48 protein-coding genes and 1 tRNA gene (1 of these 49 cut by a window edge) are annotated in these 56024 nt (G+C 73.3%); 31 read left to right on the top strand and 18 right to left on the bottom strand.

Annotated elements, in window-relative coordinates; all coding sequences use genetic code 11:
- Positions 1–507 carry the 3' portion of a hypothetical protein gene (locus ACZ4UB_RS07405; RefSeq protein ID WP_468068854.1) on the top strand. Its footprint begins 117 nt before the window's first position, so the window shows 507 of its 624 coding nt (coding positions 118–624); the start codon falls outside the window, past its left edge; it ends in the stop codon at positions 505–507.
- Here ACZ4UB_RS07405 and ACZ4UB_RS07400 read toward each other — a convergent pair.
- The gene (locus ACZ4UB_RS07400; protein WP_468068852.1) at positions 492–1619 is read right to left on the bottom strand and encodes an ADP-ribosylglycohydrolase family protein; all 1128 of its coding nucleotides are present in this window, start codon (positions 1617–1619) and stop codon (positions 492–494) included. The two genes, ACZ4UB_RS07405 and ACZ4UB_RS07400, sit on opposite strands and share 16 nt — an antisense overlap.
- Before the next feature lie 273 nt (positions 1620–1892).
- Between ACZ4UB_RS07400 and ACZ4UB_RS07395 the strand changes: the two genes are divergently transcribed.
- Entirely contained in the window at positions 1893–2993 is a 1101-nt protein-coding gene (locus tag ACZ4UB_RS07395) for a tyrosine-protein phosphatase (RefSeq protein ID WP_468068850.1), read from the top strand.
- Positions 2994–3026: 33 nt separating this feature from the next.
- Here the strand turns inward: ACZ4UB_RS07395 and ACZ4UB_RS07390 are convergent, their stop codons facing one another.
- From ACZ4UB_RS07390 to ACZ4UB_RS07380, 3 genes are all read right to left on the bottom strand, one after another.
- Entirely contained in the window at positions 3027–5624 is a 2598-nt protein-coding gene (locus ACZ4UB_RS07390) for a bifunctional FO biosynthesis protein CofGH (RefSeq protein WP_468068849.1), read from the bottom strand.
- A 52-nt stretch (positions 5625–5676) separates the two neighbouring features.
- Positions 5677–6459, bottom strand: a complete 783-nt coding sequence (locus tag ACZ4UB_RS07385; protein ID WP_468068847.1) for an SDR family oxidoreductase — start codon at positions 6457–6459, stop codon at positions 5677–5679.
- 157 nt (positions 6460–6616) lie between these two features.
- Positions 6617–7849: an aminotransferase-like domain-containing protein gene (locus ACZ4UB_RS07380; protein WP_468068846.1), complete on the bottom strand. Its 1233-nt coding sequence runs from the start codon at positions 7847–7849 to the stop codon at positions 6617–6619.
- A 76-nt stretch (positions 7850–7925) separates the two neighbouring features.
- Between ACZ4UB_RS07380 and ACZ4UB_RS07375 the strand changes: the two genes are divergently transcribed.
- The gene (locus ACZ4UB_RS07375; RefSeq protein ID WP_468068844.1) at positions 7926–8768 is read left to right on the top strand and encodes a hypothetical protein; all 843 of its coding nucleotides are present in this window, start codon (positions 7926–7928) and stop codon (positions 8766–8768) included.
- Between the two features lie 186 nt (positions 8769–8954).
- Here ACZ4UB_RS07375 and ACZ4UB_RS07370 read toward each other — a convergent pair whose 3' ends face one another.
- The 3 genes from ACZ4UB_RS07370 to ACZ4UB_RS07360 all read right to left on the bottom strand — a co-directional run bounded on the left by ACZ4UB_RS07370 (position 8955) and on the right by ACZ4UB_RS07360 (position 11435).
- On the bottom strand, positions 8955–9167 hold the full coding sequence (locus ACZ4UB_RS07370; protein WP_354380417.1) for a DUF397 domain-containing protein: 213 nt from the start codon (positions 9165–9167) through the stop codon (positions 8955–8957).
- A gap of 209 nt (positions 9168–9376) precedes the next feature.
- Complete coding sequence (locus tag ACZ4UB_RS07365) at positions 9377–10261, bottom strand: helix-turn-helix domain-containing protein (protein ID WP_354380418.1); 885 nt, start codon at positions 10259–10261, stop codon at positions 9377–9379.
- Between the two features lie 427 nt (positions 10262–10688).
- On the bottom strand, positions 10689–11435 hold the full coding sequence (locus ACZ4UB_RS07360) for a GOLPH3/VPS74 family protein (RefSeq protein WP_354380419.1): 747 nt from the start codon (positions 11433–11435) through the stop codon (positions 10689–10691).
- 345 nt (positions 11436–11780) lie between these two features.
- On the opposite strand from ACZ4UB_RS07360, the gene ACZ4UB_RS07355 reads away from it, so the two are divergent.
- The 7 genes from ACZ4UB_RS07355 to ACZ4UB_RS07325 all read left to right on the top strand — a co-directional run bounded on the left by ACZ4UB_RS07355 (position 11781) and on the right by ACZ4UB_RS07325 (position 20034).
- Positions 11781–14351, top strand: coding sequence for a D-alanyl-D-alanine carboxypeptidase family protein (locus ACZ4UB_RS07355; RefSeq protein WP_468068842.1), 2571 nt, complete (start codon positions 11781–11783; stop codon positions 14349–14351).
- A 92-nt stretch (positions 14352–14443) separates the two neighbouring features.
- A complete protein-coding gene (locus tag ACZ4UB_RS07350; RefSeq protein WP_468068841.1) occupies positions 14444–16402 on the top strand; it encodes an MFS transporter in 1959 nt (652 codons plus the stop codon).
- 129 nt (positions 16403–16531) lie between these two features.
- The gene (locus ACZ4UB_RS07345) at positions 16532–16735 is read left to right on the top strand and encodes a hypothetical protein (protein WP_468068840.1); all 204 of its coding nucleotides are present in this window, start codon (positions 16532–16534) and stop codon (positions 16733–16735) included.
- A 322-nt stretch (positions 16736–17057) separates the two neighbouring features.
- Complete coding sequence (locus ACZ4UB_RS07340; RefSeq protein ID WP_468068839.1) at positions 17058–17342, top strand: hypothetical protein; 285 nt, start codon at positions 17058–17060, stop codon at positions 17340–17342.
- A gap of 60 nt (positions 17343–17402) precedes the next feature.
- Positions 17403–18044 (top strand): sortase domain-containing protein, encoded by a 642-nt coding sequence (locus ACZ4UB_RS07335; protein WP_468068838.1) that lies wholly within the window; start codon positions 17403–17405, stop codon positions 18042–18044.
- The gene (locus tag ACZ4UB_RS07330) at positions 18041–18787 is read left to right on the top strand and encodes a hypothetical protein (RefSeq protein WP_468068837.1); all 747 of its coding nucleotides are present in this window, start codon (positions 18041–18043) and stop codon (positions 18785–18787) included. The genes ACZ4UB_RS07335 and ACZ4UB_RS07330 overlap by 4 nt, the downstream gene beginning before the upstream one ends.
- The gene (locus ACZ4UB_RS07325) at positions 18784–20034 is read left to right on the top strand and encodes an ATP-binding protein (protein ID WP_468068836.1); all 1251 of its coding nucleotides are present in this window, start codon (positions 18784–18786) and stop codon (positions 20032–20034) included. Before ACZ4UB_RS07330 ends, ACZ4UB_RS07325 begins: the two co-directional genes overlap by 4 nt.
- A gap of 73 nt (positions 20035–20107) precedes the next feature.
- Here the strand turns inward: ACZ4UB_RS07325 and ACZ4UB_RS07320 are convergent.
- A tRNA-Arg gene (locus ACZ4UB_RS07320) sits at positions 20108–20180 on the bottom strand.
- Between the two features lie 255 nt (positions 20181–20435).
- Here ACZ4UB_RS07320 and ACZ4UB_RS07315 point away from each other — a divergent pair.
- The gene (locus ACZ4UB_RS07315; protein ID WP_468068834.1) at positions 20436–21581 is read left to right on the top strand and encodes an XdhC family protein; all 1146 of its coding nucleotides are present in this window, start codon (positions 20436–20438) and stop codon (positions 21579–21581) included.
- 88 nt (positions 21582–21669) lie between these two features.
- On the opposite strand, the gene ACZ4UB_RS07310 is transcribed toward ACZ4UB_RS07315, so the two are convergent.
- Positions 21670–22947 carry a M6 family metalloprotease domain-containing protein gene (locus tag ACZ4UB_RS07310; protein WP_354380437.1) on the bottom strand — a complete coding sequence of 426 codons (1278 nt, stop codon included), beginning with the start codon at positions 22945–22947 and terminating at the stop codon, positions 21670–21672.
- Positions 22948–23339: 392 nt separating this feature from the next.
- On the opposite strand from ACZ4UB_RS07310, the gene ACZ4UB_RS07305 reads away from it, so the two are divergent.
- From ACZ4UB_RS07305 to ACZ4UB_RS07295, 3 genes are all read left to right on the top strand, one after another.
- Positions 23340–24074, top strand: coding sequence for a TetR/AcrR family transcriptional regulator (locus ACZ4UB_RS07305; protein ID WP_468068938.1), 735 nt, complete (start codon positions 23340–23342; stop codon positions 24072–24074).
- Positions 24075–24178: 104 nt separating this feature from the next.
- Entirely contained in the window at positions 24179–25711 is a 1533-nt protein-coding gene (locus ACZ4UB_RS07300; RefSeq protein WP_468068833.1) for an MFS transporter, read from the top strand.
- A 486-nt stretch (positions 25712–26197) separates the two neighbouring features.
- Positions 26198–27184 (top strand): sigma-70 family RNA polymerase sigma factor, encoded by a 987-nt coding sequence (locus ACZ4UB_RS07295; protein WP_354380439.1) that lies wholly within the window; start codon positions 26198–26200, stop codon positions 27182–27184.
- Positions 27185–27849: 665 nt separating this feature from the next.
- Here ACZ4UB_RS07295 and ACZ4UB_RS07290 read toward each other — a convergent pair.
- Positions 27850–28797: a helix-turn-helix transcriptional regulator gene (locus ACZ4UB_RS07290; protein ID WP_468068831.1), complete on the bottom strand. Its 948-nt coding sequence runs from the start codon at positions 28795–28797 to the stop codon at positions 27850–27852.
- A 63-nt stretch (positions 28798–28860) separates the two neighbouring features.
- Between ACZ4UB_RS07290 and ACZ4UB_RS07285 the strand changes: the two genes are divergently transcribed.
- The 4 genes from ACZ4UB_RS07285 to ACZ4UB_RS07270 all read left to right on the top strand — a co-directional run bounded on the left by ACZ4UB_RS07285 (position 28861) and on the right by ACZ4UB_RS07270 (position 34536).
- Positions 28861–30447, top strand: a complete 1587-nt coding sequence (locus tag ACZ4UB_RS07285; protein WP_468068830.1) for an MFS transporter — start codon at positions 28861–28863, stop codon at positions 30445–30447.
- 134 nt (positions 30448–30581) lie between these two features.
- Entirely contained in the window at positions 30582–31343 is a 762-nt protein-coding gene (locus ACZ4UB_RS07280; protein ID WP_468068829.1) for a DeoR/GlpR family DNA-binding transcription regulator, read from the top strand.
- Positions 31340–32293: a 1-phosphofructokinase gene (pfkB, locus tag ACZ4UB_RS07275; protein ID WP_468068828.1), complete on the top strand. Its 954-nt coding sequence runs from the start codon at positions 31340–31342 to the stop codon at positions 32291–32293. The genes ACZ4UB_RS07280 and pfkB overlap by 4 nt, the downstream gene beginning before the upstream one ends.
- Complete coding sequence (locus ACZ4UB_RS07270; RefSeq protein WP_468068825.1) at positions 32290–34536, top strand: PTS fructose transporter subunit IIABC; 2247 nt, start codon at positions 32290–32292, stop codon at positions 34534–34536. Before pfkB ends, ACZ4UB_RS07270 begins: the two co-directional genes overlap by 4 nt.
- A gap of 24 nt (positions 34537–34560) precedes the next feature.
- Here the strand turns inward: ACZ4UB_RS07270 and ACZ4UB_RS07265 are convergent, their stop codons facing one another.
- Entirely contained in the window at positions 34561–35328 is a 768-nt protein-coding gene (locus tag ACZ4UB_RS07265; RefSeq protein ID WP_468068824.1) for a DUF6227 family protein, read from the bottom strand.
- Positions 35329–35520: 192 nt separating this feature from the next.
- Between ACZ4UB_RS07265 and ACZ4UB_RS07260 the strand changes: the two genes are divergently transcribed.
- A complete protein-coding gene (locus ACZ4UB_RS07260; protein WP_468068823.1) occupies positions 35521–36171 on the top strand; it encodes a vitamin K epoxide reductase family protein in 651 nt (216 codons plus the stop codon).
- A gap of 105 nt (positions 36172–36276) precedes the next feature.
- On the opposite strand, the gene ACZ4UB_RS07255 is transcribed toward ACZ4UB_RS07260, so the two are convergent.
- Entirely contained in the window at positions 36277–36684 is a 408-nt protein-coding gene (locus tag ACZ4UB_RS07255; RefSeq protein WP_399264408.1) for a rodlin, read from the bottom strand.
- Between the two features lie 271 nt (positions 36685–36955).
- On the opposite strand from ACZ4UB_RS07255, the gene ACZ4UB_RS07250 reads away from it, so the two are divergent.
- Together ACZ4UB_RS07250 and ACZ4UB_RS07245 are read left to right on the top strand one after the other, a co-directional pair.
- Complete coding sequence (locus ACZ4UB_RS07250; protein ID WP_468068821.1) at positions 36956–37456, top strand: hypothetical protein; 501 nt, start codon at positions 36956–36958, stop codon at positions 37454–37456.
- Positions 37457–37609: 153 nt separating this feature from the next.
- Entirely contained in the window at positions 37610–37849 is a 240-nt protein-coding gene (locus ACZ4UB_RS07245; protein WP_468068820.1) for a chaplin, read from the top strand.
- An 84-nt stretch (positions 37850–37933) separates the two neighbouring features.
- On the opposite strand, the gene ACZ4UB_RS07240 is transcribed toward ACZ4UB_RS07245, so the two are convergent.
- The 5 genes from ACZ4UB_RS07240 to ACZ4UB_RS07220 form a co-directional block, all read right to left on the bottom strand.
- Positions 37934–38278, bottom strand: a complete 345-nt coding sequence (locus tag ACZ4UB_RS07240; RefSeq protein WP_354380450.1) for a hypothetical protein — start codon at positions 38276–38278, stop codon at positions 37934–37936.
- A gap of 209 nt (positions 38279–38487) precedes the next feature.
- Positions 38488–39675 carry a chaplin gene (locus ACZ4UB_RS07235; protein WP_468068819.1) on the bottom strand — a complete coding sequence of 396 codons (1188 nt, stop codon included), beginning with the start codon at positions 39673–39675 and terminating at the stop codon, positions 38488–38490.
- 121 nt (positions 39676–39796) lie between these two features.
- A complete protein-coding gene (locus ACZ4UB_RS07230) occupies positions 39797–40030 on the bottom strand; it encodes a chaplin (protein ID WP_468068818.1) in 234 nt (77 codons plus the stop codon).
- A gap of 250 nt (positions 40031–40280) precedes the next feature.
- On the bottom strand, positions 40281–40691 hold the full coding sequence (locus ACZ4UB_RS07225) for a rodlin (protein WP_354380453.1): 411 nt from the start codon (positions 40689–40691) through the stop codon (positions 40281–40283).
- 118 nt (positions 40692–40809) lie between these two features.
- Positions 40810–41064: a chaplin gene (locus ACZ4UB_RS07220; RefSeq protein WP_468068817.1), complete on the bottom strand. Its 255-nt coding sequence runs from the start codon at positions 41062–41064 to the stop codon at positions 40810–40812.
- Positions 41065–41239: 175 nt separating this feature from the next.
- Between ACZ4UB_RS07220 and ACZ4UB_RS07215 the strand changes: the two genes are divergently transcribed.
- From ACZ4UB_RS07215 to ACZ4UB_RS07175, 9 genes are read left to right on the top strand one after another with little or no spacing between them, the layout of a single operon-like run.
- Positions 41240–42355 (top strand): DUF3344 domain-containing protein, encoded by a 1116-nt coding sequence (locus tag ACZ4UB_RS07215; RefSeq protein WP_468068816.1) that lies wholly within the window; start codon positions 41240–41242, stop codon positions 42353–42355.
- Positions 42356–42401: 46 nt separating this feature from the next.
- Positions 42402–43589 carry a glycosyltransferase family 4 protein gene (locus tag ACZ4UB_RS07210; protein ID WP_468068815.1) on the top strand — a complete coding sequence of 396 codons (1188 nt, stop codon included), beginning with the start codon at positions 42402–42404 and terminating at the stop codon, positions 43587–43589.
- Positions 43586–45094 carry an exopolysaccharide biosynthesis polyprenyl glycosylphosphotransferase gene (locus ACZ4UB_RS07205; RefSeq protein WP_468068813.1) on the top strand — a complete coding sequence of 503 codons (1509 nt, stop codon included), beginning with the start codon at positions 43586–43588 and terminating at the stop codon, positions 45092–45094. The genes ACZ4UB_RS07210 and ACZ4UB_RS07205 overlap by 4 nt, the downstream gene beginning before the upstream one ends.
- Positions 45095–45096: 2 nt before the next feature.
- Complete coding sequence (locus ACZ4UB_RS07200) at positions 45097–46455, top strand: O-antigen ligase family protein (RefSeq protein ID WP_468068811.1); 1359 nt, start codon at positions 45097–45099, stop codon at positions 46453–46455.
- Positions 46452–48485, top strand: coding sequence for a murein biosynthesis integral membrane protein MurJ (gene murJ / locus ACZ4UB_RS07195; RefSeq protein ID WP_468068810.1), 2034 nt, complete (start codon positions 46452–46454; stop codon positions 48483–48485). Before ACZ4UB_RS07200 ends, murJ begins: the two co-directional genes overlap by 4 nt.
- Complete coding sequence (locus tag ACZ4UB_RS07190; protein ID WP_468068809.1) at positions 48475–49257, top strand: polysaccharide deacetylase family protein; 783 nt, start codon at positions 48475–48477, stop codon at positions 49255–49257. The genes murJ and ACZ4UB_RS07190 overlap by 11 nt, the downstream gene beginning before the upstream one ends.
- Positions 49254–50495: a glycosyltransferase gene (locus ACZ4UB_RS07185; protein ID WP_468068808.1), complete on the top strand. Its 1242-nt coding sequence runs from the start codon at positions 49254–49256 to the stop codon at positions 50493–50495. Before ACZ4UB_RS07190 ends, ACZ4UB_RS07185 begins: the two co-directional genes overlap by 4 nt.
- 8 nt (positions 50496–50503) lie before the next feature.
- Positions 50504–51256: a YveK family protein gene (locus ACZ4UB_RS07180; RefSeq protein ID WP_468068806.1), complete on the top strand. Its 753-nt coding sequence runs from the start codon at positions 50504–50506 to the stop codon at positions 51254–51256.
- Positions 51253–52395 carry a GNAT family N-acetyltransferase gene (locus ACZ4UB_RS07175; RefSeq protein WP_468068804.1) on the top strand — a complete coding sequence of 381 codons (1143 nt, stop codon included), beginning with the start codon at positions 51253–51255 and terminating at the stop codon, positions 52393–52395. The genes ACZ4UB_RS07180 and ACZ4UB_RS07175 overlap by 4 nt, the downstream gene beginning before the upstream one ends.
- Before the next feature lie 32 nt (positions 52396–52427).
- On the opposite strand, the gene ACZ4UB_RS07170 is transcribed toward ACZ4UB_RS07175, so the two are convergent.
- Positions 52428–54107: a glycoside hydrolase family 26 protein gene (locus ACZ4UB_RS07170; protein ID WP_468068802.1), complete on the bottom strand. Its 1680-nt coding sequence runs from the start codon at positions 54105–54107 to the stop codon at positions 52428–52430.
- Between the two features lie 294 nt (positions 54108–54401).
- On the opposite strand from ACZ4UB_RS07170, the gene ACZ4UB_RS07165 reads away from it, so the two are divergent.
- Positions 54402–55856, top strand: a complete 1455-nt coding sequence (locus ACZ4UB_RS07165) for a carboxylate--amine ligase (RefSeq protein WP_468068801.1) — start codon at positions 54402–54404, stop codon at positions 55854–55856.
- Positions 55857–56024: the final 168 nt, after the last annotated feature.

Genomic DNA, 56024 nt, shown 5'->3' with positions numbered 1-56024 from the left:
TGGGAGCCGGTGGCGGTCGAGCGGGAGGCGGCCTGGGAGCTGTACGTCGAGCTCGCCACCCGGATCTCGGTCGTCGAACTCGGCGAGGACGAAGGCCTGTTGCGCGAGGCGCTGTCGTCCCTCTACACGGTCTTCGGGACCACCCGGGAGATCCTGCGCCGTTACGGTCCCGCGGTGGCCCCGCGCGTGGCGCCCGGGCACGTCACCTTCGGCACGCTCGCGGTCAACGTGCTGAACCTGTCGATCCGGCCCCTGCTGAGCCGCTGGCACCCGCTGCTCGCGGCGCACGAGGGCCAGCGCGGCTCCGGAACCGACCCGGTGGCCCACGAGCGGGCCTGGGAGCGGGCGGCGGAGTTGCGGCGGGAGATGGAGGACGTGCGGCAGGTGCTCCTCGCGCTCGCCCGGTCCCTGAACGAGGTCGCCGAGGTCGGGGACCTGATCACCGTACGGCTCCCGAGCCAGGCGGATGACGGGGTCGTCGACCGGAGCGGTCAGGCGCGGGGGTAGCGGGTCAGCCAGGACGGGGAGGAGGTGGTCGGGCCGTGGAGGGCGGGGCCCTGGGTCATCTCCAGGGCGAAGTCGTCGGCGAGTTCGAGGATCGTGGGGCGGCCCTCCAGGTCGGCCAGCCAGGGGGCCGGGAGGGCGGTCTCGCCGTGCAGGGCGCCCAGCAGGGCTCCGCACAGGGCGCCGGTCGCGGTGGAGTCGCCGCCGTGGTTGACCGCGAGGCGCAGGCCGTGGCGGACGTCCTCGGCGACGAGGGCGCAGTACACGGCCACGGCGAGGGCGTCCTCGGCGCCGCGGCCGTCGCCGGGCGAGAGCGACGCGATGATCTCGGGCGACGGAACGCCTCGGGTCACGGCGGCCGTGGCCCGCTGGAGGGCGTCGGTCACGGGCTGCTGCCCGGCCCGGGAGCCGAGCAGGCCCAGGGCGCGCTGGACGGCCGCGTCGAGGCTCGCGCCGCGGGTCAGGCCGTGGACGATCACCGCGAGCGCGCCCGCCGACAGGTAGGCGGTGGGGTGGCCGTGGCTCTGCGTGGCGCACTCGACGGCCAGTTGGAGGACCAGGGCCGGCTCCCAGCCGACGAGCAGCCCGAAGGGGGCGGAGCGGGCCAGCGCGCCGGCGTCCCGGGCGGTGGGGTTCTTGGGCTGCTCCAGGGTGCCGAGGATCTCGTCGCCGAAGCCGGTCATGCAGGCGCGGTCGGGGCCGCGGCGGGCGTAGAGCCACTCCTCGTGGGCGAGCCAGCCGTTCTCCTTGCGCCGCTCGTCCGGGCCCCAGTCGTGCTGGGTGGCGGCCCACCGCAGGTAGGCGCGGTGGACGTCGGTGGGCGGGTGCCAGGCGCCGGTGTCCCGGCGCACGTGGGCCCGTATCAGGCCGTCGACGGTGAAGAGGGTGAGCTGGGTGGAGGCGGTGACGGCGCCGCGCCGGCCGTGGGCGGGGGCCGGTTCGGTCAGGCCCTGCGGGCCGTGGGCCTCGCGGATCCCGTCGAGGCAGAGCCCGGCGATCGGCGCGCCGAGGGCGTCGCCGATGGCGGAGCCGAGCAGGGCGCCGCGCACCCGGCTGCGGAAGTCCTGCTGTTCGACCCGGCCCCACAGGGCCGTGGTCACGCTCCCGGTGGTCACGCTTCCCGTCGTCACGTCTGCCGCCGCCAAGTCCATCGACACATCCCCCCGCTGGCTCTGGCGGGCACTGTAGTGGACCGGCCCGTTCGATTTCGGAGAGATGCTTTTAAGCGGCCCGTAAGTGTGCGGAGAAAGGCCGGAATAGCGGTACTTCCGGCTCCGCATGCCGTGTGATCGGCCAAGTGGCACGTTTTGTCACTCGCCTTCGGGGTGGCTGTTTCCGGCCATGCTTCGTTCACACGACGTTCGCGCCGGGCCCACAGATTCGACGGCATGAAGAAGGCACTCCTCGCCGCGACCGCCGTCGCCGCCGCGCTCACCCTCACCGCCCTCGCCCCGGTCGCCAGCGCCCACGGGAGCCAGGGGGACGACGACCGGCGGGGCCGCTCGGCCGTTCCGTTCACCGCCGCCACCGTCACGGCCGGCGCCGACGGCTCGTTCACCGTGAAGTGGGACGCCGCCAAGGCCAACGGCTCCGGCAACGCCAAGGGCGTCAAGCGGGTCGAGATCAGGGCCAACGGCAAGGTCGTCGCCAAGGGCGGCGCCGCCGGTCAGGCCGTGGTCAAGGGCCTGCCCGCCGCCGACCGCCAGTGGTTCGACCTCGTACCGGACCGCGGCCAGGGCCTGCGCCTCGCCGACCGCCTGATCACGCTGGAGGGCACGGCCAACTTCCGTGACGCGGGCGGCTACCGCACCACCACCGGCCAGTGGGTCAAGATGGGCGAGATCTACCGCTCGGACGCCCTCGACAAGCTCACCGAGGGGGACCGGGCCAAGCTCGGGCGGCTGCACGTCAAGACCGTCTTCGACCTGCGCATGGAGGACGAGCGCGCCAAGGGACCCGACAAGGTCCCGGCGGGCGCCACCTACGTCGTCGCCGACGTCTTCGCGGGCTCCGGCTCCTTCCAGACCCTGCCCAAGACCCCCGACGAGGCCGTCAAGGCCATGACCGAGGCCGAGAAGGCCATGGTCAGCGGCGCGGGCGGCAAGAAGGCGTACGCGCGGGTCTTCGAGGGCATCGGCAACGACCGCTCCCGCGCCGTCCTCTTCCACTGCACCGCGGGCAAGGACCGCACGGGCTGGGCGAACGCCTCCCTGCTGACCGCGCTCGGCGTGCCGGCCGACACCGTCATGGCCGACTACCTCGCCAGCAACGACTACCGCAAGGCCGCCAACGACGCGGTCCTCGCGCACCTGCCGGCCCAGCAGGCCGCCGTCTACAAGCCGATGCTCGACGTCCGCCCCGCATACCTGAACGCCGGCTACGCCGAGGTCGAGGCGACGTACGGGTCCTTCGACCGCTACCTCGACCAGGGGCTCGGCATCGACGCGCGCGAACTGAAGCGGCTCAAGCGGGACCTCCTCGTCGGCTGACCCGCCCGGCGTGCCCCGCCCGGCGTTCCCCGCCTACTCCAGGACCGGCAGCAGCTCGGGCAGGTGCCCGTCCGAGGCGTGCGCCGCGCGCAGCCGCTCCTCGGGCACCTCGCCGTACAGCGTCGTACGGGCCCGGGCCGGCCGCCCGGCGGCCTCCGCGATCGCGACCAGGTCCCGGACCGACTTGTACGAGCCGTAACCCGAGCCCGCCATCCGGGAGATGGTCTCCTCCATCAGCGTCCCGCCCAGGTCGTTCGCCCCCGAGCGCAGCATCTCGGCGGCGCCCGCCGCGCCGAGCTTGACCCAGCTGGTCTGGATGTTGGTGATGTGCGGGTGGAGCAGCAGCCGGGACATCGCGATCACCGCCCGGTTGTCGCGGTCCGTCGGGCCGGGCCGCGCGATGCCCGCCAGGTAGACGGGCGCGTTGGTGTGGATGAAGGGCAGCGTCACGAACTCCGTGAAGCCGCCCGTCCGCTGCTGGATCCGGGCCAGGGTGCGCAGGTGGCCCAGCCAGTGCCGCGGCTGGTCCACGTGCCCGTACATCATCGTCGACGAGGAGCGGATGCCCAGCTCGTGCGCGGTGGTGATGACGTCGATCCAGTCGGCGGTGGGCAGCTTCCCCTTGGTGAGCACCCAGCGGACCTCGTCGTCCAGGATCTCCGCCGCCGTCCCCGGGATCGAGTCCAGCCCGGCCTCCTTGGCCGCCGTCAGCCAGTCGCGGACCGACATCCCGGTGCGGGTCGCGCCGTTGACGACCTCCATCGGGGAGAAGGCGTGCACGTGCATGCCGGGCACCCGCGCCTTCACCGCGCGCGCGATGTCGAAGTACGCCGTCCCGGGCAGGTCCGGGTGGATGCCGCCCTGCATGCACACCTCGACCGCGCCCACGTCCCACGCCTGCGCGGCCCGGTCGGCGACCTGGTCGAGGGAGAGGGTGTAGGCGTCGGCGTCGGTGCGGCGCTGGGCGAAGGCGCAGAACCGGCAGCCGGTGTAACAGACGTTGGTGAAGTTGATGTTGCGCGTGACGATGTACGTCACCTCGTCGCCCACGACGGACCTGCGCAGGTCGTCGGCGATCCGGCAGAGCGCGTCCAGGGCCGGGCCGTCCGCGTGCAGCAGGGCGAGGGCCTGGTCGTCGGTGAGCGCCGTCGGGTCGTCGGCGGCCTGCGCGAGGGCCGCGCGGACCTCGGTGTCCAGCCGCTCGGGGCCGCCGCGCCCGGGGTCCGGGGCCATGCCGGGGGCCGCGGCCTCGCGCAGCGCCTCCCAGTCGCCGTAGACGTGGTCGAAGTCGTCGCGCCGGTCGGAGGTGCGGCCCTCGGTGTCGATGGTGGCGTGCAGATCGGTGCGGCCGGTGCTCGTGAAGCCCTCGTCGGGCTCCTGCCACGGGCGCCCCTCGACCCGCGCGCCCTCGTCCGCGAGCCCGCTCTCCCCGTCGGCCAGCGCGCGCACGTGCGGCAGCAGCCGGGGGTCCAGCCAGGGTTCGCCGCGCCGGAGGAACTCCGGGTAGATGGTCAGGCGTTCGCGCAGCTCGAAGCCGGCGGCGGCGGTCCGCGCGGCCAGCTCCTCGACGTGCGGCCAGGGCCGTTCCGGGTTCACGTGGTCGGGGGTGAGCGGGGAGACCCCGCCCCAGTCGTCGATGCCCGCGCCGATGATCAGGGCGTACTCGGCGTCCACCAGGTTCGGCGGGGCCTGGATCCGGGCGGCCGGGCCCAGGACGTGTCGGGCCACCGCGATGGCGGCGGCCAGCTCCTCCAGCTCCGCGTCCGGCATCGCGCGCATCGCGGTGTCCGGCTTGGCGCGGAAGTTCTGGACGATGACCTCCTGGATGCCGTGGTAGGCCCGCTGGATCCGGCGCAGCTCGAAGAACGCGTCCGCGCGCTCCTCGTACGACTCGCCGATGCCGATCAGCACCCCGGTGGTGAAGGGGACGTTGGAACGGCCCGCGTCCTCCAGGACGCGCAGCCGCACGGCCGGCTCCTTGTCGGGGGAGCCGTGGTGCGGGCCGCCCGGCTCCGACCACAGCCGGGTCGCGGTGGTCTCCAGCATCATGCCCATCGAGGGCGCGACCGGCTTGAGGCGCTGCAGGTCGGACCAGGTCATCACCCCGGGGTTGAGGTGCGGGAGCAGGCCCGTCTCCTCCAGCACCCGGATCGCCATCGCCCGGACGTAGGCGAGCGTGTCGTCGTAGCCGTGCGCGTCGAGCCACTCGCGGGCCTCGGGCCAGCGGTCCTCGGGGCGGTCGCCGAGCGTGAAGAGCGCCTCCTTGCACCCCATCGCGGCACCCTCGCGGGCGATGTCGAGCACCTCGTCGGGGGAGAGGTAGAGGCCGTGGCCCGCGCGGCGCAGCTTGCCGGGGACCGTGACGAAGGTGCAGTAGTGGCACTTGTCGCGGCAGAGGCGGGTGAGGGGGATGAAGACCTTGCGGGAGTACGTGATGACCCCGGGGCGGCCCGCGGCGGCGAGGCCGGCGTCCCGGACCCGGGCGGCGGAGGCGGCGAGGTCCCGCAGGGCCTCGCCGCGCGCCTGGAGCAGAACGGCCGCCTCGGCCGCGTCCAGCGCGACGCCGTCGCGCGCCCGCTTGAGGGCGCGGCGCATGGAGTTGTCGGTCGGAGCGGTGCTCGGAGTGCTCATGGCGTGAGCATACGATCCGCGGATCCCGGTGCGCGGGCTGCTGTGACGGGCCTCATCGCATCAGCTCACCGGCGTTGACCAGCAGTGACTGGCCGGTTATCGCCCGGGCGCGGTCGGAGGCGAGGAAGACCGCGGCGTCCGCGACGTCCCCGTCGGTGGCCAGCTCGGGCAGCGCCATCCGCTGGGTGAGGCGCGCCAGCACCTCCTCCTCCGGCACGTTCTCGGAGTGCGCGCTGAAGGTCACGAAGGCCTGCACGGGCGGGCCCCACATCCAGCCCGGCAGCACGGTGTTGACCCGGATCCGGTCCGGGCCGAGCTCGCGGGCCATCGAGTACATGGTGGAGGTCAGCGCGCCCTTGGAGGCGGCGTACGCGGCCTGCTGGACCTCGGAGGGGGCGGCGATGGCGGACTGCGTGCCGATGATGACGACGGCCCCGCCGTTGGCCTTGAGCGCGGGCAGGCAGGCGCGGGTCATCCGCAGGGTGCCGAGGAGGTTGACGTCGAGGATCTGCTGCCAGGTGCCGAAGTCGGCGTCCTGGAGGCCGCCGAAGTAGGAGTCCCAGGCGGCGACGTGCACGACCGCGTCGATCCGGCCGAAACGGTCCTGTGCGAGGGCGGCGAGGGCGGCGCACTGGGCCTCGTCGGTGATGTCGGTGGGGAGGTGGGCGGTGTGCGTGCCGTCGGGGTCGATCTCGGCGGCGGACTTGGCGAGGTTGGCCTCGGTGCGGGCGCCGAGGACGGCGTTGCCGCCGTCGCGGACGACGGCGGCGGCGACCTGGTGGCCCAGCCCGGCGCCGACGCCGGAGACGATGACGGTCTTGCCTTGCAGCAGCATGCGGGCTCCTGGTGGGGCGGGGGCTCGTGGATCTGACGGGGCGTCAGGCTACGGGGGTGCGGGCGGAGTGTGAAGCCCTTGGGTCCGGCCGGGTCGTCCGCCCTCCGGGGGCGCCTCGAACGCCGGCGGGGCTTGAGGCGGGGCCTGGAGGGGGTGGTCAGGACAGGGCGGTGGACAGGCGGGTCAGGCCCTCGGCTATTTCGGTGGGGGTGTGGGTGGTGAAGGAGAGGCGGAGGGTGCGGGGGTCCGGGGGGCCGGTGAAGAAGGCGGCACCCGGCACGTACGCCACGTCGTGCTCCACCGCGACCTTCAGCAGGGCGCCCGCGTCGTACCCCTCCGGGAGCCGCGCCCAGACGAACATGCCGCCCTCCGGCCGGTTCCATCGCGACCCCGCGGGCAGCGCACCCGGCAGCCCCGCGAGCAGCGCGTCCCGCCGCTCGCGGTAGGCCCGCCGGACGACGCCCACGTGCGCGGCCAGGTCGTTGGCGGCCAGGTAGTGCGCCGCCGCCATCTGGTCCACCGTCGAGGTGTGCAGGTCACTGGCTTGCTTGGCCACCACCGCGGCCCGCCGCAGCGCCGCCGGGGCGCGGAGCCAGCCGAGCCGCAGCCCGGGCGCCATGACCTTGGAGAAGCTGCCGAGCAGCGCCGTACGGTCACCCGCCCCCGGGTGCGCGGCCAGCCAGGGGACCTCCGCCCCCTCGTAGCGGAGTTCGCCGTACGGGTCGTCCTCGACCAGCCACGTCCCGAGTCGCTCGGCGATCTCGGCCACGGCGGCCCGGCGGGCGCCGGGCAGGGTGCGGCCGGTCGGGTTCTGGAAGGTGGGCACGGTGTACAGCAGCTTCGGCCGCTCGCGCCGCACGGCCTCCTCCAGCGCCTCCGGCACGATCCCGTCCGCGTCGCAGGTCACGGCCACCACGCGCGCCCCGGCCAGGCGGAAGCACTGGAGGGCCGCCAGATAGGTCGGGTTCTCGACCAGGACCACGTCCCCCGGCTCCACCAGCGTGGCCGTGACGAGCGCGAGGGCCTGCTGCGAACCGGTGGTGACCAGCACGTCGTCCGGCGAGGTCGGGAGCCCGCGCGCGCTCGCCCGGGCGGCGACGGCGGCGCGCAGTTCGGGGGCGCCCTCGGTGGTCGAGTACTGCAGGGCGCGCGCGGCCGAGGTGGCGAAGGCGGCGTCGTACGCGGCCCGCAGGCCCTCGGTGTCGAAGAGCTCCGGCGCCGGCAGCCCGCCCGCGAAGTTGATCACGCCGGGCCGCTCGGTGAGGGCGAGGATCTCGCGCACGGGCGAGCCCGCGGTCGAGACGGCCCGCGCGGCGAAGGGGGGCGGGGATGCGGGCACGGTGACTCCTTCGGGAGGCGGATGGGCGCAGCGTAGCGGCGGAAGGTGCATAGGGCACCCACCTGTCCACGGGCTGAACTCGCCCCGACCACTCCACATCTGATGAATCATCAGCTAGACCGGTCCCATGACGACAGAAGACACCCGCCCCGACGACTACGCCGCGCTCGCGTCGGTCGGCCCCTACGGCGTCCACCCGGGCCACGCGCTCATCACCATGGTCGAGCCGCACCCGGGCCACGAGTTCGCGTACAACCGCTGGTACGAGGACGACCACTACTACGCCGGGGCCATGGCCATGCCGTGGATGTTCGCCGGGCGCCGCTGGGTCGCCACCCGCGAACTCCAGGAGCTGCGCTACCCGGAGAAGTCGGCCGTCGCCCAGCCGGTCACCGCGGGCTGCTACCTGTCGACGTACTGGGTGACCGAGGGCCGCTACGACGAGCACATGAAGTGGACCGTCGGCATCAACAAGCGGCTGAACCGCGACGGACGCGTCTACCAGGACCGCACGCACGTCTTCACCGCCTTCCAGGACCACGAGGCGACCGTCTACCGCGACGGGGCCGCCGGGCCCCGGGACTACCACGCGATGGACCACCCGTACGCCGGGCTCGTCCTCCAGGTCATCGATGCGCAGGGCCCCGAGCAGCGGGCGGAACTGCTGGAGTGGCTGCGCTCGCGGCACCTGCCGCAGCGCCTGCACGGCTCACCGGCCGCGCTGGTGACGGTCTTCCGGCCGACCCCGCTGCCGGGCGACCGGATGACGTACGTCAAGCAGGTCGAGGGGGTCGACACCCGGCTGACGCTGCTGTGGTTCCTGGAGGCCGACCCGCGCACCTGTTGGGACCGCTTCCAGGGGCTGGAGGCGGAGGTCGCTGCGGCGGGGCCGGGCGGGAAGGTGGAGCTGGTGGCGCCGTTCGTCCCGACCGTGCCGGGGACGGACCGGTACGTCGACCAGCTCCGCTAGGAGACGGAGGCGGCCTACGGGTGCGGGTGCGGGGGCGGGCACGGCCGAGCCCCCTCGGCCGGGACGGCGGGCCAGTCGAGAGGGCTCCAGTCAGTACTGCGGGTCCTGCGGGTCCTGCCGGTCTTGCCGGTCCTACGGGTTCTGCCGGTGGTGCGGGCAGGTCGGTCGGGGAGCTCGTCGTGATGCTCAGACGAGCTGTCCCAGCCGGCCTTCGTTGACCTCGTTGACGAACGAGGTCCAGGAACCCGGCGCGAAGGCGATGGACGGACCGTCCTGCACCTTCGAGTCGCGGACCGCGATGGCCTCGGTGACGGGGGACTTGACTTCGACGCACGCACCGTTGCCGCCGGAGTACGAGGACTTCGTCCAGTTTTCCGTGGCGCCCAGTCGAATAGCCATGTTTTTTCTCCGGTTCAGCGAGTCGTTCCGAATTGACGTCAGCCGATTTCGTGTTTCTGGCTGACGTGATCGACGCTACCGGCACCGCCCGACGGGTGAAGGGGTCGTTCACCCGTCCGGATGGCATATTCAGGCCAGGTCTTCCGTGGCCGGGTGGTGACGGTGTACCGTACCGGCGCCCAGCGCCACCTACCCGGTTTGCTCCACTTTTACCGACGCTTGCCCGCGTGGTCGTTGATGATGTCGGAGATGAACTCCCGCGTCTGGTCCACATTCAGGGCCTGGGCGCGCAAGTGCTCGTACATCACGCTGTACTTCTGGACGTCATTCGCCTTCTCCAGGTACAAATCGCTCGTGACGCCCTCGATGTACACGACCGTCGAGTCGGAGGCGTCCGGGAATTCCAAAATGGCGTACTGGCCGTTCACGCCGGGGTGCGCGCCCATGGTGAAGGGCATCACCTGGACGGTGACGTACGGCTGTTCCGACTGCTCTATCAAGTACTCCAGCTGTCGGACCATCAATTGGCCGTCGCCCACGCGGCGGCGCAGGGCGGCCTCGTCGATGACCGCCCACAGGCGCAGCGGGCCGACGTCGACGTTGCTGTTGTCGGTCTCCGAGAGCCGCTTCTGCCGGTGCATGCGCACCTGTACGCGCTTCTCGATGTCGACCGGCGCGGTCTCCGGCAGCGCGCCGCGGATCAGCGCCTGGGCGTACTCCGGTGTCTGGAGCAGCCCCGGGACCACCTGGGGCTCGTAGGTCCGCAGGCTGGCCGCGTCCGTCTCCAGGCCGATGTAGACGCTGTACGGGATGTCGCCGAAGGCGTGCCACCAGCCCTGTTGGCGGGAGTCCTTGGCCATCTGCATCAGGGAGTCGACGAGCCGGCGGTCCTCGACCTCGTAGACGTCGCACAGGTCGCGGACATCGCGCTGGCTGATGGAACGACGGCCGTTCTCGAGCCGACTGATCTTGGACTGGGAAACGAGCAGGCGTTCGGCGACCTGTTCGGCCGTCATGCCCTTGTCCTCACGGAGCTTGCGCAGCTCCATGCCCAATCGGCGGCGTCGGACGGTGGGGTTGACATTGGACGCCACGATTACGGCACCTCCGCTTGCTTGCTGTTTGCTTACTGTCTCTCTGCGTGTCTGATGATGAGCAGACTGCCATCGAAGGGCGCGGCCTCGCTGGGGAACGGGCCGGAACGGTTCCGCGGGACCCGGGGCGCGGGACGCGTCGTGGCGCAGACGGTGCCGGGCGGGGCCGGCGGATGCCGGTGGTGCCCGGGGGCCCTGTGGGGCCCGGGAACGCAGGCGCGCGGGGTGGCGGGGCCGGTGGACCGGCCTCGCCACCCCGCGCGCTGGCGGTGTCCGCACCGGGTCCTTGGGGGATGCCGGTGGCGGCCGTGGCGTTCGTCGTGCGTCGCGCGCCGTCCGGTGGGGTGTACCGGTGACGCGTCCGTGCGTGCTGCGTTGGTGCGGTCGTTCGGTGGCGCGTTGGGCCCGTGGTGCGTGGCGCGGTGGATCAGTGCGCGGCGGCGCGGGCCATCGCGCCGGTGCGGCGCGGTTGCAGCGGAACGCTGGTCGCCACCCCGCGAGCGGTCGGCTGCGGAGCCGGTGCCGGCGCACGGTCGCGGCGCGGCTGTGCGGCCACACCGTTCTGAACGTCCATCACGGCGTGTGCCACGAGGCCGCCCATGGGGTCGTGTCGAATCAGGTCCCGCAGGCGGGACCTGGACGAACGCCCCTCATTGCCGGGGTAGAGGTGCTTGCCGAGTCCGACCGCGTGGGCCAGCGCGGCGAGCGCCGCGGTCCGCGGGTCCGGCGGTACACCGGTGCGGATCGCACTGTCCAGCCGGGCACGGATCTCCCGGCTGATTGCCGTGTCGGTCGCTTGGTAGCGAGTCGTCGGCAGAACTCCGCACATCTGGCCCGCGACGGCATGCACCATGCCGCAACGCTCCAGGTGAGCGAGGTACACCTGGCGGAGCCCCAGTCGGGGTCCGCCGATCCAGTGGACCGCCCGAACCGGACTGCCGCGACGGCGCAGCAGTTCCAGTGCGGAGTCCAGGGTCGGATCTCCTGTCGGCCGTGGCATCACCACGGCGATACGATCCCCGTCAGGGGCTATCCGTCCTGCCAGAGCCAGCTCCACTAGCTGTGCCCCGGCCAGGCCGAGGTCGAGCGACTGCGGCTGCGCCGTGGTGCCCGTTGCCGGGTCCAAAGCGAGCAGCAGAAGCTCCTCCGGAATTGTTCTGCGGCTCCTGCCCATCCATGCCTCCCCGCGTGGATGAGTGACAGGGTGACCCCTCTCACATTCATCTGTCGAGAGTGCCTGGTCGCTTTGTGGGGGAACCGGCAAGTATGTCGTACTCGTCTAGCACGGGGGCGATGCCCCCGAGACGGGACACTGTTAGACGGTTCGGACAGCGGTCCGGGTAGCGGCCGGACGTCGATCGAGGAGGAACTGGTGGCGGGCGAGTCCCCCGACAAGTCGGTAAAGCAAGGCGCGGGGGCGGCGGAATCCGACCCTCGTCTGTCGGTGTTCCGCCCCCGGGATCCGGAGGCCGCTCCCGAAGGGAAGGACGATCCCCTGCGCGCCGCGGTTGCGGCATGGGTGGCGAAATCCGACGAGCCGGATGACGAGCCGGATGCGGAGCGCGCCGCGGACGCGGATGCCGACGTGGATGCGGGCGCGCCGGAAGCGGTCGAGGTCGACGCGACCGCCGACCAGGATTCCACTTCGGCTTCGGCGGACGCGCCTGACGAGGCTCCGGCCGACTCGGAGTCGACCCCGGCCAAGGGGGCCGAGCGGGATGCCCCCGAGGATTCCGATTCCTCGGACGAAGCCGCTGATCCCGAGCGCACCTCGGTGTTCCGGATGCCTGCCAAGGATTCCGAGAAGGCGGCCGATCCGGCTCCTGCGGAGGACGCGCCGCCGGCGTTCGAGGCCTTCCGTCGCAACCCCGGTGTCGGTGGAAGCTCCCCGAAGAAGGATTCCGCTTCCCGCCCCGACCCCCGCCTCCCGGCCCCTCCCGACGCCCCCGCGAAGCCGGCCGCCGCCGAGCCGTCCGAGAAGGCCCCGGACGCGGCCGCCAGCGAGCGCACGGCCGTCTTCCGCGCGGTCCGCCCGGACGCGAAGCCCGAAGCGAAGCCGGACGCGAAGTCGGATGCGAAGCCCGACGCGAAGTCGGATGCCGCCGAGCCGGCCGAGAAGCCGGCCGCGAAGGCCCCGGCCGCGGCCGCCAGCGAGCGCACGGCCGTCTTCCGTGCGGTCCGCCCGGACGCGAAGCCCGATGCGAAGCCGGATGCCGCCGAGCCGGCCGCGAAGCCGGACGCGAAGGCTCCGGCTGCCGCCGACGGTGAGCGCACGGCGGTCTTCCGCGCGGTCCGCCCGGACGCGAAGCCGGAAGCGAAGCCGGACGCGAAGTCGGATGCCGCCGAGCCGGTCGAGAAGCCGGACGCGAAGGCTCCGGCTGCCGCCGGCGGTGAGCGCACGGCGGTCTTCCGTGCCGTTCGCCCCGACGCCGCCCCCGCGGACGCGAAGGGCCCGGCCAAGCCTGGAACCAAGCCCGAGGCCGAGGCCCCGAGCGACAGCGAACGTACGGCCGTCTTCCGTGCCGTCCGCCCGGACGCGGCCCCGGCCGACGCCACGGGCCGGGCCACCGGCACCGGCCCGTCCACCACCAAGCCCGGCGGCAGCGACAAGGCCAGCACCTTCGTACCGCTGCGCGGCGATGGCGCACCCAAGGCGGAGCCCAAGGCGGAGCCCAAGGCGGAGCCCAAGGCTCCGGCCAAGGCGACCCCGCCCCCGGCACCGAAGCCGCCCGCAGGGCCCACGGCTCCCAAGCCGCCCGTCACCCACACCGGCTCCGAGCGGACGACGCAGCAGCCGCTGCCGCCCCGGCCCCCGCTCGACCTGCTCGCCGAGCTGACGAACAACCCGCCCCCGCCGCCCAGCCCGATGCGCACCACCGTGCGCCGGGTCAAGATCTACGCCCCGCTGCTCGTGCTGCTGGTGATCATCCTCGGCATCGTCCAGCTGGTGCGCCCGCTGCCCGCCCCGACGCTGAAGATGACGGCGAAGACCTCGTACGCCTTCGAGGGCGGCAAGCCCGACCTGCCCTGGCCCACCGAGGGGCAGGCGTACATGGCCGCCGCGGGCCTCGGCACGATCGGCTCGTCCGGCGAGATGAAGCCCGTACCGATCGCGAGCGTCACCAAGTCGATGACGGCGTACATCATCATGCGCGACCACCCCTTCAAGAAGGGGGACAAGGGTCAGATGATCGACATCGACAAGACGGCCGAGACCGAGGGCAAGAAGAACAACTCCACGGACAACGAGTCGACCCTCGACACCGTCCTGGAGGGCCAGAAGATCTCGGAGTACGACGCGATCGCGGCCCTGATGATCCCCTCGGCCAACAACATCGCGCGGCTCCTGGCCCGCTGGGACTCGGGCAGCCAGGAGGCGTTCGTCGCGAAGATGAACGCCACCGCCAAGGAACTCGGCATGACCAACACGACGTACACGGACCCCTCGGGTCTGGACGCGACCACGGTCAGCACCGCCGAGGACCAGGTCAAGCTCGGTCTCAAGCTCGTCGAGATGGACGCGCTGCTCGACATCACGAGGAAGCCGAGCTGGGTCGACCCCTCCGGCAAGACGTGGCCCAACTGGAACCGGCTGGTCCCCCTCTACGACTCGCTCGGCATCAAGACCGGTACGACGACCAAGGCGGGCGGAAACCTGCTCTTCGCCGCGCAGAAGAAGGTCGGCAACACCAACCAGCTGATCGTCGGCGCCGTCCTCGGCCAGCACAAGCCGCCGATCATCGACACGGTGGTCGACGCCAGCCGCAAGCTGCTGCTCGCCACCCAGAAGTCGCTCCAGGGCGCGACGGTCGTGAAGAAGGGCGATGTCGTCGGGTACGTCGACGACGGGCTCGACGGCCACACCCCGGTCGTCGCGACCGCGGATGTCCAGGCCGTCGGGTGGTCGGGCCTCACGGTCACCGTCAAGCTGGTTGACGGCGGCACGAAGCTGCCGGAGACGGCGAAGGCGGGCGCCCAGGTGGGCGTGCTGACCGTCGGCGAGGGTGCCAGCCAGGTGAAGGTGCCGGTGGCGCTCCAGCGCGAGCTGGCCGCGCCGGGCATCGGCAGCAAGCTGACGCGCGTCGGCTGACAGTAGGTGCGGGACGGGCTCACGGCGCTCCGGGCAACCCCGGGGCGCCGGGTCGCGTCTTGGCACCGGGACGGATGTTGGGGAGTGCGGCAGTGACCACCGCTGAGCAGGGCCGTGAGCCGGCGCGTACGCGGACGCGGGACGGCGGCCGCCACCGGGAAGACGGTGGCGCCGCGGGCGATCTCGGGGAGCCCGGGATACCGGGCGGCCCGGGTCCGGATCGCGACCCGGGCCGTGACCCGGGCCGTGACCCGGCCCGGTCCGGGCTCCGGCTCGGGCTCCGCTGCCGCGCCGCGGTCGCCTTCGGCCACCGGCACCCGATCGGCGTGACGACCGCCCTCGCGGCCCTCGTCCACGTCGCCTGGTTCTTCAGCTTCGCGAACAGCGGCGGCGACCTCGCCGCCCAGGACGCCTGGGCCGAGTTCGTCGGCCGCCACCCGGACTCCGCGTACAACCTCGCCTGGTACGGCGGCATGCACCCGGTGTCCTACAGCGTCGTCTCGCCGTACCTCATGCACGTCCTCGGCGTCCGCACCACGATGATGATCGCCGGGACCGTCTCCGCCGGCCTCCTCGCGCTGGTCCTGACCCGCTGCCGGGGCGCCGTGCGGCATCCGTTGTGGCCCGCGCTCGCCGGGCTGTTCGGGCTGTTCTGCAACGCGGTCTCCGGCCGGGTGACCTTCGGGCTCGGGGTCCTCTTCGCGCTCGGCGCGGTCGCCGCGGCCTTCTGCTGGCCCCGCAAATGGGCCGAGCGGCGCTGGGCCAAGGCGTCCGTCGCCGCGGTGCTGGCGGCCCTCGCGACCGCGTCCAGCCCGGTGGCCGGGCTCTTCCTCGGGGTGATCGCGGCCGCCCTGTTCCTGAGCGGGCGGCGCCCGGGCGCGTACGCCATCGGGCTGCCCCCGGTGGCCGTCGTCGGGCTCTCCGCGTGGCTGTTCCCCTTCTCGGGGACGCAGCCGATGGGGTTCGGATCGGCCTGGCTGCCGTTCCTGTTCGGCGTGCTGGCGGCGGTCCTGGTACCGAAGGGGTGGACGACGGTCCGGATCGCCGCGTCCGTCTACGCCTTCGGGGTCTTCCTCACCTGGGCCATCGATTCCCAGATCGGCTCGAACGTCACCCGCCTCGCCATGCTCTTCGCCGGCGCCGTCCTGGTCGCGGCGCTCCCGCACGCGCTCCCGCGCTCGCGCCGCTGGTACGCGTTGGTGCTGGCCGTCCTCGGGGTGAGCGTCTGGATCGGCACGAACAGCGTGATGGACATCGTCCGCACCACCCCCGTGGCCTCCTGGAACCGCGAGCTGGCCCCGCTGATCGACCAGCTGCGGAAGGCGGGCGCGGACCGCGGCCGGGTCGAGGTCGTCCCGGTCAGCAGCCACCGCGAGTCCTCGGCGATCCCCTCGTACGTGAACCTCGCCCGCGGCTGGAACCGGCAGGCCGACCTGGAGCGCAACCCGGTCTTCTACGACGACACGCTCACCGCCGACACGTACCGGACCTGGCTGGAGCGCTGGGCCGTGCACTACGTGGTGCTGCCCGCCGACAAACCCGACAACGGCGGCGAGGCCGAGGCGAAGCTGGTGCGCGCGGGCCTGCCGTACCTCCAGCAGGTGTGGGGCGACGCGAACTGGCAGCTCTTCAAGGTCGAGCGCCCGACCGCACTGGTCTCGGGCCCGGCGACGGTGGTCCGCGCGGGCGCGGACCAGCTGGTCGTCGACGTGCGCCAGCCCGGCCGGGTGCTGGTACGGATCCCCCACTCGCCCTGGCTGGGCCTGGTCGACGCCGCGGGCAAGCCGGTCGAGCCGCCGCAGGAGACCGAGGCCTCGAAGGCGCGGGCCGCGGCGAGCGCCAAGGGCGCGGTGAAGGCGCCGAAGGAGTACGCGAACACCTCCGGCTGCCTCTTCAAGGCGGAGCCGGACGACTCGGGCGACGTCTGGACCGAGCTGCTGGTCCCGGCGCCGGGGGAGTACCGGGTGGCGGCGAAGTACCAGCTGCCGCGCGGCACGCCCTGCCCGGAGGAGCTGGTCCGCACGGTCGTGGGGCCGCCCGAGCTGCCGTAGCCGTGCCGGAACGGCCCGCGGCGTGACGCGTCGCCCAGGTGCGTTCATCCTCATATCTGCATACGATCCCCATAGGTCCGATTGGCCGGTTGGTCGATGGAATGCCCCTCCGAGGGAGTTGACGGCGGGATGAGCGAAGAGCAGAAGCAGGATTACCGTGCGGCGGTCGCCAAGGCGCTGGAGATGTCCCGGGCGCCGAGGGGGCCGGGGCACGGCTACGAAGGTGAACTGCGGAGCAAGGTGAAGGGCGGAGCGCACACGAAGGCGGCCCTGAAGAGGTCGGGAACCCCGCAGGGCGACCGCATCGGAGAGCGCAGCAGGGGCCTCAGCTGACGGAGGGACCGCGGTCGTGCTCGCAAGCCCTCCCGGCCATCGGTCGGGAGGGCTTTCTCGTCCCCTCTCTCGTCCCCTCTCGTCCTTTAGGGCTAGGTGGGAGCCGGTTCGGGAGTCCTCAGGTATGACTCGCCGAGACCCTTAACGCCTTCGCGTTCGCGCATTCGGCGAACTGTTACCTTGCCGAGGGATTACCAAAACATGACCCTCGTAACGTCTCCCGTGTCGCCAGGGAATCCGGCACACCGGACAGCCGCTCGAACGGGTGGTCGGTCCGGACCCGGACCGAGACCACGGGCGACGCCGACGAGGGGAACCACTCATGCGCGCCACCTTCCGCACCGCCGCCGTCACCGCCGGTGCCCTGACCGCCCTGGCCCTCCCGGTGGGCGCCGCCGTCGCCGCCGAGGCCCCGACCCCGCAGCCCACGGCCACGACGACGGTCACGCCGAAGGCGCCGAAGGGCCCGGTACGGGCCGGCGCGGCGGGCGTCGGCGTGGCGAGCGGCAGCAGCGCCACGCTGATCGCCGGCAGTGCGGGCATGGCCGCCGTCGGCGCCGCGGGCCTCGGCTTCGCGATGCTGCGCCGCGGCCGCTCCAGCCGCTGACCCCGCGCCGTACCGCCCGCCCCGCACCGCCCCGCCCTCGTCCCCGCCCGGAGTACCGCGATGACCCACACCAGCACCCGCCCCCGCGCCCGCGCCCGCCGGGTCGTCCTCACCACCGCCGTGGCGTTCGCCGCCACCGGGGCGCTGACGGCCTGCGGGGCCGGATCCGGCGGCCGGCTGGCCCCGGACCCGAAGGTCGGCAGCACGGCGGCCGCCGCCGAGCCCGTGTCGAACGCGACGCACGCACTGCCGAGGTCCCGGCCCACCGGGATGAGGATCGACGCGGCCGGGGTGGACGCGAAGAAGATGGTGGACCTGAAGGTGGACGCGGCGGGCGAGCTGGGCGTGCCCGACGCCGCGACCGAGGCCGACGCGCCCGGGTGGTGGGCGGCCGGGGCGACCCCGGGCGAGCAGGGCGTCTCCGTGCTCGTCGCGCACTTCGACACGAAGTACGGCCCGGCGCTGATGAAGGACGTCAAGAAGATCAAGCTCGGCGACCTCATCGAGGTGCCGCGCGAGGACGGGAAGACCGCGAAGTTCAAGATCCGCGAGATCGAGGACGTCAACAAGAAGGACTTCCCGACCGACAAGGTCTACGGCGACACGCCCCGCCCCGAGCTGCGCCTGCTGACCTGCGGCGGCGAGATCAAGGACGGCCACCGCACCAACAACGTCATCTTCTACGGCGACCTCGTGGCGTGAGCGCGACCCCCGGGGACCCGCCCGCCCCGAACCCCCGCCGCACCCCGGGCCGCCGGCGCAGGGCCGCCGCGCTCGGCCTCTTCGCGCTGCCCGTCATGGCCCTGCCCCCGGTTCTGGCCGGGTGCGGCGCGGAGCAGGACCTGGTGGGCGAGGGCGGCGGCCCGGCGGCGCGTGCGCAGGGCCCGTACCGGCTGTGGCCCGAGCGCCCGCCCGCCGAGCCGGACGCGGGCGCGGCGGACGCGGGGGACCGCCCGGTCGGCGTCGCCGTGCCCGGCTTCGCGGACGGCGACGGGGGCATGCACGCGCTGGACCCGATGAAGCTGGTCACGGCCGACCTGCTGTCCGAACCGAGCCACCGCGGGGACCCGCGGGAACGCGATCGGCTGGTCGAGGAGCTGGGCGACTGCGAGCAGCCGGGGGCTGCCGGGTGCCCGCTGCACTCGGCGCACTACCGTGATCTGACGGGGAACGGCGAGGACGCGCTGATCCTCGGCCTCGGGGTGTCACCGGACGTCCTGAACATCCGCATCTACGCCTGCCGGGACGGCCGGGTCCTGAGGATCATGAACACCTACGAGCGGGCCGTCAGCGTCGAGCTGGCCGAGCGGGACGTGATCGTCCGTACCCACGAGGGCGCGCCGGGCACGGAGAAGCGCGAGGTGTGGAGCTGGTGCCCGAGCCGGCAGGCCCTGCTGCCGCGCCTGACGGAGATCATCCGCCCGGACCGGGAGTCCCGCCAATGAGGCACCGGATCCGCCTCCCGGCCTGGACCGCGACGCTGACCTGGAAGGCAGCGGTCTTCATCACCCTCATGTGCTGCGGCCTCGCCGCCCTCCTCGGCGGGCTCGTCCACAGCGCCATGACCAACCAGACCATCGGCGCCGCCCGCGAGAAGGCCCTGGACCGCCTCGACCGGATCACGCAGGCGTACGAGGCCGGCACGCGCACCCCGCGCGGCGAGGGCATCGACCCGAAGGCCCTGCCCGCGGAGCTGCGCGCGTACGCGTCGACCGGGCGGCGCGGCACCCGCGTCGGCGAACTGCGCAACAAGCGGGTCATGTGGGCGGCCGGACCCGCCGACCGGGACGGCGTGATCGCCGCCGCCGTCGACTACAGCGCCAGCGAACAGACCATCGCGAACCTGGACCGGGCCATCCTCGGTTCGTCGGTCCTCGCCATCGGCGGCACCCTCCTCATCGGAGCCGTCGGCGTCACCCGCATCACCCGACGGCTGCACCAGACCGCCCAGGTCGCCCGACGGATCAGCGCGGGCGACCTGGACGCGCGGGTCGACGACGCGGCGCGGGCCCGCGACGAGGTGGCCGCCGTGTCCGACGCGCTGGACATCATGGCGGCGTCCCTCCAGCGCAAGCTCGAAGCGGAACGCCGCTTCACCGCCGACGTCGCCCACGAACTGCGCACCCCGCTGACCGGGCTCAACGCCGCCGCCGAACTCCTCCCGCCGGGCCGCCCCGCCGAACTGGTGCGGGACCGGGTGCAGGCCATGCGCGCCCTGACCGAGGACCTGCTGGAGATATCGCGGTTGGACACCCGCAGCGAACGCCCCGAGCTGGACTCCTACGACCTCGCCGAGCTGGCGGCCCGTACGATCCGCGCCTCGGGCACCGACACCCGGCTGACCGTGCTGTCCTCCCGCGTGGTCGAGACGGACCACCGCCGGGTGGAACGCATCCTGGGCAACCTGATCGCCAACGCCCACAAACACGGGGCGGCCCCGGTCACGGTCACGGTGGACGCCGCCACGGTGACGGTGACGGACGAGGGGCCCGGCTTCCCGGACTACCTGCTGACGAGCGGACCGCAGCGGTTCCGCACGGAGGGCATGAACAAGGGCCACGGCCTGGGCCTGACCATCGCCGCGGGCCAGGCCCGCGCCCTGTCCGCCACCCTGACCTTCACGAACCGCCCCGAAGGCGGCGCCGAAGCCACCTTCACCCTGACCCCACCCCCACCACCCCCCAACCCCTGACCCCGCGCCCCGAACACGACGAAGACCCTCCGACCGCGAATGGTCGGAGGGTCTTCGTCGTACGTGTCTCGCGTGCCCTCGGCAGGATTCGAACCTGCGACACCGGCTTTAGGAGAGCCGTGCTCTATCCCCTGAGCTACGAAGGCGGGGGCCCGTCGGCGACAGCCTAGCGGATCGTGCTGGGCGTGGTCGCACCGATTGCCGCCGTCCCTGACCTTGGCGGGGGCGCGGCTCCAGGAGGGCCGTCGGGTCCCGTGGGTGGGTGGCCGGAAGTGGCGAAGTCGTGAGGGAAGGGGGGCATCCGCTCGCGCAATCGGGGGAGTTGTCGGAAAGTGGGGGGCGACCTGGACCTTCCCGCTGCCGCAGGCCGCCGGCCGCGGACGGCAGAGCGGAGATCGAGCATGCTGGACATCGCCGACGAGCTGCACCGGTGGGTCGGGCAGGGGCGTGATTTCGCCGTCGCCACGGTCGTGGCGGTCGGTGGCAGCGCGCCCCGGCAGCCCGGAGCGGCCCTCGCCGTCGACAGCGGGGGCACCGCGATCGGTTCGGTCTCCGGCGGGTGCGTGGAGGGCGCGGTGTACGAGCTGTGCCAGCAGGCCCTCGAAGACGGCGAAACCGTTCTGGAGCGCTTCGGGTACAGCGACGACGACGCCTTCGCCGTTGGCCTGACCTGCGGCGGAATCATCGACATCCTGGTCACCCCGGTCCCCGTGAACTCCCCGGCCCGCGCCGTCTTCGAGGCCGCGCTCGCCGTGGCCGCGCGCGGTGGGGCGGCGGCCGTCGCGCGGGTCGCCGAGGGGCCCGCCGAGCTGCTGGGCCGCCCGTTGCTCGTGCACGCGGACGGTGCGTACGAGGGGACGCTCGGCGGACATCCGGGGCTGGACCTGACCGCGGCGGCCGAGGCCCGGGCGATGCTCGACGGGGGTCGCACGGGGGCCGTGGAGATCGGCGCGGAGGGGGCCCGCTGCGGGCGGCCGGTTCGGCTCCTGGTCGAGTCGAGCGTGCCGCCGCCGCGGATGATCGTGTTCGGTGCCATCGACTTCGCCTCCGCGCTGGTGCGGGTGGGCAAGTTCCTCGGCTACCACGTCACGGTCTGCGACGCGCGGCCGGTGTTCGCGACGAAGAATCGTTTCCCCGAGGCGGACGAGATCGTGGTCGACTGGCCGCACCGGTATTTGGCGGCCACCTCGGTGGATGCCCGTACGGTCCTGTGCGTGCTGACGCACGACGCCAAGTTCGACGTGCCGCTGCTCGAACTGGCCCTGAGACTCCCGGTGGCCTACGTCGGCGCGATGGGATCGCGGCGCACGCACGAGGACCGCAACGCGCGGCTGCGCGAGGTCGGCGTCACCGAGCTGGAGCTGGCGCGGCTGCGCTCGCCCATCGGCCTCGACCTGGGCGCCCGTTCCCCGCAGGAGACGGCCCTGTCCATCGCCGCCGAGATCGTCGCCAGCCGGCGCGGCGGCAGCGGGCGTTCGCTGACGGGCGCGCACACCCCGATCCACCACGACGCCGCCGAGACCACCCCGGTGGCCCGGATCGCCTGAAGCGGGCAGGCCGAAGGCGCTACCCGCCCCGAAGGGCGCCCTAAAGGGTGTTGCAAAATGCCCAAAACTGAGCCTTCTGCAACACCCTTTAGGGGCGGGTGATGCGGACCTGGTACTTGCCGGTGCGCAGCTCGCCGACCACCGAGATGCTGATGCCCGCCGCCGAGTCGGTGAAGGTCTCGCCCGGCTTGTAGGGCGCGTCCGAGAGTTCGCCGTGCACGTTGGCCCGCCGGGTGCAGCCGCCGCTGGCCGCCGCGCTGTCGGCGACGGTGACCGGGCCGCGGCCCGTGTCCACCTCGGAGTCCACCTTGTAGATGAGGACCCCGGGCTTGCAGACGGCCTCGTCGTTCCCGGCCTGGGTACGGACCTCGACGGCGTAGCCGGCGCTCTCCGAGGTCGGTACGAAGGCCAGCTTCACCCCGCCCTCGGTGCCGAGCGGGGACAGGATGTGGTCGCTGGTGCCGGACTTGGCGGCGCAGCTGATCTGGTTCGCGTCCAGCCAGCCGAGCTTCCACTTGTGCCAGCCCAGCAGGTCGTTGTTGGACCCCCAGTCCTCGCTCATGATGTCCCAGTGGCCGACGCTGCCCCCGCCGTCCTGGGTGTAGAGGTCGGGGAGCCCGAAGACGTGGCCGTTCTCGTGGGGGAGCACCCGGTAGCCCGTCTCGCGGTAGGCGCCGGAGCCGTCGTCCTGGCGGCTGTAGACGAAGGACGTGTTCGCGAGCGGCACGCCGTCGGCGATCGGGGCCTCGCCGTTGCCGGAGAAGGTCACCGAGAGCACGGTGTCGAGGGCGGACGGTCCGGCGTTCGGCGTGACCAGGATGTTGATCAGGTCGTACCGGCTGAAGTCCACCTGGGCGTCCGCGGCCCGGGCTATGTGCTCGACGAGCTGGCGGTAGCCGGGCTCGTAGGCGGATCCGCGCTCGATGCCGTACGACGCGAACGGCATCGGCATCCGCAGCCAGGTCCGTATCGGGGCCTCGGGCTTGTAGCTGAGGCGCCCGTACGAGCTGGTGCGGAACCAGTCGGAGGTCTGCGGGAAGAACTCGGACAGCCGGTCCAGGGCCGAGCCCTCGCCCTTGGCGTCCGGGAAGTCGATCATCAGGTTCAGTGCACGGACCTCGCCGGTCGAGCGGGAGTACCCGGGTGCGGTCGGCAGCCCCTCGGACATCTGCACGCCCATGGCGCCGGAGATCCGGCAGGGCGCGAGGGCCGACTCGTTCGTCGTGGCCGCGGGGCCGGCCGTGGTGTGCGTCCGGCTCGATATCCCGACACCCGCGGTCGCCGTGATGCCGATCGCGAGCGCGGTGAGGCCGACGTAGGCGCTGGCGCGGCGGGGTGTGCGTATCCGGTGGCGGGTCTGCGGCATGGAGAGCGCCTTCGGGTCCGCGGCAGCCGGCCGGGTCCGGTCTGCGCTCTGTGCGCCCACCCTCTGACGGGTACGGCGCGCCCGCGCGTCGGGAGCGGCCATCCGGGCGGAGCGGGGCCGAAGGGGGTGTGACCCAGGTCACATGGTGGGTCGAAATAACCGGGGACCGAATCCCCGTTTGCATGTGAGTCGACGTAAGCGGGGACTGGCTCCCCGGTTGTGCCGGTCGATGGGGAACGGGAACCGGGAAGCCGGGAAGATCAGGGAGGCCAGGAGTGAAGCGTTCGTCGAGTACCCCGCCCGCGGAGCTCGTGGCCCCGGCCGCCGTGCCGAGCCTCTCGGGGGCCGCCGAGGCGGCCGCCCCGTGCGGCGCTCCGGTCACCGGTGGGCGGGTGCCGCGTCCGCGCGCGGACGCCGTGCGCAACCGCGAGCGGATCCTGCTGGCGGCCCGCGAGATGTTCGTCGAGTTCGGTGCGCACGCACCGCTGGACGAGATCGCGCGCCGCGCCGGCATCGGCAACGCCACCCTCTACCGGCACTTCCCCGAGCGGGCGGACCTCGTCCACCGGGTCGTCCTCTTCGTCATGGACCGGGTCGCCGCCCACGCCGAGGACGCCCTGGCCGCGACGGAGGGCGCCGCGACGGAGGGCGCCGCGACGGAGGGCGCCGCGACGGAGGGCGCCGCGACGGAGGGCGCCGCGACGGGGGCCCTCGTACCGGGGGACCCCGCGGCGACGGCTCCGGTGGATGCCTTCGAGGCCCTCTGCCGCTTCACGCACGCGGCCGCCGACGAGCGGATCGGCGCCCTGTGCCCCATGCTCGCGGGGGACTTCGACCGCGAGAACCCCGAACTCCTCGCCGCGCGCGACGCGTTGGCCGAGGCCGTGGAGAAGCTGCTGGTGGCGGGCCAGCGCGCCGCCCTGGTGCGCACCGACATCGCCGCCGGCGACCTGTTGCTCGCGCTGTCGCAGCTCAGCCGCCCCCTGCCGGGGATCGCCTGCCTCGACGCGGACCAGTTCGCGCACCGTCATCTCCAGCTCTTCCTGGACGGGTTGCGGGCTCCTGGCCGCTCCGTGCTGCCCGGCTCCGCGGCCACGCTCGAAGACCTCAGGCAGAAAACCATGTGACGCGCCGGGTCGCTCCCACTAGCGTCGAACACTGCCCGGAACGCAGTCATTCGTCTTAGTTCATTCACTTTTACGTCATTTCGCACCGTGAGATAGGTACCCCCATGTCAAAAACAGCCGCGAGCCTGCCGCAGGCTGACCCCAGTCGCTGGCGGGCGCTGGTCTTCATAGCCCTGGCGCAGCTGATGGTCGTCCTCGACGCGACCATCGTGAACATCGCCCTGCCCTCCGCCCAGCAGGACCTCGGGATCTCCGACGGCAACCGCCAGTGGGTCATCACCGCCTACGCCCTCGCCTTCGGCGGACTGCTGCTCTTCGGCGGCCGGATCGCCGACCTCTGGGGTCGCAAGAACGCCTTCATCGTCGGTCTCATCGGCTTCGCCCTGGCCTCCGCGCTGGGCGGCGCCGCGAACGGCGAGGCGATGATGCTCGGCGCCCGCGCCCTGCAGGGTGCCTTCGGCGCGCTGCTCGCGCCCGCCGCCCTCTCCCTCCTCGCGGTGATGTTCACCGACGCCAAGGAGCGGGCGAAGGCCTTCGGCATCTACGGGGCGATCGCGGGCGGCGGCGGCGCCGTCGGCCTGATCCTCGGCGGGTTCCTCACCGAGTACCTGAACTGGCGCTGGACCTTCTTCGTCAACATCCCGTTCGCGATCATCGCGGCCGTCGGTGCCTGGATGGTCATCCGGGAGCCCGCGGGCACCCGCAACCGCTCCGCGCTCGACATCCCGGGCGTGGTCCTGTCCACCCTCGGTCTCGTCTCCCTCGTCTACGGGTTCACCCGCGCCGAGTCGAACGGCTGGACCGACCCGCTCACCCTGGGCCTCTTCATCGGCTCGGCCGTCCTGCTGGGCGCCTTCGTCCTGATCGAGTCCAAGGTCAAGTCCCCGCTGCTGCCGCTGCGCGTCCTGATGGACCGCAACCGCGGCGGCGTGTACCTCTCGCTGGGCCTGGCCGTCATCGCGATGTTCGGCCTGTTCCTCTTCCTGACGTACTACCTCCAGGTCGTGAAGGGCTTCTCGCCGGTCAAGACCGGCTTCGCCTTCCTGCCGATGATCGTGGGCATGATCACGGGCTCCACCCAGATCGGTGCCCGTCTGATGACCCGCGTCCCGCCGCGGCTGCTCATGGGCCCCGGCTTCCTGGTCGCGGCCTCCGGCATGCTGCTGCTGACCCAGCTCGAGGTGGACTCCTCCTACCCTGCGCTGATCCTCCCGGCGCAACTGCTGCTGGGTCTGGGCATGGGCTCCGCGTTCATGCCGGCGATGTCGCTGGCGACGTACCGGGTGAACCCGGCCGACGCCGGCGTGGCCTCCGCGATGGTCAACACCTCGCAGCAGGTCGGCGGCGCGATCGGTACCGCACTGCTGAACACGATCGCCGCCTCCGCCACCACGGCGTACCTCACCGCGCACGCCGCCGAGGCGGCCGGTGGCGGCGCCGCCGCGAAGCTGGTGCAGGCCCGCGCGATGGTCGAGGGCTACTCCTCGGCGATCTGGTGGGCGGTCGGCATCCTGGCCGCCAGCTCGCTGATCGCGCTGACCCTGATCAACACGGGCCGTCCCGACACCGGGGCCACGGCCACCGGTGAGGGTGCGGACACGGAGGCGGAGAACCGGATCCCGGTCATCGCGCACTGACGCCGCGCGCCCGGGCGCGCACCGCGGGGCGACCGCGGAACGACTGCGGAATGACGACGACCCCACCCCGTTCGAAGGCGAACGGGGTGGGGTCGCTCCGTTTCCAGCGGACTCCAGGGGGCACCAGCGGACAATCCGGTCATCCCCGCAGGCAACCAGAACCGGGTACGGGCCGTCTTGTGGGGTGGAAGTGCAGCCGGGGGCGGCGCTGACCGAGCCCTCCGGGCGGCTTCGGTCCCGGGCCTGACCTGCGCCTCCGCGGGATCTGGGGACTCCGGCACCGCTTCGCGGCGGGGCAGGATACTGCAAGATCTCGAAAAAGGGATGCGGCGCGGGAATTCTGTCCCGATTCCAGTCGTTGTTTCCTTCGGATGCGGGCACTCGGGAGAGTGTTCCGGGGGCCGCAGCCAGCCGAACCGCTACATCGCTACATCGCTACACCAGCAGCAGCCGCACAGCGACCGAACTCATTGCTAGGGAGCACGCATGGCAACCCGCGCCGTCGCCCGTCGTCAGTCCTCCAGTGCCAGCAGCGCGCGCGCCGTGGGCGGGGAGATCGCCGATCGCGATCTGGTCGGCATGTACCTGGACGAGATCGCGCGCACCCCGTTGCTCGACGCGGCGAAGGAAGTCGAGCTCTCCCAGATCATCGAGGCGGGCGTGTACGCCCAGCAGATCCTCGACGGGCAGATAGAGCGCGCGGGGAAGGCGCTGCCCACGACGGAGGAGCTGGAAGTGCTCGCCGCCGAGGGGGAGCGCGCCAAGGAAGTCTTCATCCGCTCCAACCTGCGCCTCGTGGTCGCCGTGGCCCGTCGCTATCCGCGCAGCGGCCTGCCCCTGCTCGACCTGATCCAGGAGGGCAATGCGGGCCTGGTGCGCGCGGTGGAGAAGTTCGACTACGCCAAGGGCTTCAAGTTCTCCACGTACGCCACGTGGTGGATCCGGCAGGCGGTCACCCGCTCCATCGCCGACCAGTCGCGCACGATCCGCCTCCCCGTGCACCTCGTGGAGGAGCTGGGTCGCATCCGCCGGGTGCAGCGCGAGTTCAACCGGGAGAACGGCCGGGACCCGGAGCACGCGGAGATCGCCGCCGAGCTGGAGACCACCGAGAAGCGCGTCGGTGACGTCCTGGACTGGGCGCGCGACCCGGTCAGCCTGAACATGTCGGTCGACGACGAGGGCGACACGCAGTTCGGGGACCTCCTGGAGGACACCTCCGCCGTCTCGCCGGAGCAGTCGGTCATGTCGCTGCTGCGGAGCGAGGAGCTGGAGGACCTGATCGCCAAGCTCGACCAGCGCACCGCGTCGATCATCAAGATGCGGTACGGGATCGAGGACGGGCGGGAGCGGACGCTGACCGAGGTCGGCAAGCAGCACGGGCTGACGCGTGAGCGGATCCGGCAGATCGAGAAGCATGCGCTCCTTGAGCTGAAGCGGATGGCCCGCGACACGGGTTTCGACGCGGTCGCCTAACCCCCCCCATACGAGCCCCGGTACCTATCCCCCCCAGGTACCGGGGCTCCCCCCTACCCCCACCACCGCCCGCCCTCGCTGCGTCCCCGCTGGCCCGTGCGCGCCCTCAATCGCCGGGCAGGCTGATGCGGTGTGCCTGTGCGGCCCTGGCTGCGCCCCGGCCGTGCCCTCAAACGCCGGGCAGGCTGGGTTTGCCTCCGCTGGGCCGGGTGGCCCGTCCGGCCCGCCCGCGCCCTCAATCGCCGGGCGGGCTGATGCGGTGGGCCGGGTGCGCCCGTGCGGGCCGGGCGTGCCTCCGGCGGGCCCTCAATCGCCGGGCGGGCTGGTGGGGTGGGCCGGGTGTGCCCGTGCGGCCATGGCTGCGCCTCGGCCGTGCCCTCAAACGCCGGGCGGGCTGACTGTGTCGGGGGCGTCATGTCGGCTGGACCCCCGTGGCGTTTTCGCGGGCGGTCGGCGGGGCCAAATCCAGCCTGCCCGGCGTTTGAGGGCCCGCCGGAGGCAGCGCCGGCCGGCGTGCCACCCGCACCCGGCCACACACCCCCGCCGGCGTGCCACCCGCACCCCGCCCACACGCTCCCGCCGGCGTGCCACCCGCACCCCGCCCACGCACCCCCCCCGCCGGGAGGCCCCCGCACCCGGCCCACACCCCCCGCCGGGAGGCCCCGTTACCCGGACGCCGCCGTGAGGCGGGTGCCGAGGGTTCGGGCGGTGGCTGCCAGGGACGGCGGGGACAGGACGGTGAAGGGCAGGCCCGTCAGGGCGAGCCGGGCCGCGAGCCACTCGGGCGCGTCGCCGCAGGCGAACCGGACCCGACACCCCCCGGCGGGATCCGGCTCCGCGACCCCCACCCACCCCGGCACCGCCTCCGGCGCCGCCCCGAAGTGGAGCTCCACCTCGTACGTCCCCCCGGGCCCGTGCCGCAGCCCCCGCTCCACGAAGGCCACGGCGTCCATCGGCAGCTCCCGCGGCACGAACCTGGCCCCCGTCGGGAAGGGTTCGCTCACCCGGTCCACCCGGAAGGTCCGCCAGTCGTCCCGGTCCAGGTCGAAGGCGACCAGGTACCACCGCCGCCCGGTGCTCACCAGCCGGTTCGGCTCCACCAGCCGCCGCGTCCCGGCGCCGTCCGCCGCCCGGTAGGCGAACCGCAGCCGTTCCTGCCCGGCCGTCGCCGAGGCGATCGTCGTCAGCGTCCGCGGGTCGATGCTGGCCCCGTCCCCCCGGGTCAGCGCGACCGTCGCCGACTGCAGGGAGCTGACCCGGTGCCGCAGCCGCGACGGCAGCACCTGCTCCAGCTTGGCCAGCGCCCGTACGGACGCCTCCTCGACGCCCTCGATCGCGTGCCCGGCCCCGGCCCGCAGCCCCACCGCGATGGCCACCGCCTCCTCGTCGTCCAGCACCAGCGGCGGCATCGCCGCCCCCGCCACCAGCCGGTACCCGCCCTCCGCGCCCAGCGTGGCCTCCACCGGGTACCCCAGGTCCCGCAAGCGGTCGATGTCGCGGCGGATGGTTCTGGAGCTGACCCCCAGCCGGTCCGCCAGCTCGCTCCCGGGCCATTCGCGGGGTGTCTGGAGCAGGGACAGCAGGGTCAGCAGCCGTGCCGGGGTGTCGGTCATGGAATCCAGATTGCCAGGGAAATAGGACACCAACTGACCTACATGCCGTCTAGGTTTCTCCTCATGAGCACGGAGACATCCACGACATCGCCCGAGAACGAGACCGGGCCCGAACGAGCAGAACGGAAGTCAGCCGAAGGGTGGGACGACGCCCCGCTGGACGCCCGGGCCGACCGCCGGCGCTGGCTGGCCCTCGCCATCGTCATGACCGCGGCCTTCATGGACCTGGTCGACGTCACGATCGTCAACATCGCGATACCCAGCATGCGGGGCGACCTGCACGCCTCGACCAGCGCCATCCAGTGGATCACCGCGGGCTACGCGCTCGCCTTCGCCGCCGGCCTGATCACCGGTGGCCGCCTCGGTGACATCTACGGACGCAAGCGCGTCTTCCTCATCGGCATAGCCGGCTTCACCGCCGCGTCGCTGCTGTGCGGCATCGCCGCCAACCCGGCCATGCTCGTCACGTCCCGCCTGCTCCAGGGCCTGATGGCCGCCATGATGGTCCCGCAGGTGCTGGCCATCATCCACGTCACCTTCCCGCCGCACGAGCGCGGCAAGGTCTTCGGCATGTTCGGCGCGATCGTCGGTCTCGGCGCCGTCTCCGGCCCCATGCTCGGCGCGCTGCTCACCGAGTGGAACATCTTCGGTCTCGAATGGCGCCCGATCTTCCTGATCAACCTGCCGGTCGGCATCGCGGGCGTGATCCTCGGCCGCAAGTTCATCACCGAGTCCAAGGCCCCCAAGGCCCTGCGCCTCGACCTGGTCGGCGTCATCATCGCCACCGCGGGCATGGTCATGCTGATCTACCCCCTCACCCAGGGCCGCGAGAACGACTGGCCGCTGTGGGGCTTCCTGTGCATGGGCGCGGTCCCGTTCCTGATCGTCGGCTTCATCGCCTACGAGAAGTACAAGATCCGCAAGGACGGTTCGCCGCTCGTCGAGCTGTCCCTGTTCAAGGTCAAGAGCTTCGCGGCGGGCGTCGCCGTCCAGCTCACCTTCGGCATCGCGACCGGCATCTTCTTCCTGGTCTGGACGCTCTACATGCAGATGGGCCTCGGCTGGAGCGCCCTGCGCGCGGGCACCACCGGCATCCCCTTCTCCATCGCCGTCTCGGCCGCCGCCGGCCTGTCCGTGCAGAAGCTGGTGCCGCGCTTCGGCCGCAAGGTGCTCCAGGCGGGCGCCCTGACGATGGCCGCCGGTCTGCTCCTCTACATCTGGGAGTCGAAGCACTACGGCATGGAGATCGCCTCCTGGCAGATGGCCGCGCCGCTCGTGGTGATGGGCCTCGGCATGGGTCTGATCGTGGCCCCGTTGACCGACGCGGTCCTCTCGGAGGTGCCGCGCGAGCACGCCGGCTCCGCCTCCGGTCTGATCAACACCACCAACCAGATGGGCAACGCGCTCGGCCTCGGCCTCACCTCGGTCGTCTACTTCGGCGTGATCGAGAACGACGCGGTCTTCGGGCCGCAGTACGTCGAGGCCTTCCGCAGCGCGCTGTGGTGGGTGGTCGCGGTCCTCGTCGTGATCTTCGCGGTGATGTTCGCACTGCCGCGCAAGCAGGCCGCACCCTCCCACGAGGGCGACGGCGAGGGCGGGAGCGCCGACGGCGACGGGCAGGTCGCCCTGGAGAAGGTCCCGGTCTCCTAGGTCTTCCGGCTTCACTTCACGGGCATGTCCGCCTTTGTTGGCGGGCATGCCCGTTTTTGTTTGTTTGGCCGTCGATTCGGGCGTACGGTACAGGGGAACCCACCGAGTCGGGCATCGAACGGACGTAAACCCACATGTACGCACCGGAGCGCCAGCAGGAGATCCTCCGCCTCGCCCGCGAGGCGGGCCGGGTCGACGTGCTCTCCCTCGCCGAACAGTTCCAGGTCACCGCCGAGACGGTGCGCCGCGACCTCACCGCACTGGACCGGGCCGGGCTGGTCCGCCGCGTCCACGGCGGGGCCATCCCGGCCGGCCGGCTGGACTTCGAGCCCGACCTCACCGAGCGCGAGTCCACCGCCGCCGACGAGAAGGACCGGATCGCGGCCGCCGCCCTCGCCGAGCTCCCCGACGGCGGCAGCGTGATCCTCGACGCCGGCAGCACCGTCGCCCGCCTCGCGGCCGCCATCCCGGTCGACACCGCGCTCACGGTGGTCACCCACGCGCTGCCCGTCGCCGCCCGGCTCGCCGACCACACCGGCATCGACCTGCACCTGGTCGGCGGCCGGGTCCGCCACCGCACGCGCGCCGCCGTCGACGCCTGGGCGCTGCGCGCGTACGCCGAGGTCCGCGCCGACGTCCTCTTCCTCGCGACGAACGGCTTCACCGCGGCCGGCGGGCTCACCACCCCCGACCTCGCCGAGGCCGCCGTCAAGCGCGCCGCCGTCGCGGCCGCCCGCCGCGTCGTCGTCCTGGCCGACTCCTCGAAGTCCGGGCAGGAACAGTTCGCCCGCTTCGGCACCTTCGCCGAGGTGGACCTCCTCATCACGGACCGGGGCCTGGCCCTCGAAGACAAGGCGGCGATCGAGGCCGCCGGTACGGAAGTCGTGCTCGTATGATCCTCACCGTCACTCCCAACCCCTCCCTGGACCGGACGTACGAGGTCCCCGCGCTGGACCGGGGCGAAGTGCTCCGGGCCACCGCCGAGCGGGTCGACCCCGGGGGCAAGGGGGTCAACGTCTCCCGGGCCGTCGCGGCCGCGGGCGTCCGTACGACGGCGGTCCTCCCGCTGGGCGGCGCCCCCGGCACGCTCATCGCCGAACTCCTCGGCGCCCAGGGCGTGGACGTCACCGCGGTCGCCATCACGGGCCAGACCCGCTCCAACATCTCCGTGGCCGAACCCGACGGCACCCTGACGAAGATCAATGCGGCCGGTCCCGAACTCAGCGGGGCCGAATCCGCGCTCCTCCTGGAGACGGTCCGCGGCTGCTCCGCCGGCGCCGACTGGATCGCCTGCTGCGGCAGCCTCCCGCGGGGCCTCGCCCCCGAGTGGTACGCCGAGCTGGTCGACCGGGCGCACGCGGCGGGCGCCCGGATCGCCCTCGACACCTCCGGCCCGGCCCTGACGGCCGCGCTCGCCGCCCGCCCGGACGTGATCAAGCCCAATGCCGAGGAGCTCGCGGCGGCCGTGGGCCGGCCGCTGGCCACCCTCGGCGATGTGGTCGAGGCCGCCGAGGAGCTGCGTGCCCGGGGCGCCCGAGCGGTACTGGCCTCCCTCGGCGCGGACGGCCAGCTCCTGGTCGAGGCCGACGGCGCGCACTACGGCACGGCGGCCGTCTCGACGGTACGCAGCAACGTGGGCGCCGGTGACGCCTCCCTGGCCGGGTTCCTGATCGCGGGCGGTACGGGGCCCGAGGCCCTCGCCTCGGCCCTGGCCCACGGCGCGGCCGCGGTCCAGCTGCCCGGTAGCGCCATGCCGACCCCCGCGGACCTGCGTCCCGACGCGGTCCGTGTCACCCGGGACGTCCCCCTGGACCTTCCGCTGTCCGAACGGAGTGACGAGCGATGAGCGAGACGACCACGATGATCACCGCGGAGCTGGTCGACCTCGACCTCGCCGCCGACTCCAAGGAAGCGGCGGCCCGGGCCCTGGCCCTGCGCATGGCCGCGCTCGGCCGGGTCACGGACCTGGAGGGCTTCCTCGCGGACGTGGCGGCGCGGGAGGCGCAGATGCCGACCGGGCTGGAGGGCGGGATCGGCATCCCGCACTGCCGCAGTGCGCATGTGGCGGCGGCGACGTTGGCCTTCGGGCGGGCCGCCGCGGGGGTGGACTTCGGTGCGTCGGACGGGCCCGCGGACCTGATCTTCCTGATCGCGGCGCCGGCGGGGGCCGATGACGCGCATCTGACGATCCTGTCGTCCTTGGCCCGTCGCCTGATGCGGCCCGACTTCGTGGCCGCCCTCCGCGCCGCCACCTCCCCGACCGAAGCCGCCGCCCTCATAGCCGGCCCGGACGGGGCCACCCCCCGGCCCGATCCAGCCTCGCCCCCGGACGGGGCCACCCCCGGGGCAGCTTCAGCCTCGCCGGCGTTTGAGGCGCGGGTCCGGGCGGAGCCCGGGACGGTGCCCGCGTCGTCGGCTCCGTCCCCGTCTTCGCCCGGCGTCGCCTCCGGCGGGCCCTCAAACGCCGGGCAGGCTGAAAGTGGCGGCCCCGGAGCTGGGCAGGCTGAAGGTGGCGGGCCCGGAGTCGGGCAGGCTGAAAGTGGCGGCCCCGGAGCTGGGCAGGCTGAAGGTGGCGGCCCCGGAGTCGGGCAGGCTGAAGGTGGCGGGCCCGCACGCGGCGCGGCTTCGGGTGGGTTCAGGGTTGTGGCCGTCACGTCGTGTCCCACGGGGATCGCGCACACCTACATGGCCGCCGAAGCCCTTCAGCGGGCCGCCGCGGCCGCCGGGATCGAGCTCCTCGTCGAAACCCAGGGCTCGGCCGGATTCACCGCCCTGGCCCCCGCCGACATCGCGGCCGCCGACGCGGTCGTCTTCGCCCACGACGTGCCCGTCCGCGACCGCGCCCGCTTCGCGGGCAAGCCCACCGTCGACGTCGGCGTGAAGGCCGGGATCAACCGCCCCGCCGAACTCCTCGCGGAGGCCCGCGACAAGGCCGCCCGCGGCGACACCACCGCGCCGACCCCCGTCGAACGGACCGACGGGCAGACCGGCGAGGGCTACGGCTCCAAGCTCCGCACCTGGCTCATGTCCGGCGTCAGCTACATGGTCCCCTTCGTCGCGGCCGGCGGCCTCCTGATCGCCCTCGCCTTCGCCATCGGCGGCTACGGCATCAACGAAGCGCCCTCCGTCGCGGAGCACTTCGTATGGACCGAGTCCGCCAGCTGGGCGGCCCTCCTCTTCCAGACCGGCGGCCTCGCCTTCGGCTTCCTCGTCCCGGTCCTCGCCGGCTACATCGCCTACGGCATGGCCGACCGCCCGGGCCTGGTCCCCGGCTTCGTCGGCGGCGCCGTGGCGCTCACGATCAACGCCGGCTTCCTCGGCGGCCTGATCGCCGGTCTGATCGCCGGTGGCACGGTCCTGGCCGTCCAGCGGGTGAGGGTACCGGCCGCGATGCGCGGGATCATGCCCGTGGTGGTGCTGCCGCTGATCGGCTCGGCGGTGACCGCCTTCCTGATGTTCCTCGTCATCGGCAAGCCCGTCGCCTCGCTCCAGCAGGCCCTGACCGACTGGCTGTCCGGCCTCTCCGGCGCCAACGCGATCATCCTCGGCGTGGTCCTCGGCCTGATGATGTGCTTCGACCTCGGCGGTCCGCTCAACAAGGTCGCGTACGCCTTCGCCATCGGCGGCCTCGCCACTCCGAACGAGGGCAGCCTGAAGGTCATGGCCGCCGTGATGGCCGCGGGCATGGTGCCGCCGCTCGCCATGGCACTGGCCACGACCGTGCGCGGCAAGCTCTTCTCCACGACGGAGCGCGAGAACGGCAAGGCCGCCTGGTTCCTGGGCGCCTCGTTCATCAGCGAGGGGGCCATCCCCTTCGCCGCGGCCGACCCGCTCCGGGTGATCCCGGCCGCCATGGCCGGCGGCGCGGTCACGGGCGCCCTCTCGATGGCCTTCGAATGCACGCTGCGGGCCCCGCACGGCGGCATCTTCGTCATCCCGCTGATCGGCAACCCGCTGCTCTACCTGATCGCGATCGCCGCCGGTACCTGCGTCACCGCGGGCCTGGTGGTCCTCCTCAAGGGCATGCGCCGCCAGGCCCCGGCGGCCACCGGCGCCGTCACCGAGGCGGAGGTCCCGGTCGCCGCCTGACCCGACGGGCCGCGGCGACGCGGCTCACCTCACCCGTGCGCGGAGCTCCATGGCTCCGCGCGCGGCCGTTTCCGTCTCGTAGACCTCGCACATGTGCCGTCCGTCCGGGGTGGCCGTGTGCTCGACCTCCCACAGGCTCAGCTCGCTCCCGTCCAGCAGGACGAAGGCGTGCTCGTAGAGGCTGAAGCCGGCGCCGCGGCCGTCCGCGAGGCACTGCCGGGTACCGAACGCCTGGGTGATCCGGTGCGCGTACGCCGAGGTCAGCTGTCGCGCGACCGCCTCGCCCGGCCGGTCGGCGTTCTCCGCCCGGCGCAGCACCCGGCGGGCGTGGTCGGCCGACTGCTCCACCGCGTACTCCCGGTGCCACTGGACCGGGGAGGAGGCGGCGATGAGGGCGCTGAGCACGCCGTGGTCACCGAGCTCGCCCTCGGCTTCCTCCATCAGTGTGAAGTCCCGCGCCGCGGCCGGGTCCTCGCCGAAGAGTCGGACCGTCGCCAGCGCGACCTCCGCCTTGCTGACGAACACCTCGTGCCGGGTCGCGCGATCGCCCTCCAGGCGGTACACGAGCTCCCACAGCGTCGCGGGCTCGCCGTCGGCGAGCAGGTAGGCGTGCCGATGGGTCTCCCGCCAGCGGCCCGCCGCCGGGCCGTGCTGCGTGCTGTGGAGCGAGGAGCTGTGGGCGAGCGCCGTGCCGAGGCGCTCGACCAGCCGGTCCGGGAGGTCGAAAGAGTTGAGGGCGCGGCCCAGGAGTCGCTCGAGGTGCGCCTCGGTTGTCTCGTACGGATCGCTCAAGGTGGGTCTCCAGGCCGTCGCAGCTTGTTACGTCACGGAAGCTCAACGTAGCCCCTGGTTCTGACATCACGTCCGGGGTTCGGTAAAACGTCCGGGAAGTGCCTGGGGTTCCCCGCACTCCATCCGGTCAACTTGCGTACGGATAGCCCTGGTTCGCCATGATCAATGGTGGAGTGCGGGAGTATGGCCCGTATGGCAACGAATACAGTGGGCGTCCCCCGCCAGCAGGGGCAGCCCCGCGCTCCACATGAAGGCGAGCCGGGCGAAGGGGTCGCGGCCCCTCGCGGACTCGCCTGGCTGCTGGTTCTCACGGGGGCGGCCGGGCTGCTCGCCTCGTGGGTCATCACCCTCGACAAGTTCCTCCTGCTGGAGGACCCGGACTTCAAGCCCGCGTGCAGCCTCAACCCCGTGGTCTCCTGCGGCAGCGTGATGCAGAGCGAGCAGGCGGCCGCTTTCGGCTTCCCCAACCCCATGCTGGGCCTGGCGTGTTACGCCGTCGTGCTCTGCGTCGGCATGGCCGTCCTCGCGGGCGCCCGCCACCGTGGCTGGTTCTGGCTGGGACTGAACGCCGGGACCCTGTTCGGCGTCGGCTTCTGCACGTGGCTGATGGTGCAGTCGCTGTACGAGATCAACGCGCTCTGCCTGTGGTGCTGTCTGGCCTGGGTGGCGACGCTGGTGATGTTCTGGGCCGTCACCGCGCACAACGTCCGCACCGCGGTGCTGCCCGCCCCGGGGTCGGTCAAGACCTTCTTCGCCGAGTTCGGTTGGGCCCCGCCCGCCGTGCACGTCGGCGTGATCGGAATGCTGATCCTCACCCGCTGGTGGGACTTCTGGACCAGCTGAGCGGGTCCGACCGGCACGCAAGGGCCCCGGCAGCTGGAAGCTGCCGGGGCCCTCGTCACTTCGCTCCACGGGCGCGGGGGCCCGGACCGGAATCGAGTGCGGTGATCAGCTGCCCGCGGACAGGTTGCCCGAGAGGACCGGGATGTTGTCCAGGATGTGCGAGAGGGACTCGTCGCCCTTGGCCTGGGTGGAGTTCTCGGTGCACTGCTGGTTCATCGGGTTGGACAGGACGTTGATGTCCTGGACGCCGACGTTGACCAGGGCCACCAGCGACTGGGCGTTGATCTTGGCCGGCAGGCCGATGCAGGGCTTGTTGGCGGAGCCCTGGACCAGGCTGAGCTGCGGGCTCATGTCGCCCGTGGTCTTCTGGTTGCCGTACACCTGCGAGGCGCCGTTGCCGTTCACGGTGTTGATGCCGTTGTCGTTGCCGATGGCCAGGGCCGGGGCGGCCGTGGCGACACCCGCGGTGAGCACGGACGCGCCGATCAGGGTGGCCTGGACGAGCTTGTTCATCATGTTCCTTTTGTCGCACGAGTGCCCGCTAGTGGAGCGCCCTGATCAACTGCCCGGTCGCGGGGTTGGTTCCGCTGCTTCACTCAAACGGCCCGTTCCGGCGCGGGATTTCCCCAGCCCGGGTGAGAGCGCCCCGGACGCCTGCGCGAAGCCCGCACGCAGCCCGCAGTGGCGCGCGGTCCGGTTGCGGTCCGTAGAACCTATTAGCACGGTGGGTGAGAGAAGCGGACTTACACGGTCCGATTTGGCCCGACCATCCGAAGGAACCGCCATGCACCCCACCAAGGCGTCCCGCGTCCGCATCCTCGTCCCGTCGGCCGTCACCGCGGCCATACTGTTCGGCGCCGCGGCCCCGGCGAGCGCCCTCGACGGTGAGAGGGGTGCCGCGCTCACCGAGCGGGTCGCCACGGTCCAGCAGCAGATCGACGAGCGCGTGGCGGCGGCCGGTCCCATCGACGACCTGCTCGCGAGCCTGACCAAGACCCTCGCCGACCTGCTCGCGTCCCTCCCCGGGCTGATCAAGATCCCCGAGATCAAGCTGCCGGAGGTGCCGGGCGTCAAGCTGCCCCCCATCGAGCTGCCGAAGGTCCCGGAGGTCAAGCTGCCCGCGCTCCCCAAGCTCCCGGCGGTCCCGGCGGTCCCCGCCGTCCCCGCCGTCCCCGCCGTCCCTGGGGTACCGGCGGTCCCGGCCGTTCCCGCGGTGCTTCCGGTGGGGGAGCTGGTACCCGAGATGCCGGACATTCCAGAGATCCCGGACGTACCCTTCCGCTAGTCCCATACCAGGGCGGATGCCGCGTCGTGGTTACGACTATTGCTCTGAACAGGTCTGATTCTGTTCAGGGCCGTGTCGTCTGGGGAGTTGAAGCGTTTCGTTCGTTGTGAGCCCCGGTTCGGGGCAGGACATCGAACAGAAGGTGCAATTCCCATGAACTCTGCCAAGAAGGCCGCCCTGGTCATGGCCGCCGCTGGTCTCGCCGCGGCCGGTGCCGCCGGTTCCGCCGCCGCCGACTCCTCGGCCGAGGGCGCGGCCGTGGGCTCCCCCGGTGTCCTGTCGGGCAACCTCGGCCAGGTTCCGATCCACGTTCCGGTCAACGTCTGCGGTAACTCCGCGAACGTCGTCGGTCTGCTGAACCCGGCGTTCGGCTCGGTCTGCGTCAACGACTGACGTCTGCCACCGCATGTGACCGTGGGCGCCACCGGCATCGCCGGTGGCGCCCACAGTCGTTGGTGCGCGGGGAGTGCGACGGCGTCAGTTGTGGCCGTTGTTGAGCTTCACACCGCCCAGCATCGGCGTCACCTTGGTGAGGCCGTTGGCGGCGCCCAGCGCCTCGGTCGGCCCCGCGTTGCGCAGCTGGTTCACCTTCTGCGCGGTGCCCACCACCTTGCCCACCGTGTCGCCCTGCTCGGCCAGCCCGTTGCCCACCGTCTGGGGGAGCGAGGCGGAGACGGGGGCGGCCGCGTTGAGGACCTCCGTGACCCCGCCCGTGAGGCTCATGGGGGGCATCGCGCCGGCCTCGGCGGCGAAGGCGGGGGTCGCGGCGCCGAGGGCGGCGACGGAGCCGGCGATCACAGCGGCGACCTTCGTGTACTTCATTATCGAAATCCTTTTCCAGTGACGACCGTCGCGTCACTTTCGCCCTGGGTAACGATTCCTTCGGGCTGCGGAAACTCTGTCGCCCGAACTGTCCGTAAGTTCCTCGAACGCGGGGCGAACGAAATCGACCGGAGAATCCGATGATGGATTCTCCGGTCGATGTCTTTCGAATCTTTTCCGATTACCGCTCCGTCCCGGACCGCTCCGGGTCAAGAGACGCGGGACCTCCGGTAAAGGATCGAACCGCCGAGCAGCAGGGCGGCGGCGAGGGCCGCGGCCGCCGCGGGCTGACCCGCTCCCGTCTCGGCCAGCATCGGCGCTCCCAGGGGGGCGCGGGCCGGGGTCTGCGGGGCGGGGGCCGGCAGGGTGACCGCGGGACGCTCGGGGGCCGGGGCGGGCACCGGCGCCGGCAGCAGGTGGATCGGGGCGTCACCCGCGGGAGCGGCCGGGGGCTGGTCCGCCGCGGGGGCGGCCGGGACGACCGGTGCCGGTGCGGCCGGGGCGGGCGGGCGTACGGCCTCGGGCGCGGGCAGCGGCGCGGCGGCGGGGGCCGGGGCCGGAGCGGGTACGGCCGCGGGCGCGGGCGCCGGGAGCGGAGCCGCCTGGGGAGCGGGGGCCGGGGCGGGAGCCGCCGGGTGCTCGCCGAACTGGCTGCCGTGCTGCTGCGGCCGGGGCTCGGGGGACTCCGGAACGGCGGGCGCGGGCCGCGGGGCGGGCTTCGGCGCCGGGGCCGCGTGGTGGGCCGGCGCGGGCTTCGGCTTCGGTGCGGGCGCCGCGTGGTGGGCGGGGGCCGGCTTCGGCTTGGCGTGCGCGGGACGGGGCGCGGGGGGTGCGTGGTGGGCCGCCGGGGGCGGGGTGGCCCGGGGGTGCTCGTCGCAGTCCTCGTCGTCGGGGCCGTTGCCGTAGCCGCCCTGGTGGGCGCCCTCGTGGCGGTCCTGCCCGTGCTCCTGGCCGCGCTGGTCCGGCATCCGGTGCCGGCCGCTGCCCGCGCGCTCGTCATGCCGCTCGGGCTCGCGCTCGGGCTCGCGCCCGGTGGCGTGCTCGCGCTCGTCGAGGTAGCGCTCGAAGGCCGCCGCCTGCTCCGGGCTCAGGTAGCGCTCGTACGCGGCGCGGTCGGAGTGGTCGGCGTGGCCGCCGCCGTCGGTGGTCACGCAGGTGCCGCCCATGGCCGGGTTCAGCCCGGCTCCGGCGTCCACGCTGTTGCCGCAGACGTTCGGCGAGAACGTGATCGGTACCGAGACGCTGTTCCCGGCGAGCACGCCCGGCGAGTGCGCGGCCTCGGCGCCCGCTCCGGTGTGTGCGTAGGCCGCACCGGTCGCGATCGACAGCAGGCTCGACGCGGCCGCGGCCGTGAGCACCCCCTTGCCCAGTACCTTTCGGCTCAGTACCTGTCGCATGGGTCCTTCCCTGTCTACCGGCGGGGCCGCCGGTGCTGAATCGAAGGTGGCCTCGGAGTGCACCGCCGTGCACTCCGAGGCCACCCCGAGGAGGTCTGCCCTTGCGGGCTCAAGCGCTTCGTCAGGCGTTGACGCAGGTGGTGCCGAAGGCCGGGTTGAGCAGCGCGATCAGGTTCACGGTGTTGCCGCAGACGTTGACCGGGACGTGGACCGGCACCTGGAGCAGGTTGCCGGACAGGACGCCGGGGGAACCGACGGCCTTGCCATCGGCGTTCGCGTCCGCCATGGCGGGGGCGGCGGCACCGACGGCCATCAGAACGCCGGCGGCCAGCACGATTGCCTTCTTGTACGTCATGAGAATTTCGATCCTTTCCCGCAGAGGCGTATCCACTGCATGAATAACAACGAGTGGTCCAGGGAAAAGAAACCGCGGGATCCGGGAAAGTCGGTGCGGTCCCCGTGGCCGGATCGAATTCACCCCGATGCCGGTGGTGTTCCGGAGCGGCGAGAATGCGCAGGATAAGTCGCGCATTCCCGCCGCTCCGGATACAAGGCGGGGCCGCCGCGACCCGAAGGTGCGGCGGCCCCGACTGTGCGTCCTGCGATCAGCTGCCGCTGGAGACGTTGCCCGAGAGGACCGGGATGTTGTCCAGGATGTGCGAGAGCGGCTCGTCGCCCTTGGCCTGGGTGGAGTTCTCGGTGCACTGCTGGTTCATCGGGTTGGACAGGACCGGGATGTCCTGGACGCCGACGTTCACCAGGGCCAGCACCGACTGCACGTTGGCCTTGGCCGGCAGGGCGATGCAGGGCTTGTTGAGCGAACCCTGGACCAGGGCCATCTGCGGGCTCATGTTGCCGTAGGTGGCCTGGTTGCCGTAGATCTGCGCCGAGTTGTTGCCGTTGGTGGTGTTGACGCCGTTGTCGTTCCCGATAGCCATCGCCTGCGGGGCCATGGCCGCACCCATGCCCACGACGGAGGCGGCAACAGCCGCGGTGGCCATCATCTTCTTGATCACAATCGTCCCTTTTCTGCAAGATTGCCCGGTACAGGAGCACCCGGAACAACGGCCCCGCCCCGGTGGGGGTTGCGTGGCTTCACTCGGATGCCGACGTTTCGGGCGGCACGGTTGACGGTCAGGCGTTCACACAGGTGGCGCCGAAAGCCGGGTTCAGCAGGCCGACCAGGTTCACGGTGTTGCCGCAGACGTTGATCGGAACGTCGACGGGGACCTGGAGCATGTTGCCGCTGAGCACGCCCGGAGAGCCCGCGGCCACGCCGTGGGCGGAGGCGCCGTCGCCGCCGTGCGCGGAGGCGAGGCCCGCGCCGCCCATCAGCATCGCTGCGCCCGCGACCGCCAGCGTGGTGCCGCGCATCAGCCTCTTCTTCATCTCCGTTATCCCTTTCGGTTCGAACAATGGTGCACCCGCATAACGACGTGCCATCCGGGAGGGTGCGTGGTATCGCCCGAAAGGCCGTACGCGCGAGTCCGGCGTGATTTCCAGCTTGATTTCTGACAAAGTTCAGTCCTGTTTTGTCCCCTTGATCGAAAATGGAGACAGGGTCATGGGTTCCTCCCGCAGAATCCTCGGTGCGCTCGCCCTGCTGTCCTGCCTCGCACTTTCGGTGAACGTTTCTGCGGCAGGTGCCGCGGGCTCGCCCCCGAAGGCTCCGACGCAACGGGAAAAGGCCCGTATCCCCTTCACCCAGCGTTATCAGGCCGCGCTGCACGGCGGCCTCGTGCGGGCCTCCAACGCCGGCATCGGCTGCCGCCAGGAGGAGTCCTCGCAGGCCGAGTCGTGCGAGGACGTCAAGCGCGGCGCCGCCGGGGTGAACGGCGACTTCGAGATGTTCTACAGCGAGGTCGACAAGGACCCCGACACCTACAACTCCACCCGTGCCGAGCTGAAGATCCCCAAGGGGGCGAAGGTCGCGTACGCCCGCCTGTACTGGGGCGGGAACCTGCGCGTGGGGGAGCAGAAGCCGCCGGAGGACAGCGGTCGGGTGCTCGTCGCCGAACCGGGCGGCGCGTACAAGGAAGTGCTGGCGGACACCGTGATCGGGCACCGTTCCGACGCGGGCAGCGACGCCTACCAGGCGTCGGCCGACGTCACCCCGATGATCCGCAAGGGGGGCGCCGGGATGTGGACGGTGGCCCAGCTGAACATCGCCATGGGGAACTCCCCGGTGGGCGCGTGGGGCGGCTGGACGCTGGTCGCGGCCTACGAGCAGCCGCAGGAGCCGCTGCGTCGGGTCGCGGTGTGGGACGGCTTCGAGGAGCTGCGGGCCGGGGCCGGCGCGCAGGCCGCCGAGACCGTGGAGGTCGCCGGCCTGGACGCGCCCGTCGGAGCGACGGGCAAGGTCGGGGTGGTCGGTTACGACGGGGACCGCGGGGTCCTCGGGGACTCGCTCACAGTGACCGCGGACAGCGGCCGGCGGTTGAACCTGAGTGACGGAGAGAACCCGTTCAACGACGTGATGAATTCGACCATCACCGATTTCGGGCATTCAGCGTCAGTACGACAGCCTGAAAATATGAATAATCTCGGATATGACGCGGACGTGTTCGACCTGAGTCCCGCCCTGTCCGGTGGTGCCCGCAATCTGACCTTCAGGTTCACGGGCGAAAGCCAGGGCCATTTCCTCGGTGTGCTCTTCGTTCAGACAGACGCGCGCCGCTGATCGCAGGAGACCGCTCCACGTGCCGTCAGAAAAACTGCCGGAGCATGTGTCAGAACATGTGACCGTCTTCCATCTCGTCCAGCCCGTGGAGGGCGGTGTCGCACGCGTCGTCATCGACCTCGTCCGCGCCCAGACCGCCACGGGACTGCGCGTCGTCGTCGGCTGCCCCGACGGCGGACAGCTCGCCGACGGCGCCCGGGAAGCCGGGGCCGAGGTGCTCGCCTGGCGGGCCGGGCGCTCGCCCGGCCCCGGGCTCGCCGCCGAGGTCGCGGGCGCTGCCCGGCTGGTCCGCCGGGCCCGCCCCGACCTGCTGCACGCGCACAGCGCCAAGGCGGGACTGGCCGGGCGGCTCGCCGTGCGCGGCGCGCTGCCCACCGTCTTCCAGCCGCACGCCTGGTCCTTCGACGCGGCCGGCGGAACCACCGGAGCGCTCGCCCTGCGCTGGGAGCGCTTCGGTGCCCGGTGGGCCGACCGGGTGCTCTGCGTCAGCGAGGCCGAACGGCGCGCGGGCGAGTCGGCGGGCATCACCGCGCGCTGGTCCGTGATCCGCAACGGCGTGGACCTCGACCACTTCCGCCCCGGCGGCCGGGGCGGCGCCGACCGCGCCTCCCAGGACCGGGACAAGAAGGAGGCCCGCGCGGGGCTCCCGCTGCCCGCCGGCTTCGCGGACGAGGGACCGCTCGCCGTCTGCGTCGGCAGGATCTGCCAGCAGAAGGGCCAGGACGTGCTGCTGCGTGCCTGGCCCGAGCTGCGCGGCACGGTCGCGGGGGCGCGCCTGGTCCTGGTCGGCGACGGCCCCGACACCGAACGGCTGCGCCGGACCGCACCCCCCGGTGTGCACTTCGCCGGAGCCGCCGCGGACATCCGACCGTGGCTTCGGGCCGCCGATCTCGTTGTACTTCCGTCGCGGTGGGAAGGGATGGCGCTCGCCCCGCTCGAAGCCATGGCCTGTGGTCGCCCGGTCCTGGTCTCCGACGTGAGCGGCGCCCGGGAGAGCCTGCCGCCAGGCCAGGGCGGCTCGTGCCTGGTGCCGCCGGAGGACCCGACGGCGCTGGCGAAGGCGCTCGCTCGGTTGCTGGCAGAACCGCGGCTGCTCGCCGAGTTGGGCGAGCGGGCGCAGCAGCACGCGCGGACCGAGTTCGACGTGCGGCGGACCACGGACGCGGTCACCGGCCTGTACCACGAACTGCTGGGCAGGCCCCGGCCCTTGAACCAGGAGCGCATCAGCCGATGACGATGGACAGCGCACACGCCCGGCCCACCGGGCAGAGCGGTACGGGGCCCGCGGGCACCACCGCGGTCCGGCGCTCCACGGCCGCCATCCACCCGCCCCGCGGCCCCAAGGTCGAACAGGCCCGGCCCGTCCTGCGCCCGCAGCGGGTCCGCCGCCGCGACGGGATCGGCCCGCTGCTGACCGTCGACGCGCTGGCCGCGGTGCTCACCACGACCGCCCTGCCCGGGCTGGGCCTGCCCGGGCAGGCGGCCGCCCCGATCGCCCTCCTCACGGCCGCGCTGCACGCCCAGGCCGGGCTCTACCGGCCCCGGCTGGCCCCCTCGGCGCTGCTCGAACTGCCCACGCTGGCCGGCCGGGCCGCGGTGCTGTGGTGCGGGGTCGCCGCCGTGGTGGCCGCCGTCGCGCCGCAGCGGGCCCTCGGCTGGAACCTCCTGCTCGCCTGCGTCTGCCTGCACTTCCTCCTCGCCTGCGCGGGGCGCGGGCTGGTCAACCAGATCCGCCGGCGCACGGCCGTACGCGCCCCCCGCTCGGCCCTGGTCGTCGGACCCGGCGCGGGAGCGGGCGCAGTGGCCGCCGCCCTGCAGGGGCGCCCCGAGTACGGGCTGCGCCCGGTGGGGCTGGCCGACACCGCCGGCGGCGCCGACGACGTCACCGGATCCGGCCTGCCCCTGCTGGCCACCCACGAGGACATCCGGCGCGCGGTCATCCAGAACTCCGTGCGCCACGCGGTCTTCACCCGCCCGCCGGAGGCCGACGAGCGCACCGCCTCGCTGGTGCGGCTCTTCCACGACCACGGCTGCCGCCTGTGGCTCGCCGACCCGGCCGGCACCGCCAAGGTCACCGGCATGCGGGTGGCGCAGCCCGCGGACCACCTGTGGGGGTACGCCGTACAGCCGATGCTGCCGCGTCCGGCCCGCACGCTGGAGCGCCTCGGCAAGCGGATCATCGACTCCGCCCTCGCCGCCCTCGCGCTCTGCGCCGCGGCGCCCGTCATGGGCGTGTGCGCGCTGGCCGTACGGCTCAGCGACGGACCGGGGGTGATCTTCCGTCAGGAGCGCGTGGGCCTGTACGGGCGCCCCTTCACCCTGCTCAAGTTCCGCACCCTGCGTCCGGCCGACGAACACGAGTCCGCCACCCGCTGGACCGTCGCCAACGACAACCGGATGGGGCCCGTCGGCTCCTTCCTGCGCAAGTCCTCGCTCGACGAGCTGCCCCAGCTGTGGAACGTGCTGCGCGGTGACATGAGCCTGGTCGGGCCCCGACCGGAACGGCCCTTCTTCGTCGCCAAGTTCGCCAGCGTCCACCCCGGTTACGAGGCCCGCCACCGGATGCCCGTCGGCATCACCGGCCTGGCCCAGATCAACGGGCTGCGCGGGGACACCTCCATCGAGGACCGGGCCCGCTTCGACAACCACTACATCGACACCTGGTCGCTCTGGCAGGACCTGTGGATCCTGGCCCGCACCGCGGCCTCCTTCTTCCGCTTCCGGCTGGGAGGCAGCTGAGCATGAGCACCGCCCACGCCTCACCCCCGATCCGCTTCGACCTCCCCGGCGCCCTGCGCCGGCACTGGCCGCTGCTGCCGCTCGCCGCGACCGTCCTGCTGCTGTGCGCCCCGCTGCCCGCGGGGGACGCGACCGCCTCCGGCAAGGTCACCCCGGCCGACGCGGCCTCGCTGCTGCTGGTGCTGTGCTGCGCGGTGCAGGCCCTGCGCGGGCAGACCCGCCGGCTGAGCGCGCTCGGCGCCTTCCTGCTCGGGCTGCCCGCCGCCGGGCTGGCCGTCGCCACGGTGACCGCCGCCGATCCCTACGCGGCGCTGCCCGGCTTCGTGCGCTACCTCCAGGTGTTCGTGCTGGTCCCGGCCGCCGTGGTGCTGTTGCTGCGCGACGCGCGGGAGTTCCGGCTCGCCGGGGGGTGCTTCGTGGCGCTGGCGCTGGTCCAGGGCGCGGTGGGCGTCGTCCAGTTCGCCACCCACACCGGGGCCTCCTACCAGGGCGCGGACATCCGGGCGGTGGGCACCTTCGGCCCCGGCGACGTCATGGGCATGGCCACCGTGGTGGCGTACGGGCTGATCATCGCCACCGCCGCCGCGCTGACCCCCACGCTCACGCACCGGGTCCGGCGCGCGGCCACCGTCTCGGCGCTGGCCCTGCTCGTCCCGCTCGGGCTGTCCTTCAGCCGCGGCGCGTGGATCGCGACCGTCGGCGCCGGGCTCGTCGTGATGCTGATGGCCGGGGTGCGGCGGGCGCTGAAGGTGATCGTGGCGCTCGGCGCGGCCGCGGTGGTGCTGGTCGGTGGTCTCGGCTTCGGCTCCGAGATGATCAGCGAGCGGCTCAGCTCCATCACCCAGGTCTCCAGCGCCCCCGACCAGTCGGTGACCGACCGCTACACGATGTGGGCCGCCGCCGAATCCATGTGGCGCGAGCGCCCGGCCGCCGGGGTCGGCCTCAAGGGCTTCCCCGCCAACCGCGACAGCCACTCCTCGCTGGGGCTGTCCTCGGGGAGCGACACGGCCGGCGCCGGCCAGGGCTTCATCCGCCAGCCGCTGCTCTCCCCGCACAACATGTACCTGCTGGTCCTCAGCGAGCAGGGGCTGATCGGGCTGACCGCGCTCGCGGGCGGCTGGGCGGCGCTGCTCGTCGCCGGGGTACGGCGGGTGCTCGCCCCGGATCCGGCCGCTCGCCGGATCCGGGACTGCGGGCTCGTCGCGGTCGGCCTCTTCGTCTGGCAGCTGACCGACTTCCTGTACGCCGACATCGGCGGCCCCTCCACCGTCCTCACCGGAGTGATCATCGGCCTGGCCGCGTGGTGGGCGCTCCCGTCCCCGACCGCTGACGGCGCCGTGGACCGCGCGGCCGCCGCGTGACCGATACGACGCCCGAGACGGGCGCCCGGAGGCCCGCTCCCGCCCCTGTGGCCGGGGCGGGCCCCGCCCACGTTCCCGCCGGAACCCGCGCCCCGGGGGAGGACCAGGCGCCGGCGGCACTGCCTCCCGGGGCCCCCGCCCCGGCACCCGGCCCGGGCCGCGGGCACATCCTCGGCACCGGCCCCAACACCGGCCTGCGGCCGCCGCAGCCCGGTCACGTCCCCGCCGGTCTGGCCCCCGCCGGTCTCGCCCCCGCCGGTCTCGTCCGCGCGGGCGGCCCGACCCGGCCCGCGGCGCGCCGTACGGCCGTACGGGAGGCCGAGCCGCCGGCGGACGGCCCCGCCGCACCGGGCGCGCGCCGCGCGGCGGGCCGGCCCGGCGGGCCCACCGGAGCCGCCGCGCGCCCGGGCGGGCCGGACGACGGCGACCCCGGCGCGGGGGCCCCGCTCGGGCGCTTCCTCGCCAAGGCCGCGGCCGTCACCGCCGGACTCACCGCCGCCGGGGCCGTCTTCGGGCTGTTCCGGGACCAGACCATCGCGCACCTCTTCGGCGCCGGGCACGACAGCGACGCCTTCCTGATCTCCTGGACCGTCCCGGAGATGGCCTCGACCCTGCTGATCGAGGACGCCATGGCCCTGCTCATGGTGCCCGCCTTCAGCCACGCCCTGGCCCGGCGCGCGGCCACCCGGACCGGACTGACCCGCAAGCAGGCCCGCGCCCAGGACCCCGTACGGCTGCTGGTCGGGGCGACCCTGCCGCGGCTCGCCGTCCTCCTCGCGGCCGTGGCCTGCGTGCTCGTCGTCGCCGCGCCGCTCGTCGTCGCCGTGCTCGCCCCCGGGCTGCCGGACCCCGAACTCGCCATCCAGTGCACCCGGCTGACCGCGCTCACCGTCCTCTCCTTCGGCATCGCGGGCTACTTCAGCGCCGCGCTGCGCGCCCACCGCTCCTTCGTGCCCCCGGCCGCGATCTACGTCGCCTACAACATCGGGATCATCGGCGGGATGCTGGCCCTGCACGCGGTGTGGGGGGTGCGGGCGGCCGCCGCGGGCGTCGCCGTCGGCGGCTTCCTCATGGTCCTCGCCCAACTGCCCGCCTTCATCCGCCACGTCGGCTTCGGCCCGCCCCGCGCCAAGGGCGCCAGCCGCCGCCAACAGGGCCGCGACCGGCCCACCCTGATCGCCTTCGGCGTGATCGCCCCGGTCATCTTCTTCGCGGTGTTCCGCCAGTCCCAGGTCCTCGTCGAGCGGTTCCTGGCCGCCTCCCTGCCGCCCGGCGCGATCTCGCACCTGAACTACGCGCAGAAGGTCGCGCAGATGCCGATGGTGCTCTCGCTGATGATCTGCACGGTCACCTTCCCCGTGGTCGCCCAGGCCATGGCCGGCGGCGAGCGCGAGAAGGCCCGCCGCCGCGTCGAACAGGACCTCGCGCTCGCCTCCCTCGCCGTCCTGATGGGCACCGCGCTCGTCATCGGCTACGCGCCCCAGATCATCCAGGTCCTCTTCGAACGCGGCGCCTTCACCCACCAGGACACCCTCGCCACCGCCTCCGTCATGCGGGTCTACGGCATCGGACTCCTCGGCCACTGCCTCGTCGGGGCGCTGAGCCGGCCCTTCTTCTCGACCGCCCGGCCCACCTGGTTCCCGGCGCTCGCGATGGGCGCCGGACTCCTCGTCAACATCGTCGCCGGGGCCTTCGCGGTCGGCTGGTGGGGGACCTACGGGATCGCCGCCGCCAACGCCGCGGGCATCTCCACCACCGCGGCCCTGCTCCTCACCGGCCTCGGCTCGCGGATCGTCGCGATCCAGGTCCGCCGGGTCGCCACCAGCATCGGCCGGCTCGCCGTCGCGGCCGCCGCGGCCTGTGGCACCGGCTGGATCGCGGGTCCCCTCATCCCCGACCCCCTGCTCAGCGCCGCGCTCGGCGCGCTGCTGGTCCCGGCCATGTTCGGGGCCTCCGGCATGGCCATACGGGCGCTGGAAATCACCGCCCTGCCCGCCCTGATCACCCAGAGGTTCCGTCATGTCCGCTGACACCGACACGGCGCCCACCGCCGCGACGGCCCCCGCCCGCAAGGCCGCCCACGGCTCGCCGTGGGTCCTCATGTACCACTCGGTGGCCGAGTTCACCGACCCCGCCGAGGACCCCTACGGCATCACCGTCACCCCCGACGCCCTGGCGGCCCAGCTCGCCTGGCTGCGCTCGCGCGGCCTGCGCGGGGTCTCGGTCGGCGAACTGCTGCGGGCCCGCGCGCACGGCCGGGCCGCCGGACTGGTCGGCCTGAGCTTCGACGACGGCTACACCGACTTCCTCACCCGGGCCCTGCCGCTGCTCCAGCGGCACGGCTGCACCGCCACCCTGTTCGTGCTGCCCGGGCGGCTCGGCGTGGACAACGTGTGGGACCCGCTGGGCCCGCGCAAGCCGCTGCTGAGCGCCGAGGGGATCCGCGCGGTCGCCGAGGCGGGCCAGGAGATCGGCTCGCACGGACTGCTCCACCAGCACCTGACCGACGTACCCGACGACGTCCTCCAGCAGGAGCTGCGCGGCAGCCGCGAACTGCTGCGGGAGCTGACCGGCACCCTGCCCGAAGGATTCTGCTACCCGTACGGATCCCTCGACGCCCGGGTCGTCGAGGCGACCCGGGCGGCCGGCTACCACTACGCGTGCGCCATCGACCCCGGGGCGTTCGCCGGCCCGCACGCCCTGCCCCGCACCCACGTCAGCCAGGCCGACGGCGCGGGCCGACTGCGGATCAAGCGGCTGCGCCACCAGGTCGCCGAAGTGCGCCGGGCGGTGCTCCGGTGAAGACGCTCAAGGCACTCCACATCATCACCGGGCTCGGCGTCGGCGGCGCCGAACAGCAACTGCGGCTGCTGCTGCGCCACCTGCCGATGCGGTGCGACGTACTGACCCTCACCAACCCCGGGCCCGTCGCGGAGGGGCTGCGGGCGGACGGGGTCCGCGTGGTCAACCTCGGCATGCGCGGCAACCGCGACCTGGGGGCCCTGCCGCGCCTGGTGAAGTTCATCCGGCGCGGCGAGTACGACCTGGTGCACACCCACCTCTACCGGGCCTGCGTGTACGGCCGGCTCGCCGCCAAGATCGCCGGCGTCGGGGCGACGGTGGCCACCGAACACTCCCTCGGCAGCGGTGAGATCGAGGGCCGCCCGCTCACGGGCGGGGTACGGGCCCTGTACCTGGCGAGCGAGAAGCTCGGCGCGGCGACGGTCGCCGTCTCGGACACGGTGGCGGCGCGGCTGGAGGGCTGGGGGGTCCCCGCGGCCCGCGTGCACGTCGTACCGAACGGGATCGAGGCGGTCCGCTTCCGCTTCGACGCATCGGTGCGCCGCGCCACCCGCGGCCGCACCGGCCTGCCGGAGCGGGCGTTCGTGGTCGGCGGGGTCGGACGGCTCGTACCGGGCAAGCGCTTCGACGTCCTGGTGCGCGCGGTGGCGGCGCTCCCTGGCGCGCACCTGCTGCTCGCCGGCGACGGGCCCGAACGGCCCGCGCTGCGGCTGCTCGCCGCCGAACTCGGCGCCCAGCACCGCATCCACCTGCTGGGCGAGCGCGACCCGCTCGGCGACAGCGGCGACGGGCGCACCCCCGGCATCCCCGCCTTGCTCGCGGCCATGGACGTCTTCGTCTCGCCCTCGCGGGAGGAGGCCTTCGGGCTGGCGGTGGTCGAGGCGCTGGCCGCCGGGCTGCCCGTACTGCACGTCACCTGCCCGGCGATCGACGACCTGCCCGCGACGCAGGCCCCCGGCGCCCGCCGGATCGGCCCCGGGCAGGAGGAGCTGATCGCGGCCCTGCGCGGCCACATGGAGGCCGGCGCCCGGCGGCTGCCGCCGCCACCGGTGGTCCGCCGCTACGACATCGCGCGCAGCGCCGAACAGCTCCTGCACGTCTACGCGCGGGCCCTCGGCCCCACCCGGCTGCCGGCCCCCGCCAAGCCGGCCGCACGGGCCGGCGACCCGGTCGACACGAACCACCGGACCCGCACACCGCGGGCACCGGAAACCGAACTCCCCTCGACGAGGAAGTGAGCACGCACATGGCCGAGACCCCCGACCACAAGAAGTCCGACCGCACGCCGGAGAAGGACCCGGCGCCCCGCGGGCGGCGGGGGCACCGCGTGGCGGGCCGGCTGCGGCCGCTGCCGCTCTGGTGGCCGCTGCCCGCATGCGCCGTGCTGGGCCTGGCCGCGGGCGGGGCGTACGGGGTGCTGAAGGCCCCCGAGTACGCCGCCACCAGCTACGTCGTCGCCGTCCCGAACGACACCACCGAACCGGCGACCGCCCTCGGCTTCGCCCAGGCCTACGCCCGCATCGCCACCAGCAGCTCCACCCTCGCCTACGCCCAGCCGCGCGCGGGCCTCGGCGTCGCGCAGCTGCGCGCGCAGGTCCGCGCGGAGACCTCCCCCGAGTCCCCGATGATCGCGATCACCGGCACCTCGCGGACCGCCTCCGGCGCCGCCGACATCGCCAACGCGGTGGCCGACGCGCTGTCGCTGAGCAGCAACCAGGCCGCGAAGAACACCGGCGTCCAGCTGCTCCTCTTCAACCAGGCCGTCGCCCCCAGCGACCCCGCCTCGCCGTCCGCCCCGCTCAGCGGAGCCGTCGGGCTGTGCGCGGGCGGGCTGATCGGCGGGCTGTGGCTGCTGGCCAAGCCCGGCCGCAGGCGCCGTACGGACGAGGCGGCGGCCGTCGGCGGACCCGCCGAGTCCGGCTACGTGACCTCGCTGCCCGCCCAGGGCGAGGCCGCCGACGCCACCGCCTCCGCGAAGGAGAAGGAGCCGGTGCGTTGAGCGCGGGCTCCACCGGGGCCCTGTCGGTGACGCTGTGCCGCGACCCCCGGCAGTTCGCCGCGCTGGAGGAGCCGTGGAACCGGCTCGTGCGCAGCTGCCCCACCGCCACCCCCTTCCAGAGTCACGCCTGGCTGCACTCCTGGTGGCTGTCCTACGGCCGGGAGGGGCGGCTGCGCGTCCTCCTGGTCCGGCGCGGGGACGAGCTCGTCGGCGCGGCCGCGCTGATGCTCGTCCACCGGCCGCTGCCGCTGCTCGTGCCGCTCGGCGGGGGCATCACCGACTACTTCGACGTCCTGGCCGACGCCCGGTGCGCCGACGAGGTCGTCCCCGCGCTCGCGCGCGGCCTGCACCGGGCCGCCCGCGGCGCGGTGGTCGACCTGCGCGAGGTGCGGCCCGGCGCCGCGGCCGAGCGGCTCTACGGGCACTGGTCCGGCGCCCGTACCAAGCTGGCCGACTCCACCTGCATGGAGCTGCCCGCGCTGCCCTTCGACGAGCTGGTCAAGCGGATGCCGAAGGCGGGCGCCCAGCGGGTGCGCGCCAAGCTCCGCAAGACCGACGCGGCGGGCATCGAGGAGCGCGAGGTCACCGAGGAGGAGGTGCCGCACGCGGTGCGCACCTTGCTGCGGCTGCACGAGAAGCAGTGGCGCGGCCGCGGGGTCACCCCCGAGCACCTCAGGCCCCGCTTCGCCGAGCACCTGACCCGGGCCACCCGGCGGATGGTGCGCCGCGGGGAGGGCAGGCTGACCGAGTTCCGGCTGGAGGGCAGGGTCGTGGCCGCGAACGTCACGCTGCTGTCGGCGGGGCTGAGCGGGGGCTACCTGTACGGGGCCGACCCCGGGCTGCGGGACAAGAAGGTGGACGTGGCGACCCTGTTGCTGCGCCACGAGGCGGGGCGGGCGCTCGCGGAGGGCCGGCCGGTGGTCAGCTTCCTGCGCGGGTCCGAACCGTACAAGAACCACTGGCGCCCCGAAGTCGTGGTCAACCAGCGGTTCTTGCTGGCCACGGCCGCGCTCGCGCCCCTGCTGCGACTGCACGAGTCGCAGCTGACGGGGCGCGGGCGGGCGGTGGAGGCGCTGCGCGAGTCCCTGCCGGCGGCCCGGGACTGGCGGGCGCGGCTGAACGAACTACGCGTCCGGTGACGCCGGTCCCCTCGCCGTGGCCGCGGCCGCGGCTAGAACGGCCACCAGTTGCTGTCCTCGCCCAGGTCGATCTTGACGCAGACCGACTGTTTGCCGACCAGCTTGGACAGCCACTCGCCGAAGTTGATCGGGACGCACCACTCCTTCGGGGCGGCCGGCGGCTTGGGGGCCACCGGGGGTGTGACCGGCGAGGGCACCGGCGCGGGCGAGGGCGCCTCGGGCAGCGGCACGGCCGGGGACGGCGACTGCGGCAGCGGGACCACGACCGGGGCCTCGGGGCTGGGTGCGACCGGGCTGGGCGCGACCGGGCTCGGGACCTCGGGGCTGGGTGCGACCGGGCTGGGCGCGATCGGGCTCGGGGCCTCCGGGCTGGGTGCGACCGGGCTCGGTGCGACCGGGCTCGGGGCCTCGGGGCTGGGCGCGACCGGCGAAGGGACCAGGGGCGACGGCTCCGGGAAGGGGCTGGGCGCCTCGGGCGACGGGACCTCGGGCGACGGGACCACGGGCGAGGGAACGACCGGCGACGGGACGACGGGCGACGGGACGACCGGCGACGGGAGGACGGGCGGGACCTCGGGCGAGGGCACGGCCGGGCTCGGGGCTTCGTGGCTGGGTGTGGGCAGCTGCGGGGTCGGGACGGCCGGCGTGGGCACGACCGGGGTCGGGATGACCGGGGTCGGGATCACGGGCGTCGGGATGACCGGCGTCGGGATCACGGGCGTCGGCAGCGGGTTCGGCCGGGTGGTCAGCGCGTCGCGGAACACCCGCGAGGAGCGCGGGTTCTGCTTGCACTGCCACACGCCGTGCGGGCAGTAGTCCGTGATGGTGTGGTAGATCGGCTTCTGCTCCTCGATCCACCGCAGCATGCGCCGCACGTACTCCGGATTGTCCCCGCGCCGGAAGAGCCCCCACTCCGGGTAGGAGATCCGTTTGCCGTGTGCCCTCGCGAAGTCGACGTGCTGCTGGAGCCCGTACGGCTGGCTGACCTGGTCGTCGAAGGTGACGCCGGGCCCCTGGTCGTAGGAGTCCATCCCGATGATGTCGACGACGTCGTCACCGGGGTAGCACTTGGTCCAGCCGATGGCGTCCGTGCCGCGGTTCGGCGCGAAGTCGAACTGGAACTCCTGGCCGGGCACCGAGCGCATCGCGGTCACGATGCGCTTCCAGTACGCCTTCCAGCGCTCCGGGTCGGGCCCGCAGCGGTGGGTGTAGGTGGTGCCGTTCATCTCCCAGCCGAGCACGACGACCGTGTCCGGCACGCCGAGGGACACGAGCCGCTCGGCGAGCTTCTTGAAGTGCCCGTCGAAGTCGCCGTCCGCGCCCGCGCGGATCAGCCGGGCCACTTGGTAGTCCGGGATCCGGCCCTCGTTGCGCTCCTGCATGGGCACGTTGAGGACGAACATCCGGTCCTTCTCGGCCCGGCGCCAGGCGGCCCAGTCCTCCAGGAAGTCGGTGCCCTCGATGTTGGACCACCGGTCGCCGGGCAGGTAGGTGTGCCCGACCCGGATCTCCCTGCCGCCCAGCCAGCGCGACAGGAACGGGATCCGCGCCACGCCCGACGGGCCGTAGTCGAGATAGGCGCCCATCGCGCTGTCGGAGCCGGCCCTGTCGTCGTCCTTCTCGGGTGCCGCGAGCGCGGCGCCGGTGGCGAGCAGTCCGGCCGTGACCGTACCGACGCAGGTGCTCACCAATCTGCGGTGTGGTCTGGACATGGCGTCTCCCGAGCTTCCCCGAATCGGTGTGCTTACCAAAGACGTTAGGCATCACATCTGACGAATGGCCTGTCCGGTGGCCGCAGCGTAGGCCATTCGCAGCTGCGCACTCTCTCCGCTTGGTCCGACTAGGTGAAAGACACCGTTTCCATGCACGCGTTCGCCAGCCATGTGCCCGCTGTTCTGCTCAGACTCGACCGGAATCCGTTCCACCACGGAACCCTCGGCGCCGTCAGATCCCTTGGGCGCAGGGGCGTGGAGGTCCATGCCGTCGTCGAGACCGGGGGAGGTCCCATGGGTCGCTCGCGCTACTTGCGCGCGGTGCACCCCGGTCCGTCCGGCGGGCTCGACCCCGAACGCCCCGAGGAACTGCTGGAGTGCCTGACCGGTGTCGCGGAGCGGATCGGCCGTCCCGCGGTGCTCATCGCCATGGACGACCTGAGCGCCATCGCGGTGTCACGGATCGCGCCGATGCTCCAGGACCGCTTCCGGATCCCCCATCAGCCCGACGGCCTGCCGGCCCGGGTGGCCGACAAGGCGGAGCTCTCGCGGCTCTGCGCGCGCTGGGAGATCCCGCACCCGGAGACGGTGATCCCGGCGAGCGGGGCCGAGGCGGCCGAGGCCGCCTGGCGGCTCGGACTGCCGGTGGTCGCCAAGTGGAGCCGCCCCTGGCTGCTGCCGGCGGGCGACGGCCTGCGCAGCACCACGCTGGTGCACACCGCGGCCGAGGCGCGCCGGCTGTACGAGCGGTCCGCGGCGGCCGGCAGCCCGCTGCTGCTCCAGCGGTTCCTGCCCGCCGGGCCCGACACGGACTGGTTCTTCCACGGCTGCTTCACCCGGGACGGGCACCCGCTGCTCGTCGGCTCGGGGCGCAAGGAGCTGTCGTGGCCGGTGCGTACGGGGCTCACGGCGATGGGCCGTTGGCTGCCCGACCCGGCGGTGGAGGAGGCGGGGCTGCGGCTCGCGCGGCGGCTCGGCTACCAGGGGATCCTCGACCTGGACTTCCGGCGGGACGAGCGGGGGTGCTTCCGGCTGGTCGACTTCAACCCCCGGCCCGGCGCGCAGTTCCGGCTCTTCACCGACGGGGCCGGGCTGGACGTCGTACAGGCGCTCTACCTGGATCTGACGGGGCAACGGGTACCGGAGCCGGTGGGCGGTCCGGGGCGGGTCTTCGTCGCGGAGAACTACGCGCTGCTGGCGGGGCTGCGGGGGCCGCTGCCGCAGCGGCGGTCGGCCGCCGCGGTGGCCGCGGCGGTTCCGGCCGTGCCGCCGGCTCCGGCTCCGGTCCAGGCCCCGGCTCCGACCCCCGCTCCGGCCGCCGCGGCCGCGACGATCCCGGCGCAGGAGACCGCGCCCGGGGCGGCGGGGCGGTCCGGCCGGGCCGGTGGGGTCGCTCGGCCCGGGCCGGTGCGGGCCGCGCCGGCCGTCGAGCGGGGGCGGGTCGAGCTGGCCTGGTTCGCTGCCGACGACGTCCTGCCCTTCCTCGCGATGATCGCGGCCTTCCTGGGGCGCGGCGCCGGCAAGGGGGCGCGCGGGGCGTGGAACACGCTGAGCGGTGTCCCCGCGCGCGGGCGGCGCACGGCGCGCGCCGCGGCCCGCGCGCCCCGCCAGCGCGGCGGGCCCGAACGCGCCGCCCCGCCCGACGCGCGGGCCCCGGGCGCACCCCCGGGCGCCGCGGAGCGGAGCGGAACGGCCGAAACGACGGAAACGGCCGAAACGGCCGAGCCCGACGGGTTGGTGACGCGGTGACCGGATGATCCGGTGACGACCCGGGGCCCCGCCCCGGCGCCGTCCCCCGCCCCGCCCCCCGGGGGGGGGGGGGGGGGGGGGAGGGGGGGGGGGGGGAGGGGGGGGGGAGGAGGGGTGGGGCGGGGGTGGCCCGGGCCGCAGCGCGTCAGGGGCAGGTGACCGTCCAGG

This window comes from Streptomyces sp. NPDC028419, assembly GCF_055565515.1.
This window is presented reverse-complemented; position numbering and strand designations above follow the sequence as displayed.

Coding starts and splice junctions, on each gene's coding strand:
- ACZ4UB_RS07270 (WP_468068825.1), top strand. CDS start 32,290: ATGAGCGAGACGACCACGATGATCACCGCGGAGCTGGTCGACCTCGAC.
- ACZ4UB_RS07220 (WP_468068817.1), bottom strand. CDS start 41,064: ATGAAGAAGAGGCTGATGCGCGGCACCACGCTGGCGGTCGCGGGCGCA.
- ACZ4UB_RS07380 (WP_468068846.1), bottom strand. CDS start 7,849: ATGCACCTTCCGCCGCTACGCTGCGCCCATCCGCCTCCCGAAGGAGTC.
- ACZ4UB_RS07395 (WP_468068850.1), top strand. CDS start 1,893: ATGAAGAAGGCACTCCTCGCCGCGACCGCCGTCGCCGCCGCGCTCACC.
- ACZ4UB_RS07250 (WP_468068821.1), top strand. CDS start 36,956: ATGCACCCCACCAAGGCGTCCCGCGTCCGCATCCTCGTCCCGTCGGCC.
- pfkB (WP_468068828.1), top strand. CDS start 31,340: ATGATCCTCACCGTCACTCCCAACCCCTCCCTGGACCGGACGTACGAG.
- ACZ4UB_RS07260 (WP_468068823.1), top strand. CDS start 35,521: ATGGCAACGAATACAGTGGGCGTCCCCCGCCAGCAGGGGCAGCCCCGC.
- ACZ4UB_RS07215 (WP_468068816.1), top strand. CDS start 41,240: ATGGGTTCCTCCCGCAGAATCCTCGGTGCGCTCGCCCTGCTGTCCTGC.
- ACZ4UB_RS07170 (WP_468068802.1), bottom strand. CDS start 54,107: ATGTCCAGACCACACCGCAGATTGGTGAGCACCTGCGTCGGTACGGTC.
- ACZ4UB_RS07245 (WP_468068820.1), top strand. CDS start 37,610: ATGAACTCTGCCAAGAAGGCCGCCCTGGTCATGGCCGCCGCTGGTCTC.
- ACZ4UB_RS07280 (WP_468068829.1), top strand. CDS start 30,582: ATGTACGCACCGGAGCGCCAGCAGGAGATCCTCCGCCTCGCCCGCGAG.
- ACZ4UB_RS07240 (WP_354380450.1), bottom strand. CDS start 38,278: ATGAAGTACACGAAGGTCGCCGCTGTGATCGCCGGCTCCGTCGCCGCC.
- ACZ4UB_RS07310 (WP_354380437.1), bottom strand. CDS start 22,947: ATGCCGCAGACCCGCCACCGGATACGCACACCCCGCCGCGCCAGCGCC.
- ACZ4UB_RS07370 (WP_354380417.1), bottom strand. CDS start 9,167: ATGGCTATTCGACTGGGCGCCACGGAAAACTGGACGAAGTCCTCGTAC.
- ACZ4UB_RS07375 (WP_468068844.1), top strand. CDS start 7,926: ATGACGACAGAAGACACCCGCCCCGACGACTACGCCGCGCTCGCGTCG.
- ACZ4UB_RS07165 (WP_468068801.1), top strand. CDS start 54,402: ATGGGTCGCTCGCGCTACTTGCGCGCGGTGCACCCCGGTCCGTCCGGC.
- ACZ4UB_RS07390 (WP_468068849.1), bottom strand. CDS start 5,624: ATGAGCACTCCGAGCACCGCTCCGACCGACAACTCCATGCGCCGCGCC.
- ACZ4UB_RS07385 (WP_468068847.1), bottom strand. CDS start 6,459: ATGCTGCTGCAAGGCAAGACCGTCATCGTCTCCGGCGTCGGCGCCGGG.
- ACZ4UB_RS07180 (WP_468068806.1), top strand. CDS start 50,504: ATGGCCGAGACCCCCGACCACAAGAAGTCCGACCGCACGCCGGAGAAG.
- ACZ4UB_RS07295 (WP_354380439.1), top strand. CDS start 26,198: ATGGCAACCCGCGCCGTCGCCCGTCGTCAGTCCTCCAGTGCCAGCAGC.
- ACZ4UB_RS07345 (WP_468068840.1), top strand. CDS start 16,532: ATGAGCGAAGAGCAGAAGCAGGATTACCGTGCGGCGGTCGCCAAGGCG.
- ACZ4UB_RS07235 (WP_468068819.1), bottom strand. CDS start 39,675: ATGCGACAGGTACTGAGCCGAAAGGTACTGGGCAAGGGGGTGCTCACG.
- ACZ4UB_RS07205 (WP_468068813.1), top strand. CDS start 43,586: ATGACGATGGACAGCGCACACGCCCGGCCCACCGGGCAGAGCGGTACG.
- ACZ4UB_RS07315 (WP_468068834.1), top strand. CDS start 20,436: ATGCTGGACATCGCCGACGAGCTGCACCGGTGGGTCGGGCAGGGGCGT.
- ACZ4UB_RS07200 (WP_468068811.1), top strand. CDS start 45,097: ATGAGCACCGCCCACGCCTCACCCCCGATCCGCTTCGACCTCCCCGGC.
- ACZ4UB_RS07230 (WP_468068818.1), bottom strand. CDS start 40,030: ATGACGTACAAGAAGGCAATCGTGCTGGCCGCCGGCGTTCTGATGGCC.
- ACZ4UB_RS07255 (WP_399264408.1), bottom strand. CDS start 36,684: ATGAACAAGCTCGTCCAGGCCACCCTGATCGGCGCGTCCGTGCTCACC.
- ACZ4UB_RS07325 (WP_468068836.1), top strand. CDS start 18,784: ATGAGGCACCGGATCCGCCTCCCGGCCTGGACCGCGACGCTGACCTGG.
- ACZ4UB_RS07285 (WP_468068830.1), top strand. CDS start 28,861: ATGAGCACGGAGACATCCACGACATCGCCCGAGAACGAGACCGGGCCC.
- ACZ4UB_RS07190 (WP_468068809.1), top strand. CDS start 48,475: ATGTCCGCTGACACCGACACGGCGCCCACCGCCGCGACGGCCCCCGCC.
- ACZ4UB_RS07340 (WP_468068839.1), top strand. CDS start 17,058: ATGCGCGCCACCTTCCGCACCGCCGCCGTCACCGCCGGTGCCCTGACC.
- ACZ4UB_RS07290 (WP_468068831.1), bottom strand. CDS start 28,797: ATGACCGACACCCCGGCACGGCTGCTGACCCTGCTGTCCCTGCTCCAG.
- ACZ4UB_RS07360 (WP_354380419.1), bottom strand. CDS start 11,435: ATGGGCAGGAGCCGCAGAACAATTCCGGAGGAGCTTCTGCTGCTCGCT.
- ACZ4UB_RS07335 (WP_468068838.1), top strand. CDS start 17,403: ATGACCCACACCAGCACCCGCCCCCGCGCCCGCGCCCGCCGGGTCGTC.
- ACZ4UB_RS07300 (WP_468068833.1), top strand. CDS start 24,179: ATGTCAAAAACAGCCGCGAGCCTGCCGCAGGCTGACCCCAGTCGCTGG.